This window comes from Pseudomonas sp. NBRC 111138 (genome assembly GCF_001320835.1).
GTDB lineage: Bacteria > Pseudomonadota > Gammaproteobacteria > Pseudomonadales > Pseudomonadaceae > Aquipseudomonas > Aquipseudomonas paracarnis.
Map to the genome: position 1 here is coordinate 57,672 of NZ_BCBO01000031.1, position 57,671 is coordinate 115,342.

Here is a 57,671-nt window from a genome sequence, read left to right on the forward strand (position 1 = left end):
CAGGCCTGGGCGCCGGAGTAGTCGAATTCGCAGGCCTGGCCGATCACGATCGGGCCAGCGCCGAGAATCAGGATGCTTTTTATGTCTGTACGTTTTGGCATGGGTTTGTCACTCAAATCCGCAGGTCAGTCGGCAAGCCGTCTTGAACAATCTTTGAAGAGCCTGCGGGGGCCACCGCAATCCGGGGCCGCCCGCAGGCCACTCAGTCAGCGTCGCTTGGCCATCTCATTGATGAAACGGTCGAACAGCGGCGCTACGTCGTTCGGGCCCGGGCTGGCTTCAGGGTGGCCCTGGAAGCTGAACGCGCTCTTGTCGGTGCGCTCGATGCCTTGCAGGGAACCGTCGAACAGCGACTTGTGAATGGCGCGCACATTGCTCGGCAGGGAGGCTTCATCCACCGCAAAACCGTGGTTCTGGCTGGTGATCATCACAACGCCAGTGTCCAGGTCTTGTACCGGGTGGTTGGCGCCGTGGTGGCCGTGGCCCATTTTCAGGGTCTTGGCGCCGGAGGCCAAAGCCAGCAACTGGTGGCCAAGGCAGATGCCGAACACCGGAATCTCGGTCTCCAGCACGTCCTTGATGGCCTGGATAGCGTAGTCGCATGGCTCAGGGTCACCCGGGCCGTTGGACAGGAACACACCGTCCGGCTGCATCGCGAGCACTTCGCTGGCAGGGGTTTGCGCGGGCACCACGGTCACACGGCAACCGCGCTCGACCAGCATGCGCAGGATGTTGTACTTGACGCCGTAGTCATAGGCGACCACGTGGTAAGGCAGATCGGCAGCCTCGATAGTCGCGTGGCTGTCGGTCTTCAGATCCCACACAGTGGAACGCCACTCGTACTTCTCTTTGGCACTGACGACTTTCGCCAGGTCCATGCCCTTCAGGCCAGGGAAACCTTGCGCCGCGGCAATCGCCGCCTCTTCGGAGATATTGTCACCGACCATGATGCAGCCGTTCTGCGAGCCTTTTTCACGCAGGATGCGCGTGAGGCGGCGCGTATCGATACCGGCGATCGCCACAACGTTGTTGGCTTTCAGGTAATCGGACAGCGACATCGTGTTACGCCAGTTGCTCGCAACCAGTGGCAGGTCACGAATCACCAGGCCCGCCGACCAGACACGATCAGACTCGACATCTTCAGGCGTAGTGCCGGTGTTGCCGATGTGCGGATAGGTCAGGGTAACGATCTGTTGGGCGTAGGAAGGATCGGTAAGGATTTCCTGATAGCCGGTCATGGCAGTGTTAAACACCACCTCTCCAACGGTCTGACCGTCGGCTCCAATGGCTTCGCCGCGAAAAATGCTGCCATCAGCAAGGGCGAGTATGGCTGGCTTAGTCAAGAAGACCTCCCGTAAATAAAGCCTGAAAGGGCGATCGCAGGTTGTAAAAAAGCGGAGTGACGTATGGACACGTCACCCCGCTTCTTCACTGAATTATTCTGCGCGCTTTTAGTGGACACACTAAAGCTGTAGCTTACAGAAAAAGGCTTTTTTGGTCCACCGCTAATGAGCCTTAAAGGCAGGGGAATGCGACAGGACGTCGCCTAGCGGGTAAAAACGGGGGCACAGGATAATCCTGAGCCCCCGTTTTAGCTACTGCTTAGTGCAGGTCCAGCACGTCACGCATGTCGTACAGGCCCGGCTCGCGGCCATCCAACCAAAGCGCAGCACGCACCGCGCCCTTGGCGAAAGTCATGCGGCTGGAGGCTTTGTGCGTGATCTCCAGGCGCTCGCCTTCGGTGGCGAACAGCACGGTGTGATCACCAACCACATCACCACCGCGCACGGTTGCAAAACCGATGGTGTCGCGCGCACGCGCACCGGTATGGCCTTCACGCCCGTATACCGCCACTTTCGACAGATCGCGGCCCAGCGCATCGGCAATAGCTTCACCCATGCGCAACGCAGTGCCCGACGGAGCGTCGATCTTGTGACGGTGATGAGTCTCGATAATCTCGATATCAGCCTCATCACCCAGCACGCGCGCTGCCAGGTCCAACAACTTCAGCGACAGGTTCACGCCCACGCTGAAATTGGCGGCGAAGACGATCGGAATATCCTTGCCCGCCTCCGCCAGCAACTGCTTCTGCTCAGCACTCAAGCCAGTCGTGCCGATCACCATGGCCTTGCCCGCCTTACGGCAGAAGGCCAGATTTTTCAGCATCACTTCCGGCAGGGTGAAGTCGATCAGCACGTCGAATTCGTCCGCCACCTGCTCGAGGTTGCCAGACAGCGAGACACCGATGCGACCCAACGAGGCCAACTCACCTGCGTCCGCGCCGATCAACGTACTGCCTGGGCGAACAATCGCCGCCGTCAGCCCGGAGGCCGGCGAGCGTTGCTGCACCGCCTCGACCAGCGTCTTGCCCATGCGCCCGGCAGCGCCCATTACGGCTATACGTCGCATATTCAGATCCTTACAGGTCGCCGAAGAAGCGTTTTACACCGTCGAAGAAGCCCGTAGTCTTCGGCGAGTGCGAGTCATCGCCTTCCAGCGAGCTGCGGAACTCTTCCAGCAGTTCACGCTGACGACGATTCAGGTTCACCGGCGTTTCAACCGCCACACGGCACATCAGGTCGCCAGCACCGCCACCGCGCACGGGCGCAACGCCCTTGCCACGAATGCGGAACTGCTTGCCGGTCTGAGTCCCCTCGGGAATCTTGAGCTTGACCCGACCATCCAGCGTCGGAATCTCCAGCTCGCCACCCAGGGCCGCATCAACAAAGCTGATCGGCACTTCGCAGAACAAGTGCTTGCCGTCACGCTGGAAGATCGAGTGCTCGCGCACATTGATCACCACGTACAGGTCGCCCGTAGGGCCTCCCTGGGCACCCGCCTCGCCTTCGCCCGACAGGCGAATACGATCACCGGTATCCACACCCGCCGGTACCTTCACCGACAGCGTCTTGTACTCTTCAACGCGGCCTTCGCCGTGGCAGGAATCGCACGGATCGGAAATGATCTTGCCCTGGCCATGGCAACGCGGGCAGGTTTGCTGCACCGAGAAGAAGCCCTGCTGCATGCGCACCTGCCCGATACCGCCGCAGGTCGGGCAAGTGATCGGCGAGGAGCCTTTCTTCGCACCCGAGCCGTCGCACGGCTTGCAGTTGACCAGCGTCGGCACACGGATATTGACACTGGTGCCGCGCACGGCTTCTTCCAGGTTCAGCTCCAGGGTGTAACGCAAGTCACTGCCGCGCTGAGGGCCGCCACGCTGGCCGCCCCGGCCGCCGCCGAAGAAGTCGCTGAATACGTCACCGAAAATATCGGAGAAGTTCTGCCCCCCAAAACCGGCACCGCCGCCGCCCATGCTCGGGTCGACGCCAGCATGGCCATACTGGTCGTAAGCCGCACGCTTATTGGGATCACACAGGCATTCGTAGGCCTCGTTGGCCTCTTTGAACATCTCTTCGGATTCTTTGTTATCCGGATTACGGTCCGGGTGGTGTTTCATCGCCAGGCGACGGTAGGCCTTCTTCAGGTCCGCCTCGCTGGCGCCACGCTCCACACCCAACACTTCGTAATAGTCACGCTTTGCCATAAGTCTTTGCACTCTTAAGGACGTTCGACCTGGCCCTCCTGAACCCTGCCAAACTCGTTGAGCCCCAATACAGGCCCGGACCCAACTCACGTCAATTCAACGATCCTGGTCATTACTGCTTTTAGCCAGGGAGCCGGCCAAAAACGCGGTGACTGTCATTCGGAAAGCAGGAGCATTCCCGTTCACACCGCCAGCATCCGAGCGTTGTCGCATGCTGTAAAAATTCGCATACCCCAGACACGCCAACGCGGGAGCAAGCTCCCGCGCGGCGACATCCTACCAGTCACCGCTTGTGCGCGGTCAACCGGGCGACAACTTACTTGTTGTCTTTAACTTCTTCGAACTCGGCATCGACAACATCGTCGTGCTTGGCTTCAGGCTCTGCTTGTTGCGCAGCGCCGTCAGCCGGCTGGCCTTGCTCGGCGTACATTTTTTGAGCAACTGGCGCGGAGACTTTCGACAATTCCTCAACCTTGGCTTCGATGGCAGCCTTGTCGTCGCCTTTAATGGCGGCTTCCAGCGCAACCACTGCCGCTTCGATTGCAGTTTTCTCTTCGTCGGTCACTTTGTCGCCAGCATCAGCGATCATTTTGCGAGTCGAGTGAACCAGCGCGTCACCCTGGTTACGGGCGCCTGCCAACTCTTCGAACTTCTTGTCGGCTTCAGCATTGGTTTCAGCATCACGGATCATCTGTTGAATTTCTTCATCAGACAGGCCGGAGTTGGCCTTGATGGTGATCTTCTGCTCTTTGCCGGTGGCCTTGTCTTTCGCGCCGACGTGCAGGATGCCGTTGGCGTCGATGTCAAAGGTCACTTCGATTTGTGGCACGCCACGTGGTGCTGGTGGAATCTCAGCCAGGTCGAACTTGCCCAGGGACTTGTTCTGTGCGGCTTGCTTACGCTCGCCCTGCAGCACGTGGATAGTCACGGCGCCCTGGTTGTCATCGGCAGTCGAGAACACCTGGGATTTCTTGGTAGGAATCGTGGTGTTTTTCTCGATCAGCGCAGTCATCACGCCACCCATGGTTTCGATACCCAGGGTCAGCGGGCTTACGTCCAGCAGCAGCACGTCTTTCACATCACCGGCCAGTACGGCACCCTGGATGGCAGCACCCATGGCAACGGCTTCGTCCGGGTTCACGTCTTTACGGGCTTCTTTGCCGAAGAACTCGGTGACCAGCTTCTGAACCAGTGGCATACGGGTCTGACCGCCCACCAGGATCACGTCGTTGATCGAGCCAACGTCGATACCGGAGTCTTTCAGCGCGATGCGGCAAGGCTCGATGGTGCGCTGAACCAGGTCTTCAACCAGTGCTTCGAGCTTGGAACGCGAGATCTTCACGTTCAAGTGCTTAGGACCGGTAGCGTCTGCAGTGATGTACGGCAGGTTCACGTCAGTCGACTGAGCGGAAGACAGTTCGATCTTGGCTTTTTCAGCGGCTTCTTTCAGGCGCTGCATGGCCAGCGGGTCGCCCTTGAGGTTCATGCCGCTTTCTTTCTTGAATTCGTCAACGAGGTAGTCGATCAGACGAATGTCAAAGTCTTCACCACCCAGGAAGGTGTCACCGTTGGTGGCCAACACTTCGAACTGGTGCTCGCCGTCAACTTCTGCGATCTCGATCACGGAGACGTCGAACGTACCGCCACCCAGGTCGTAAACGATCACGGTGTGGTCGCCCTTGGCCTTGTCCATACCGTAAGCCAGCGCGGCTGCGGTTGGTTCGTTGATGATACGTTTTACATCCAGGCCCGCGATGCGGCCGGCGTCTTTGGTGGCCTGACGCTGGCTGTCGTTGAAGTAGGCAGGAACGGTGATCACCGCTTCAGTCACTGCTTCACCGAGGTAGTCTTCGGCGGTCTTCTTCATCTTTTTCAAGATTTCAGCCGAGATTTGCGGCGGCGACATTTTCTGGCCGTTCACTTCAACCCAGGCGTCACCGTTGTCGGCCTTGGCGATTTTGTAAGGCACCATCTTGATGTCTTTCTGTACGACTTCTTCGTCGAACTTACGACCGATCAGACGCTTTACCGCGTACAGGGTGTTGTGCGGGTTGGTCACCGCCTGACGCTTGGCCGATTGACCGACGAGGATTTCACCGTCGTTGGCGTAAGCGATGATCGACGGAGTGGTACGTGCGCCTTCGGCGTTTTCAATAACTTTTGCAACGCCGTTTTCCAGCACGGAGACGCAGGAGTTGGTGGTCCCCAGGTCGATACCGATAATTTTGCCCATGATTTACTCTCCCGAAACTTGAATTTGGTTGCCGCAGCAGTTTTGGCTAACTGCGGCAGCACTTAAACGCTTGACTTATAGATGGGGGCCTTGCGGCGGATTTCAAGCCTGCTCATCAATAGAAGGTGCAACGGGTGAAGGAGCCTTGCTCACCACCACCATTGCCGGACGCATCAGGCGACCGTTGAGCTGGTAACCCTTTTGGAACACCTTGATGACGCTATTGGGTTCCAGGTCATGGCTTTCCTGCATGGCCATGGCTTGGTGATGTTCTGCATTGAACGGCTCGCCGGCTTGCGGATCGATCGCTTCCAACTGATAACGTTTCAGGGTGTCCTGGAACATTTTCAGGGTCAGCTCGATACCTTCGCGCATTGGGCGGATGTTTTCATCGTCCGGGTTGGACAACTCAAGACCACGCTCCAGACTGTCGATGATCGGCAGCAGGTCACCGGCGAATTTTTCCAGCGCGAACTTGTGAGCCTTCTCTACATCCTGCTCGGCACGGCGGCGGACGTTCTGCAGATCGGCGGCAACACGCAACGATTGATCCTGCGCAGCGGCCAATTGCTCTTCGAGCACTTGCACACGAGTCGCCAGTTCATCACCGGCAGCCGAATTGGCGTCTGGAGTTTGCGTATCCTGCGTCTGTTCGTCAGCCATAGATTTCTCCTTTCAAAATCATGCGCGAACTCAACTCGCGCTTCTGCTCCGGTATATGGGGCCACAATTTTCAGGTTCAAGGGCGCAGGCGTTACCAAAAGTCTTTCGATTGACCTGGATCATTTCCTTCTCGCTCATTCCACATCGCGCTAAAAAAATTCGAGACTCAAGCAAATCGAGCTAAGCGTCAGGATTGTCAGGCCTGAACAAAACACTGTATAAATAACCAGACCTAAAGCCTGGGAGCGGCCGTCATGCTCGTGCACCTGTCTGTACATAACTACGCCATCGTTGAACATCTGGATCTTGAACTGGATCGCGGGATGAGCGTAATCACAGGCGAAACCGGCGCCGGCAAGTCGATCATGCTCGACGCCCTCGGCCTGACGCTTGGCGACCGCGCCGACAGTGGCGTGGTACGCCCTGGCTCCGACAAGGCTGACATCCTGGCCACCTTCGACCTGGCGGACATACCCGAAGCCGAAGCATGGCTGGCCGAGCGCGACCTTAATAATGAAGGCCCCTGCATTCTGCGCCGGGTGATCACCGCCGAGGGGCGCTCCCGCGGCTATATCAACGGCACGCCTTGCCCACTGGGCGACCTGAAAGCCCTGGGCGAATTGCTGATCGATATCCACAGCCAGCACGAACACCAATCCCTGCTGAAAACCGATACCCACCGTCGCCTGCTCGATGAGTACGCCGGCGCCACCGATCTTTCCCGGCAAGTTCAACTGGCCGCCCAACGCTGGCGCCAGACACGCCAGGAACTGGAACGCCTCTCCAACTCCGGCGACGAACAACGCGCCCGCCACCAGTTGCTCAGCTACCAATTGGAAGAGCTCGAAAGCCTTGGCCTGGGTGAGACAGAGCTGGAGCAACTTGAGCAGGAACACAAGAACCTGACCAACGCCGAAACCTTGCTGGGCATCTGCCGCCAGGTCGTCGAGCAATGCAGCGAGAGCGACTCCGGCAATGTGCTCAACGCACTGACCGCCAGCCTCAACCGCCTGTCCAGCGTGAACAATGCTTCCGGCTCACTGAGCGAAGCGACCACCCTGCTGACCAGCGCGCAGATCCAGGTTGAAGAGGCCGTGGGCGAACTCAATCGCTTCCTGGACCACTTCGACGCTGACCCAGCTCGCCTGCAGGAAATAGAAGAGCGCCTGGACACTATTTATACCCTGGCTCGCAAGCATCGAATCCAGCCGACCGAAGTCGCAACCATGCAGCAGAAACTGCTGGATGAAATCGAAACACTCAACGCGAACGACGAATCCATCGAACGACTGGGCGAGGAGCTCGCTTCGTTTGCCCGTCATTATCAGGAAAAGGCCCGGGAGCTGAGCGCTCTGCGCCAGCAGGCAGCGACTAGCCTGGCAAGCGCCGTTGAGCTGGAAATCCAACGCCTGGGCATGCCAGGCGGGCGCTTCACCATCGAGTTGCATCCCAACGCCACTCAAGAATTGCAGCCCCATGGGCTGGAGCACGTCGAACTGCTGGTGAGTGCCAACCCCGGGCAACCGCTCAAGGCCCTGGCCAAAGTGGCCTCCGGCGGCGAACTCTCGCGCATCAGCCTGGCGATCCAAGTGATTACCGCCCAGACCTCACGGGTACCCACATTGGTATTCGATGAAGTGGATGTGGGCATTGGCGGGCCAACCGCAGAAATTGTTGGCCAATTGCTGCGTCGCCTGGGAGATCGTGGCCAGGTGCTTACGGTGACCCACTTGCCGCAAGTGGCAGCCCAAGGGCATCAGCACCTGTTTGTGCATAAGGTGCGCGGTAGCGACGCGACACACACCGCCGTCTCCAAGCTGAACAAGTCGGAACGGGTGGAAGAAGTGGCGCGGATGCTCGGCGGTATCGACTTGACCAAGGAGTCCTTGGCTCACGCGAAAAAAATGGTGGTGGCCGCGAAGGCTTGAAGCGACATTTTCCACTCTATAGAAAGCACGAAGGCGACCCGAGGGTCGCCTTCAATCGTTTCGCAAAGCAAAACTGCGTCGATTTTTACTTTTTCTTACGGATGTACAACACGAGATTGTGATCGACCAAATCGAACCCGTGCTCCTCAGCAATCTTGTGCTGCAGCGCTTCGATTTCAGGGCTGGTGAACTCGATAACCTCATTGGTATCCAGGTCAACCATGTGGTCATGGTGACCACCGTCAGCCAATTCAAACACCGCATGACCGCCGTCGAAATTATGACGAACCACCAGCCCTGCGGCTTCAAACTGGGTCAGTACACGGTAGACCGTGGCCAGGCCGACGTCCTCGTTAGACTCCATCAGCGCCTTGTAAACATCTTCGGCACTCATGTGGCGCTGCTCAGCAGAATCGAGCATTTGTAGAATCTTGACTCGTGGCAGAGTCACTTTGAGACCGGCTTTGCGTAGTTCGCTATTTTCAACCATGGTTAGCTTTCTCGCGGATGCTGCTTCGCAGCTTCTCTTAATACGGGTATGATCGGCGTTTACGTTGTCCCAGCCAAGATAGTGGAAGTCGCCCACCGATGCAAAACACCAAGCTCTTGCTAACCAGTTTCACCTTTGTGGGACTGCTCGCACTCGCCGGTTGTTCATTCCCCGGGGTTTACAAAATCGACATCCAGCAGGGCAATGTCGTCACGCAGGACATGATAGACCAGTTACGCCCGGGAATGACCCGACGGCAAGTACGGTTTATCATGGGTAATCCCCTGCTGACCGACACTTTCCATGCCGATCGCTGGGATTATCTCTACAGCCTGCAGCCTGGTGGCGGTGAACGCCAGCAGGAGCGCGTCAGTGTCATCTTCAATGGCAATGACCAGCTCGTGAGCCTGTCCGGCGACTTCATGCCCGGCGTAAGCCGCGATGAAGCCTTGCTGGGCAAGGACAGCGGCACCAACGTGACCGCCCCTGCGCAGGAAGCTGAAAAACCGAAATCCGAGGTACCGGCCAAGCCTGGTTCGTTGCTGGACACCATCCAGAAAGACATCGACAACGTGGAAACCGTGCCCGTCCCGACGCCTGAGCCTCTGGACACCAGCCCGCAATAATTTTGCGCTCGATAAAAAGCCCGGCATGCCGGGCTTTTTGTTGCCTGCCATTTACATAGGCATCTACATAACCTTGGTGCGACGCTGAACCTGTGGGAGCTGGCTTGCCTGCGAAAGCGATCTGACAGTCGACCAGGATCCTGGATCAGATCGAGTACATATCCGTTATCGGGACCGCCCCCTTCCACATTTGGATCGTGGGCATCAGGTAGATATGCGCCGGCTATCAGGGCGTCATCGCAGGCAAGCCAGCTCCCACAGTTGGATCGCGGCGCTCCAGATAGCTAGGCTGCCACTTGGCAAGCTCAAGAATTCGTTTGCCTGGCCAATGCCGCCTTGGCCGCGCGTAGCCTGCGCACCTCTTTAGGGTCGGCCAGCAAAGGCCGGTAGATCTCAATACGGTCGCCTGCTTGTACGCAACGCGCCCCGGCATCCACGACAACCTTGCCAAATATACCCAGCGGGCAATCAGCCAGATCAACGTCAGGAAAATGCGCCGCTATTCCCGACGCCCGCACCGCCTCGCGCAAACTAGTGCCTTCAGCCACCTTTACCCCCAGCAACACCTGGCGATCCTCAGCGGCGAACACCACCTCAATCTCAACCATGCAGTTGCTTGGCGCGCTGACAGAACGCGTCCACCAAGGTATTGGCTGCCTGATTGAACAAAGGCCCTAAAGTCGCACGAACAATCGGCCCGGCATAATCAAACGAAAGATCCAGGCTGATCTTGCAGGCCTTGTCCGTCAGCGCCTTGAACACCCACACGCCATGTAGCTGGGTGAACGGCCCTTCCTGCAGGTTCATTTCGATGGATTGGCCCGGCACCAGCACATTGCGCGTCACAAAATGCTGGCTGAGGCCGCCCTTGGCCACCCCCACACTGGCAACCATGTGCTCGTCACTGCTCTCCAGAACCTCGGCTGTCGAGCACCAAGGCAGAAACTCCGGGTAACGCGCCACGTCGTTGACCAGGTCATAGAGCGCCTGCGCCGGGTAGGGCAACAGGGCCGAACGTTGAATATGCGTCGTCATGTGAGCGTTACTTCCACTGCTTAAGGCAAACATCGCGAAAGAACAGCCCAATCCGCGAGAGAAAAAAACCAAAGAACTGCCCGCATTGTCCGGGATTCGTCCAACTCGCTCAAGCACACAGGTTGACCGTAGCCGACACGCTCGCAACTCCCTATAATGCCGCCCCTATGGCTAAACAAAAGAAACACCCCACAGGGACCATCGCGCAAAATAAAAAAGCGCGACACGATTACTTCATCGAACATCGGTTCGAGGCTGGTCTGGTCCTGGCCGGCTGGGAAGTAAAAAGTCTGCGTGCCAGCAAACTGCAGCTGGTCGACAGTTATGTGCTGCTCAAGGATGGCGAGGCATGGCTGCTTGGCAGTCATATCACCCCGTTGACCACCGCGAGCACCCACGTGATTGCCGACCCGGTGCGTACGCGCAAGTTGTTGCTCAATGCCCGCGAACTCGAAAAGCTCGCCGCAGCCGTGCAGCAAAAAGGCTACGCGTGCATCTGCTTGTCCTGGTACTGGAGCAAGCACCTGGTCAAATGCGAAATCGCATTGGGCAAGGGCAAGAAGGAATACGACAAGCGCGACACCGAGCGCGAGCGCGACTCCAATCGCGAGCTGCATCGCGCCGTGCGCAACAAAGGCAAGGAAGAGTAATCCTTGTGACGGTGTAGCCCACGCGGGCTACATCCCTTTGCGTCGCTCCGCCCGAGCCACACGCTGAACCTCCTGACGCACCTCCTCCAACACCTCCTGCACATACAGCAGATGCCGTGTCGAGACCTCACGCGCCTGCTCGGCCCGACCCTCGATGATGGCCAGGTACAAGTCCCGATGCTGATTGATCAGCATGTCGCGGGTCTCGGTACGCTGCTGGTACATGCCACCAATATTCGTCACCACGTTACGCTTGAGCAGGTCGAACAGCCCGCGAATGGTGTGCAGCAACACGGCGTTATGACTGGCTTCGGCAATCGCCAAGTGAAACCTTGCATCCGCAGCCCCCTCCTCCACTCGGCTCACCTCGTCGGCGCGCGCATAGCAATCCTGCAACGCCTCAAACGCTGCAGTCAGCCGTTCACGGTCAACCTCGGTGGCGCGTAACGCCGCGTAGTAGGCACACGAAGCCTCAAGGGTCTGGCGAAACTCCAGCAGATCGCGCTGCGCTTCGGGATTGCTTTCCAACAAGTGCAGCAGCGGATCGCTGAAGGTCGAACCCAGGGAGTCCACCACATAGTTGCCACCGCCCTGGCGACTGACCAGCAACCCCTTGGCCGCCAGTTTCTGAATCGCCTCACGCAACGACGGGCGCGATACACCAAAGCGCTCAGCCAACGCGCGCTCGGCCGGCAAGCGCTCGCCCGACTTCAGCGTGCCCTCGAGAATCATCCCCTCAAGCTGCTCGACAATATCGTCAGACAAACGGCGCTGACGCACCTGATCAAACCCCATAACTCACTCTCCACCATCCCGACCACTCGCCGGGGCCCCTATTCTGGCCTATCGACGTGCCGGCAGCACCTATCAGAACGCCTTCAATTTCGCCGATCAGAACACTCCGCCTCCCGACCTACGACCAAAGTTTCGCAGGCGGCAAATTGACACACCCCTGCCCTGGCTCTTAATCTAGCCCACAGCGATTGTAAATTGGTATTACCAATTACCCAAGCTCACCAAACAACAACAATCAGGGGCCACCCCATATGCAAACCTGGCAACAGCTTTACAGCCCACTCGGCAGCCTCGGCCTGTCCGCACTGGCCGCCGTCACTCCCATCGTATTCTTCTTCCTGGCGCTGGCCGTGTTCCGCCTCAAAGGCCATGTGGCCGGCAGCATCACCTTGGCCCTGTCGATCCTGGTCGCCATTTTCGCCTTCCAGATGCCGGTAGACATGGCGCTGGCTGCGGCCGGTTACGGTTTTGCCTACGGCCTGTGGCCCATCGCCTGGATCATCGTCGCGGCGGTATTCCTGTACAAATTGACGGTCAAGAGCGGCCAGTTCGAAATCATCCGCAGCTCCGTTCTGTCGATCACCGACGACCAGCGCTTGCAGGTGTTGTTGATCGGTTTTTGCTTTGGCGCCTTCCTCGAAGGCGCGGCCGGTTTCGGCGCGCCCGTGGCAATCACCGCCGCGCTGCTGGTGGGCCTGGGCTTCAACCCGCTGTACGCCGCCGGCCTGTGCCTGATCGCCAATACCGCGCCTGTGGCCTTCGGCGCATTGGGCATTCCGATCATCGTCGCCGGCCAGGTCACCGGTATTGACGCGTTCAAGATTGGCGCCATGACCGGCCGCCAACTGCCGCTGCTGTCGCTGTTCGTGCCGTTCTGGCTGGTGTTCATGATGGACGGCCTGCGCGGCGTTCGCGAAACCTGGCCTGCAGCCCTGGTGGCCGGCTTGAGTTTTGCCGTCACCCAATATTTCACCTCGAACTTCATTGGCCCGGAATTGCCGGACATCACCTCGGCACTCGCCAGCCTGATTGCCCTGACGCTGTTCCTGAAAGTCTGGCAACCCAAGCGCACCGCAGGCGCACAAATTGCCGGCGCCACCTCCAGCGTGGCGGTCACTTCCAGCGCCGGCGGCTTCGGCTTGCCACGCAACACCGTGGTTTCGCCCTACAGCCTGGGGCAAATTTTCAAGGCGTGGTCGCCGTTCCTGATCCTCACCGTACTGGTGACCATCTGGACCCTCAAACCCTTCAAGGCCCTGTTCGCCGCGGGCGGTTCGATGTACGGCTGGGTGTTCAATTTCGCGATCCCGCACCTGGATCAACTGGTGGTTAAAGTCGCGCCCATCGTGACCAACCCGACCGCCATCCCGGCCGTCTTCAAGCTGGACCCGATTTCGGCCACCGGCACTGCGATTTTCTTCTCGGCACTGGTCTCCATGCTTGTGTTGAAAATCGACATCAAAACTGGTCTTACCACTTTAAAAGAGACCTTCTTTGAACTGCGCTGGCCGATCCTGTCCATCGGCATGGTGCTGGCATTCGCCTTCGTCACCAACTACTCCGGCATGTCCTCGACCATGGCCCTGGTTCTGGCTGGCACCGGTGCTGCCTTCCCGTTCTTCTCGCCTTTCCTTGGCTGGCTGGGGGTTTTCCTGACAGGCTCCGACACCTCATCCAACGCCCTGTTCAGCTCACTGCAGGCCACCACTGCGCACCAGATCGGCGTCAACGACACCCTACTGGTAGCCGCGAACACCAGCGGTGGCGTGACCGGCAAAATGATCTCGCCGCAATCAATCGCCGTGGCCTGCGCCGCCACCGGCCTGGTGGGCAAGGAGTCCGACCTGTTCCGCTTTACCCTCAAGCACAGCCTGTTTTTTGCCACCATCGTCGGGCTGATCACCTTGGCGCAGGCGTACTGGTTCACCGGTATGCTGGTGCACTGAGACCTGCACGTAATAGGGTAAGAATCGACGCCGGGGCACCCTTCCGGCGTCTGCTATTTCTGGAGGACCGATGAGCCTGCCTGCTGCTTTCCTGAGCGACGTCGCACAACTGATCCCGCAAGATCGCCGCTTCGACGATCCACTTTCCACCCTCGCCTTCGGCACCGACGCCAGCTTCTACCGACTGATCCCACAGCTGGTGATCCGCGTGGAGTCAGAAGACGAAGTGGTAACACTGCTGCAACTGGCCCAGCGCGACCGCGTACCGGTGACCTTCCGTGCCGCAGGCACCAGCCTCTCGGGCCAGGCCATCAGCGACTCGGTATTGATCGTGCTGGGTGATAACTGGAACCACCGCGAAATTCGCGGGCAAGGCACCCAGATCCGCCTGCAACCGGGTGTGATCGGCGCCCAGGCCAACGCCTGGCTCGCACCGTTCGGGCGCAAGATCGGCCCGGACCCTGCGTCCATCAATGCTTGCAAGATCGGCGGTATCGTCGCCAACAACGCCAGTGGCATGTGCTGCGGCACGGCACAAAACACCTACCACACCCTGGCGGGCATCCGCCTGGTACTGGCCGATGGCAGCCGCCTGGACACCGAAGATGCCGCCAGCGTGCAAGCCTTCCGCCAGTCACATGGCGCACTGCTTGAACGCCTGGCCTTATTGGGCCGCGAGACACGAGCAAATACTGAGCTGGCGGCAAAGATCCGCCACAAATACCGTCTGAAAAATACCACCGGCCTATCGCTCAACGCCCTGGTGGATTTCGATGACCCGCTGGATATCCTCAGCCACCTGCTGGTCGGCTCCGAGGGCACCCTGGGGTTTATCAGTGCGGTCACCTACGACACCGTGATCGATCACCCCAACAAAGCCTCGGCGCTGATCGTCTTCCCGGATGTCGAAACCTGCTGCAACGCCGTCACCGTGCTGAAAACCCAGCCAGTCTCCGCCGTTGAACTGCTGGACCGACGCAGCATGCGCTCGGTGCAGGACAAACCAGGCATGCCTGCTTTCGTACAGCACCTATCGGAAAACGCCTGCGCACTATTGATCGAATCCCGCGCCGCTTCGCCATCGCTGCTGCACGAACAACTGACGCGCATCATGGCGTCCCTGGCGGCGTTTCCCGTGGAGCAACAAGTCGACTTCACGGAAGACCCACTGGAAAACGCACGCCTGTGGGCCATCCGCAAAGACACCTTCCCGGCCGTAGGTGCCGTGCGCAAAACCGGCACCACCGTAATCATCGAAGACGTGACCTTCCCGGTCGAACAACTGGCGATTGGCGTGAACCGCCTGATCGCACTGTTTGACAAACATCACTACGACGAAGCCATCCTTTTCGGACACGCCCTGGAAGGCAATCTGCACTTTGTGTTCACCCAAGGCTTCAACAGCAGCGAAGAAGTCGCACGCTATCAAGCATTCATGGACGACGTCGCGCAACTGGTGGCCGTGGAGTTCGGTGGCTCGCTGAAGGCTGAACACGGCACCGGCCGCAATATGGCCCCTTTCGTCGAACTGGAATGGGGCAGCGACGCTTATCAACTGATGTGGCAGCTAAAGCGCCTGCTCGACCCCAACGGCATCCTCAACCCGGACGTGGTACTCAGCGAAGACCCGCAGATCCACCTCAAACACCTCAAGCCGTTGCCCGCCGCCGATGAGCTTGTGGATAAGTGCATCGAGTGCGGGTTCTGCGAACCGGTGTGCCCTTCAAAAGGCCTGACCCTGAGCCCGCGCCAGCGCATCGTGATCTGGCGCGATATCCAGGCGAAAAAACGCGCAGGCGTGGACACCACCGAACTGGAAGAGGCCTACCACTACCAGGGCATCGACACCTGCGCCGCCACTGGCTTATGCGCGCAACGTTGCCCTGTAGGCATCAATACCGGCGACCTGGTGAAAAAGCTGCGCAGCCGCGAGGCCAACCGTACGAAAACCGCTGACTGGCTCGCCAGCCATTTCGCCACCGCGCTGCAAGGTGCGCGCTTTACCCTGCACGTCGCCAACGGTGCGCGCATGCTGCTGGGTGCCCCACGGCTGGCCAAGCTCTCAAGCACGCTGACCAAGCTGTCCAAAGGGCAAATACCGCAGTGGACCAACGCCATGCCACAGCCCGAAAAAGCCATCCGCTTTAGCCCTGCAGTGAGGGACGCACGCCCGCGCGTGGTTTACCTGGCCGCCTGCGTCTCCCGCGCCATGGGCCCGGCAGCCGGCGATAAAGAGCAGATGTCGCTGTACGACAAAACCCGCCAGTTGCTGGAAAAAGCCGGCTACCAGGTAGTCTTCCCCGACAACCAGGACAGCCTCTGCTGCGGCCAACCCTTCGCGTCCAAAGGCTACGCCGAGCAGGCCGAACACAAACGCCAGGAACTGATCGGCGCCCTGCTCCACGCCAGCCGCGGCGGCCTCGACCCGATCTACTGCGACACCAGCCCCTGCACCCTGCGCTTGGTGCAAGAGTTGGGAGAAACGCGCCTGGACCTCTACGACCCCGTGCGCTTTATCCGCACCCACCTGATGGACCGCCTCGACTTCACACCCCAGGAAGCGCCCATCGCCGTGCACGTCACCTGCAGCACCCAGCACCTGGGCGAGAGCCAGGCCCTGATCGAACTGGCGCGACGCTGCGCAAAAACCGTGGTGATCCCCGAAGGCATTCATTGCTGCGGCTTTGCCGGCGACAAAGGCTTCACCACCCCGGAACTCAACGCCCACGCCCTGCGCTCGCTCAAGGATGCCGTGCAATATTGCAGCGAAGGCATCTCCACCAGCCGCACCTGCGAGATCGGCCTGAGCCAACATGGCGGCATCGACTACCACGGCCTGGTCTACCTGGTAGACCGCGTCACCCGCGCCCGCGCCCACTGACCCGGCAAAAAAACCGAACCCTGGCGCACCGGCGCAGTCATCTGCATAGGCCTCGACAAACGAGGCCCATCAGTGATGTCGCTGGCAGCGGTTGCACGCCAGCAGCGTCGAGCCCTTTTGCGCAAGGAGACACCCTATGAAGCGTTCCGCTCTTGCTGGCTTGTTCATGACCGCTGCGATGCTCGCCTCCCCCGCTTTCGCCGCCAGTGACAAAGACCTGTGCCAGATCAACCTGGACAAAATCAACAACGGCAAAGCCCTGCTCGCCACCGACACCAGCGGTAAAAGTGGCGAAATAGACACCGCCGTCTCCCAGGCCAAGGCCGCCCACGCCGCAGGTGACGAGAAGAAGTGCATCGAAATCACCTCCAAGGCCCTGCAAGACCTGCAGAACAGCGAGAAAGGCGGCCAGTAAGCGAGAGGGCCAACCTTCGGGTTGGCCTTCGCTGACGTTTTGGCGTACACTGCACAGGCTTGTCACTCACTAAGAAACAACGAGTTACAAGCACGGGGCCGTTTAGGATTCGACGCCGGTCGCGAAACTTTAGGTGCATGCCGAGTTGGTAACAGAACTCGTAAATCCACTGTTGCAACTTCTTATAGTTGCCAATGACGAAAACTACGGCCAGGAATTCGCTCTCGCTGCGTAAGCAGCCTTAGCCCTGAGCTTCTGGTACCTTCGGGTCCAGCAATCACCAGGGGATGTCTGTAAACCCAAAGTGATTGTCATATAGAACAGAATCGCCGTGCAGTACGTTGTGGACGAAGCGGCTAAAACTTACACAACTCGCCCAAAGCACCCTGCCCTTCGGGTCGCTGAGGGTTAACTTAATAGAAACGGCTACGCATGTAGTACCGACAGCGGAGTACTGGCGGACGGGGGTTCAAATCCCCCCGGCTCCACCACTTCATCATCTAAAGACGTCCACGGACGTCTTTTTTTGTGCCTGAAATCCAGTAAATACGCGGCTTCCAGGGCTTCCGGGGACTTTTGAGGATTTCTGAGTTCCAGGCGCTTTGGTATCCCAGGTGGTATCCCGGGCTGCCAAGTGCTACTTTCAGGATACCAAAACGGTGCTGGAGGTAGCCCCCATGCCTACTAACGCAACCCGCCTCTCCGATCGCCAGCTCAAGGCAGTCAAGGCAACTGGTAAAGACTTCGTTCTCAGCGACGGCGACGGCCTGCAGCTTCGAGTACGCGCCAGCGGCTCGATGATGTGGAATTTCAATTATCGCGAGCCGTTGACCAGAAGCCGTCTTAATATGGCGCTCGGTCCATACCCCGACCTCTCATTAGCGAATGCTCGGAAGAAAGCAGTCGAGGCGCGAGAGCTACTTGCTCAAGGCATTGATCCCAAAGCCCAGCGCGATGAGCAAAGGCAAGCCAGGCTGGCTGAGACCGAACACACCTTCGAGAAGATAGCCACCGCCTGGTTCGAACTGAAGAAAGACTCAGTGACGCCAGCGTATGCCGAGGACATTTGGCGTTCACTCACGCTGCATGTTTTTCCGAGCATGAAGTCGACGCCGCTTTCTGAAGTCAGTGCTCCTATGGTGATCAAGCTCCTTCGCCCGATTGAGGCCAAAGGCAGCCTCGAAACAGTGAAGCGGCTGAGCCAACGACTCAACGAGATCATGACTTACGGGGTGAACTCCGGACTGATTTTCGCTAACCCTCTCAGCGGCATTCGGGCGGTCTTCAAGAAGCCCAAGAAAGAGAACATGGCCGCGCTACGACCCGAAGAGCTATCCGAGCTCATGATCGAAATCGCGAACGCCAGCATCAAGCGAATCACCCGCTGCCTGATCGAATGGCAACTGCACACCATGACCCGTCCTGCCGAAGCGGCTACCACCCGATGGGTAGACATCGACTTTGACAAACGCATCTGGACCATCCCGCCGGAGCGCATGAAAAAGCGTCGTCCGCACACCATCCCGCTGACCGAACAGGTACTCGCGTTACTGGAGACGCTCAAGCCCCACAGCGGCCACAGGGAATACGTGTTCCCGGCAGATAGGAATCCGCGCACCCACGCCAACAGCCAGACCGCCAACATGGCGTTGAAACGCATGGGCTTCCAGGACCGCTTGGTCAGCCACGGCATGCGCTCCATGGCTAGCACCATCCTGAACGAGCATGGGTGGGATCCGGAGCTGATCGAAGTCGCGCTGGCGCATGTCGACAAGGACGAAGTCCGAAGCGCTTACAACCGAGCTGACTACATCGAACGCCGGCGTCCGATGATGGCTTGGTGGAGCGAGCACATCCAGAAAGCGGCCACTGGCAACCTGTCGGCATCTGCGATCAATCAAACCAGAGACCACAACGTCGTGCCTATACGGTGAGCGCTCACCGGATGCCGCCGGTAACCGAAAATGACTCCCCAGATGGAGTGATGGTTGATTTGGCGACAGTGGCGACACCGGCGACAACCCGCGTAATACCTGGTTTGCAGCATGGCGACAGAAGTGGCGACTGTCGCCGTTGCAAGCCTCCCTCTTGGGGCTTTCTCGGCCAAGCCCACGCGAGCGGGAAGGCTCCGCATTCCCACTCGCATGGGCTCTGCGTAATTACATCTCATTTGACCACCTAATTGCATTGCCACTGACCAGTCATTCGCATTCGCGCTGACCAACCGTTTGCAGTTGATGGATGTCAGCGGATGCCACTCAGCCGCGAGTGCGTCAGCCAAGCACTGAAGGACTGCAACCGCCCCATAGCTGTCGGTGGCGACAGGCAAGAATCGGCCAAAAGCAGGCACTCGAAACGCTACTAAGCTAGGGACGATTCATAGCACCGTTTTTAGCCTCCGCCCGCGACTGCAGATCGCACAAGCAGAATAGGGGAAATGATAGGATCCTGGCCGAGCCGAAATCCTAGAAAGGGGCAATGTGATGGTTTCACGATTAGCAGAGATCGGGCATGAGATCCTTCTCAAGGAGGAAGCCGAGGAGTCCATGTTTGTGTGCCTGGCGTGCATTGGTGACACCTGGCTCAAAGGTCGCCCCTCCAAACGTGCGATGCCACGGGTCTGCGCTTCCTGTGGAACGTCCACGCTGGTGGCACTCACTTCCAAGACAATTGCAGATACCATCAAGAACAAACTTTCAGATCACTTTGCCATCGACTATGGGCTTTACCCAGGCTACGAAATGACGCTCAGTCAAATCATTGGTCGTGCAATCCGCAGTGAATCGGAAGCTGTGTGCAACGCGGTAGCCGAACGGCTCATAGACCCGGATGCAGATGAGGAACACTTTTACTTCCACGGGCAGGAATATTGCCGGGCATCCAGCCGATTCGAGTCCGAGGAACATGAGCGGTGGTGGATCGAGGGTGAGTGGACGCAAGTAGCAACTGAGCTGGTTCATGGCCGTAGGTTTTTCAATACCAATGCCAGCCGGTTTTTTGAATCCCTGATGGCTGAAGCGATGCTGGCCGGTAGTGATGCAAATGCTGACACGACCGCGGTCGTCAAGGTAATCCCTGAGAACACTTGTTTTTATCGAGCACGAATCGCCGCTACACATGCGCAAATCCAGGAGTTTCAAAAAAATCCTTCCAAGGAATTAGGAGCGCCCCCCAAGGATCGCGCGGCGAACAACCGGATGAGCCCGGCAGGCGTGCCCTTGCTCTACGTGGCCGCCGACGCCCAGACAAGTATTGCTGAGGTACGGCCTTCGATTGGAGACAAGGTGGTGGTAGGGGAATTTATCTCCAATCGGCATTTGGAGTTTTTTGATTTCACGGCACTTACTGCGCTTCAGCACAAAGAAATCAGCTGGTTCGAGCCTGGCTATCGGGAGCGCACTGACCGTCGGTTGTTGCTTGAGTATCTCCACGATCTGATCGCCCGCCCTGTGCGCGCTACCGATACAGATTATGTAATGACCCAAGCGCTGGCTGAGTTCATTCGGTACTACCGAAAGCAGAGGTTTGATGGCATCTCGTTCCGCTCAGTGCAGCGAGAGGGTGGCGTCAACTACGTGATTTTCGATAGGAGCAAGCCTGAGGCATTGCAGACCCCCGATTGGGTCCCCCAGTTCGACCTTGTCGTTTCGCAGGAAGCAGTATCGATCTTTGAAATAGCGCGCGTTGACTATCACACGATAAACCCAACCAACTAATGGCATTGCCTAGCTTGCTGCAAGCCCTGCCGCGCCAGCTAGGCAGTCCCCAAGCCGGCCCCGTTTACGAGGCACGCTGAAGGGAAAATGGGACAGATTTATTATCCCCTCCCAAACGACTGCTTTTGGCCGTTCTCCGCCGGTCGTCACTATGGCGTTTGCTGGTCAAGTCGAATGCAAACGGTTGATCAGCACGAATGCAATTGACTGGTCAGTGACGATGCAAATGGGTGGTCAAGTCCATGCAATTACGCAGGCTCACATTAAAAACCGACAAACGACCACCCGGCTATGGAAAACCACCGGACTCCAAGGTCTTCTAGCACTACCGATTGGCGCAAGAGTCGCCTCCAAAATATGGTTGACCGCGAGTAGAACGAGCGCTAAACCAGAACCGTACCAGCGCTGTCCTCGACAGCACCCAGGTAGCCAGAACCTTTGAGGCTACGCCACATCATGGTGGTTCACCCCAAGTGCGATTAGCGTCCGGCGGCTCGCACAGTCACAGCGATGTGATGGATGCCACTTCTTCCAGAATGCCCACTGCGGCAACTCATGCCCCCTCCTGGCTGCTCTGCAGCAACTTATCCGCTTGGCTATTTCTTGCGCCAACCTTTTGCCCGTCTCTTTGCCCCCTAAAGAGACGGGCGCATATCACACTTCTGCAGCCCTGCTCGCACGGGCCTTTGCGGCTTTCCCCCTCGTGACAATCGGCGTGACAAACACCGAATGCTCACTCGCCACAGCGATGCCGATGATGGTGCCGCAGCCCATGAAATGGACTGCACCTGACTGACAGTCAGGCATGCCCCAGTCATCGCATCACTGCCTTCACCCGACTCAGGATCTCGCGATACCGGCCTCGTCAGCCAGTGCAGCCTCCACCCGCCCACCGCTATCGGTGTTCAGGAGGCCAGATCATGAGATGCCCAAGCTCCCGGCCGTAAGGAGCCGTCAGTCCCGCGTTAGTGGACAACCCTCACAGGTCGCAGGGGCCTTGATCCCTGATAACACTCAACAACCGTGGCGGGATGAGTGAGGACGAAGTCGATAATCTCAGGAGAATTTCGATGCAACTGTGCGAAGCGTTCGAGCCCCCACAACCATTGCTGGAGTACCAGCAGGCGCCACTGCCCTACCCGGTCGAAGCACTCGGGGATCTGTTGGGCCCTGCGGTCGAGCGACTGGCCGAGGTGATCGGCGTGCCCTGCGCCATGGCTGCACAGTCGGTGCTGGCTACCACTGCCTTGGTGAGCCAGGGCCACGCCAATGCCCAACTCGACGGTCGAACCTATCCGCTGTCCCTCTACCTACTGACGGTGGCGTCCTCGGGGGATCGCAAAAGCGCGGTGGATCACCTGGCATTAAGGGCAGCGCGCGACTGGGAGCGGCAGCAGTGGACCCTGTACGCGGAAAAGCTCAAAGCCTATCGCGCCGCTACCAGCATCATGGCCAAACCCAAAACCTCAACAGAGCGTGCTGAGGCGAAAGGCGCTGAGCTATCCGAGCCGGTACCACCGAGACTGATCATTGCCGAGCCCACCATTGAGGCCTTGGTCAAAAGTCTGTGCCAGGGCTTACCCAGCATGGGCTTGTTCAATGATGAAGGTGGACAGTTCTTGGGCAGCAGCACCATGAGCAAAGAGAATCTGCTCAAGGCGATCACCACCTTGTCGACACTGTGGGATGGCAGCCCTATCGACCGGGCCCGCTCTATGGCCGGAGAAAGCCTGCGCGCTTATGACCGCCGCCTCAGCCTGCACCTGATGCTGCAGCCCTACCTGGCCAACCAGCTGTTCAAAGACCCGGTGATCAATGGCCAAGGCATCCTCGGCCGTTGCCTGATCAGTTGGCCCGAGCGCCTGGCCGGCCAGCGACTTTACAAGGCGATCGACCTGACCCGAGATGCCAAAGTCCAACGCTACCAACAGCGGATCACCGCCCTGCTGCAAAAGCCCTGGTCGCTTCACCAGGATGGCTCACTCAATCCTGCCACGCTGGAGCTGACTCCCCGCGCCCGCCGGGCCTGGATTGATATTCATGACACCATCGAGTGCCAGTCTGGCGAGTTCGGCGAGCTGGCCGGTATCCAACCTGTCGCAGGCAAGGCGGCGGCGAATGTACTGCGTATCGCAGGCGTGCTGGCCATGGTTGAAGAGGCCAGTGCGTTGGACGAAGCACACATCCAGCGCGCCTCCACGCTGATGGATTACTACCTGGCTGAGATTCAGCGCTTAACCGAACAGGAGCCGGTCAATAGCCGACGTGAGGAAGCGGATCGGCTGCTGCGCTGGCTGGTGCAGAAAGGCTGGACCCACTTCACCGTCCGCGACGTCAATCGCAACGGCCCTCGTTTTGCGCGCAAGAGCGCTGACCATACCGCTTCTTTATTGGTCGTGCTGATCACTCATCGCTGGCTGAGCAGCCGCGACGGAAAAACTTTCGAGGTCCGCCATGTTTCGCCTTAATGACGCGGTGCGCCGCTACCAGGCGCAACATCAACCACAACCTGAATCACGGCGTGTCGCCGCCGCTGTCGCCACCCTGTCGCCACGCGCCTGGCCAGAAACGACGCGGGTTGTCGCCACTGTCGCCGCTGTCGCCACACCACCCCTTCCCCCTGCCAATATCGCCCTGCTGATTGAGCAACTGCGTGAGGAAGGGGCACTGCTGCAACACCAGGAGAACACCCTCCTGATCCGCCCAACACACTGGCAGCAGTTGGACCGGCTCAGCCCTCACTGGAAAGCCCTGCTGCGCTTTCTGCAAACAAACGAACACGGTGATGATGATGGCCTTGGTCGGTCGGCGTGATGGTCGCAACTTCGGCTACGGCCGCCAGCTGAGCTATGCCGGCCCACAAGCGCTCAAGGATCTGTTTGCCGGCGGCCACTTCGCCACGGTCAAAGCGCATAGCGATCGCTGGCAAGCATTCGTGCGTTGGTGTCGGTCAGAGGACGGCCCCGGTTACAACGATGCGCGCCAGATCGATCGCCGGACGCTGCAAGACTACGCCGCGTATCTGCGCCAGCAGATCCAGCAAGGTGAACTCTGCATCGCGACCGCGCAGAACCGCCTGAGCAGCGTCAACCGCACCCTCGCTGCGCTGCGCGGTGATCAGGATGTCAGGATCGCCAGTCCGAGTCAGGCGTTGGGACAGCAGCGCTCGAGCGTACGCACCCGCGCGCCGGATGGCCAAGACCACCAACAGATGCGGCGAGTACTCGAGGCGCTTGGCGAACAGCAACACGAGCGGGTGGCCGCGATTGTCCTGTTGGCCCGAACAACCGGCATGCGCCTGCGCGAAGCGATCCTGGCCGACCTGCCACGCTTGCACCGCGAAGCCGAACACTTAGGCCGCATCAACATCCAGGACGGCACCAAAGGCGGTCGCTCAGGCGCTTCAGCGCCGCGATGGATCGTGGTAAATGAAGAAGTGAAAGCGGCCCTGCAGTTGGCTCGTAAGGCATCGCCAACTCGCAGCCGCAACTTGCTGGCCCGAGGCGAAAGCTACGCCGCGTTCCTGCAACAAACCGTGTTCCCCGCCCGCGAAACGCTGCATAAACAAGGGTTGAAAGGCTTTCATGAACTGCGAGCGGCCTACGCCTGCGAGCGTTACGAGCAGATCACGGGCCACGCCGCCCCGGTCAACGGTGGTCACTGCTATCGCATTGACCGCGACCTTGATCAACAGGCGCGCCAACAGATCAGCGTTGAGCTCGGGCATAACCGGAACGACGTGGTGTCGGCCTACATCGGTGGCCGAGCGTGAGCAAGCCGTTCGATATGGCGCTGTTCCTGAGCGGCGTACTGACCGGCTCGAAAGTCACGCAGCAACGCCATCTATGCCAAGCCCGAATCATGCAAGCGGCCATTCAACAACGCTGGCAGCGAGACAATCCCTGGACCTGGCAGCTCAAGCACGTGCGCTGGTTTCTCACTCAGCACCTGAAAGGCCACTCCGACGCCACCCGGTATTACTATCGACTCACCACCCTATTGGTCTGGAAACGACTAGGGAACGACCGGCAATTGCTAATGGGTCGCTCGACTAGTCATGGATAGGCAGCCCGCAAGCCTCACTTGTCTCCCGTCATCCATCTCAACGTGGATATTTTCTTGCGGATGAACTTGCTCGTAAAACACCGTCGCAACGGCAAAAAGCAACCCAAACCGGTTAGTCATGACAGGCCGAAAACGACCGAGGCTGTGTAAAAACGTTTTCGATCCACCAAGACGGAAAAAACAGCCCAAAGTCGCGTCCCTACATAAATTTTAGATCTGCTTACCACACGGGCGACGGCAGATTTCACGTAGCAACACTGACTTTTAAAGTGACTATGCGTTTTTTCACAGCCTGGGCCAAAAGCAACCATTCGAAAACGTCCAGGAAATCAGCAGCAATTCACAGCTAAGTACAGGACTGCTCTGTGAACCTATCTCCATCCGTGCGTATTGACCTAGGCTCTGGTTTCAGCCCTTGTACCAAACCAAAAACAGCGATAGATGCAAACCCAAGATGTCAATTTCATTGGCGTAAAAATGCCATCGGAGTGCCTTCCGGCTAGACCCTTGGTGTAATCATTTGTCCAGGATCCAACACGTCTATTCGTAGGCTGATCAAGATGCAATGATGGGCGAATTGCCTTCATCAGCGCCCTGAGCGATGACTCAAGCAGCTCTTGAGGCCCGTACACGTGACCCTGAATCCAAAAACGTACCGTCGTGTAGTCCTCAACGCTGAACTAAACAGGACGTTTCCAGGGATGGGTCGATGACAGAAGGTTTGAAGGAGAGTTAGCGGCATGGGCGAACTAAAAGAGCAAAGCAATCCATTTTCAACAGGTGGTGGTGGCGTCAATTTCGAAACTCGTGTTCAAGCTTCATTTGTAGTTGCACTTTTGGCGGGCACGCCTGTGCCGTGTATGCCTACCAGCGTCCGTGTTAAAGAGGTAGGTTTCCAGAGTAAGTACAAAGGTGTGCATACTGATGATATTCATATAATAGGTGAGGATTGCGCGGGGAAGCTGTTTCGGTTGTATGTTCAAATCAAGCATGAGATCAAGATTGGTGAGTCCGCTGATTCGACATTTGCAGAAGTCATTGGCGCAGCCTGGGAAGACTTCAAAAGCCCAACTTTCGACGCAGACTTTGATGCAATTGCCCTTGTAACAGGACCACTAACAAAAGTCGACGTTGCAAACACCATTCCTGTTCTAGATTGGGCACGCTACTCTTCCAGTGCTGAAGAGTTTTTCCGCAAATCAACGACGGATGGTTTCACAAGCGCAAAGAAACGTGAGCGCTTGAATATAATTCGAAAGCAGTTAGACAGAGCCAATAATATAGCATTGACTGATGATGAGTTCTGGAACTTTCTGAAGGTTTTCTATCTCATCTCTTATGACTTGGATCAAGCTGGGTCTGTGACGGCATCCATGCTCGGATCCTTGGTTCAGCAGCATTCAGAATTACCGCCGTCAGTCGTTTTGGCTAAAGTCATAACAGTTGTTCAAGATTTTAACCAAAATGCCGGGACATTGACGACTAGTAATGTGCCTGTCGATTTGACGAATCTATTCAAAGCTAGCGTGTACAAGTCGCTTGATGGAGACATTGAGAAGTTTCGGGTCCGCAGCAATCATATCTATTCTGGTATTTCCAACTCAATCGGTAGCATACATATCTCACGACATGAGGCTGTTGAGGCTGTTAGGGAAGCTTACAAAGGTGGCGGGTTTGTATTTGTAACTGGCGAAAGAGGGGCGGGAAAGTCAGGCATCGTTAAAGATTTTGTAGAAACAGTTGGACATGAGGCGGCGGTCTTTTATGTTAGGGCAGAAGATTTCGATAAAAGCCATCTAAATGATGTTTTCACATCGTCTGGTATGCGGTCGGATCTTAGTCAGATTGCCAGCCAGTTTTCTTTGATCAGAGAGAAAATACTGGTCATAGAATCGGTTGAGAAAGTGTTGGAGTTGAATAATCCAACAGCGTTTGCTGATCTTTTGAATTTTATAAGCGCGCAAGAAGGTTGGGGGGTAATCGCTACGGGGCGTGATTACGCATATCAACAACTTGCCTTTAATTATTTTCAGCCCTCTGGCATAAAATTTAATAGCGTCAACGTGTCAGGCTTTTCCAGTGAGCAAGTTGCTGAGGTTTGCGAGAGCATTCCAGCACTTAAGCAGTTGATCGACAATAGTTCAGTAGTAGGGCTTCTGAGCAACCCATTTTTTATCGATCTCGCCGTGCGTGCTTTGGATAATGGCGCAAAATTTGAATCCGGGAATACTGAAGAACAGTTTAGAACAACTATCTGGAACTCGGTCATTGAAAATCAGTTGGATCGTAGAGGTGGAATGCCGGCCCGCCGTAGGTCTACTTTCATCGAAATTGCAAAGCTAAGAGCTAAAAAAATGGTCTTTGGCGTTCGTGAAGCAGACTTTGATCCTGAGGTCGTGGCGAGGCTAGAGGAAGATAATTTAATATATAAAGATCGGCGCACGTCGCTTATAAGTCCTGCACATGATGTGCTTGAGGATTGGGCGTTAGAAGAGTTTATTGAAAGTGAGTATTTAGAGAGTCTTGGTTGTGCTAGCGTATTTTTGGCTTCTATCGGAAATGAACCAGCAATCAACCGAGGGTTTCGCTTATGGCTCAGTCATAAGATGGCAGCAGGCGCAGAACTGACAGATTTGATCGAAAGTATCATAGCTGACGAAGAAGTTGCCAGCTACTGGAAGGATGAGGTGATCGCGACAATACTCCAAAGCAACGAGCCTGAGGCGTATTTTTCAATATTAAAAAATAATTTGCTATGTAATCAGGCGCGATTACTACTCAGATTCTTCTTCATATTGCGTATTACCTGTCAACGCCCTATTGAGGGACTGGGAGGCATTCAAGTTGACAATGAAAGTTCTGATACGAGCTTTTTGCTTTTTCTGAGACCTTATGGCAAAGGGTGGAGTGCTCTAATAAATTTCACTTTCGCTCACATAGCGTCTTTGGATGATAACGCTCATCCGCATATTGTAGAAGTCATAAACACTTGGTCAGATGTTATCAATATCTGGACTAAGCTTCCTCCGGAGTCCTCAACCGTTGGTGAAATCTGCTTGTTTTTGCTGGAGCGATTAGCGGATTCCTATAGAAAAGAGGGGATACGAAGTAAGGTTTTAAGGGTACTACTGAAGGTCGTTCCAGCTATTCCAGAACAGTTCAATGCATTGGTTGAACAACATGTATTTGCGTCAAAGCGTAGGCAGGACCGACCTAGGTACGTAGACGAATTGGTGAGCTTGGCTTTAGCTAGCGAATTGGTTGCGATGCTCAGTCTACATCGACCAGATTTCATTATTCGACTTGCCATGTATGAATGGTTGCGTCCAGAGTCAGCGGGTGATGACAATATTTTCCGATCAATGCTAGGGGTAGGCGAAAGTTACGGCCTAGAAGATGAGCATGACTATTTTCCAGCAAGCGGATCCAGGGGGCCATTTAAATACTTGCTGCAACATCACCCTCGTAAAGGGCTTGACTTTATTTTAGACCTTTGTCGGACTTGTTCGGAGAAGCACGGCGGTTCTGAATACGGGCAGCGGCAGCAGCCAAAATTTGGCATGCTCGATGAAATGGTAGTCGAGCAGGCTCACTTCTCCACGCAAGATGGCACCCAAGTATCAAATTACGCCTCTCCACACTTATGGAAGGGTTATCGTGGACACTCCACTGTGCCATACCTGCTTCAGTGCGCTTTGATGGCTTTTGAAAGCTGGTTGATTGAGTACATTGAGAAACCACCAGCTAAAAACGAGCTTTCTTGGATTTTTGACTATGTGTTGAAGTCCAGCAACTCTGTTTTGACGACATCTGTTCTAGCCTCTGTTGCAGTTGGATTTCCTGAGAAAGTTGGGGCCTCAGCTTACCCATTGCTGAGGTGTCCAATGCTCTACAGGTTAGACCTGATGCGCGGCCTCCAAGAAAGAGGTGGACATGAAATGAACTGGTTCGGCACCCGGCGCGACTCGATGTCTAGAGTATTCGAGGAAGAGCGAAAGGTAGCCGCATTAAGGCCTTGGCGAAATGACACCTTGGAAACGCTCTTGGTGAAGCTTCAATTTTTTGAGGACCATAGATCAGAGGCTTATAAAATAGTTGATGAGCTTAAGGATATCGCAGAGGCAGGCGATGATAAAAACTTAAAATTCCTAATCCATCGCACCAATGTCCGGGAGTGGGAGGCGGTAGCGGATGATGAAAATAAACGTATAGTTTTTCAGTCCAAGCAAGAACTCAGTGAGGATCTTCAGCAAATTCAGCGAGAACATCAGGATAAGCACGCTTCTGATGCCCCTGTTAGTCGCCTGTATATGTGGTCGAAGAAAATATTTGAAGACCCCCAGATCAATAGAGGGGATTTAATTGGTTTTGATGAGGCCATCGGGGACGCGAAAAAGATCTTAGAGTTGTTTATTGAAGGCAAAGTTGGAAATTTTGAAATTATGGCGCTGGGGGCAGTCGCTACCACAGCAGCGGTGGCGGTGCGAGACTATTTCGAGCAGCTATCTGCCGAAAATGTCGATTGGTGCTTGGATTTGATTCTGCAAGTTATCCATCTGCATTCTGACGATAGAAGCGGTCACATGGCTGTCGATGCAACAGACGCTCATGGGGCCGGGGCTTGTGCCTATGTTCTCGCTAAGCTTTTGGATTGCGACCTTGAGCCGGAACAGGTTACAGCCGTGCAGTACACAATTGTAACGGCCATAACTCACGCCAATGTCCATGTGTGTGAGTCTGCTGCGAGAGGTGTTCGAGATTTTCTCTGGGCGCGAGATGCGGACCTAGCGAGCTTATGCATTAGCGGAGCGGTAGAGTTCGCTCGATTTGAGCTGGTGTCGAGCTATGCCCAGCGCAGTTCCTATTTTGATGACGATTCAAATTCAGTCGCTGTCGAGTGGACCACACTTGTTGCTCAATTCAGAGAGGAAGTCCTGGAGGGAAAGTTTGAAGTAGACCCATCTAACATCACCCCTAAATCCCACTCAATGTGGCGATTCCACGTTCCAATGCTAATGATACCATTTGGTAGCGTCGGCAATATTTGCCACGAGCTATTATCTAAGATTGCTTGCATAGTTTATGATGATGAAAACGAGGAGCGGCATGTCAACCAATCTGAAAGGTTGAATTATGATGTGAAAAAAGTAATTCAAGATTGCTTGGCTGAGCATACCGTTGCAACTAGAGCTGATAATTTTAGACCGATACGTGACATTTTGATTGAAGGTTGCCAGAAGGCTCCAAGCTTTATTCATATAGTTAAGCTTCGGTTTGACTCCGTGATGGAAACGAGGTCCGATTATGACGGTATTTGGGACCTCTGGAACCTGCTTGCACCGGAGATTCACGAGATTACTATAAATGATGTGAATACACCCTATGCTGGACATCAGCATGATTTGAACTCGTTCCTGCGCGGGATGTTGTATGGCGATGGAATCGCTCAACGTCACCCTATGCGTATCAAGGTGATAGAGGTAGGTGCTCAACATCTTATTGATTTCTGCGCGCGCTCAGCAAAGAACAGCCTGGTTTTTGAATCATTATGCTCCCTGATGTATCATCACCACGATTTGTTTTTTGATAAGGGAATATATATTTTAGCTAAAGAGTTCAAGCAAAATCCAAGGATCCTTGAGCTACAAGGCAACACCGCTTTTTGCCTTGAGATGTCGATGGCTAAATATTTGCAGCTATCTGATAGTAAACTAAGCCGTAAAATGTATGAGGCTTGTTTGGATTTGCTCACCGGCATAGTTGAAACAGGTTCTGCTAGAGCTTACTACCTACGTGAGTCACTTATCCGTACGCGTAGAATCGCTATCTAGTTTTTATTCACCCATGAGCTATGCACCATAGCTCATGGGTGAATTGCCCCGCATTTCCTAGACATATCTGACTCGTTGCTTTTGACAGATTGTGTTGAAAAAGTCGGTCCGCTGAAACGGCCCGAATGTTGACCGGTGAAAACTCATTTTTACACGCGGCCACGTGAAGTCTGGCCCCGGAAGCATCTACCAAAAGTAAGGGTTTCAATCTCAGACGCGTACTTTTATGCCATGGAAACCAAGGTCGACTTTTCAACAAAGTCGACCGATAGCAAACCGTCACCATGGGGGCGCGTCCGCATAACCGCCTGCAATGAAGAAAGCGGAGCTGAAGCAAAAATATGAGGGTACTCGCCTGGGTACCAGCCCGAATTACAATTGGAATCTATGGGCTGAGTGGGCAGCTATCGCAGGAACCACAGCAAGGCTTACCTCGCATGGAGTCCCAGTATTGCCGCTCAGCCTCCTCCCAGTCACGCAATGCGAAAGCCAGTTCGGTAGCCTGCTTTGCATGGTCATGACAGCGCCGAATTCGTTTTGGAAGACGGCGTCCATACAAGCCGCAGAAACAACGCCTTTTTTGGTTGATTACCCGCTCGGGCTTTTCCCACACGCTGAACAAAGATACTGTGCCGGAGAACACATCCAAGATAGTCCGACCCTTGGACTTTCTGCGCTTGAGCCCTAGCTGATTTACCGCAAGACCGTTAGCGAAATTGCCATTGATTGCGCTCGCAGCTTTCTGCGCTCGAAGTTGATGTCGAGCTGCGTCGCCATGTGCCCACGCGGAACCATTCGGCCATTTGCGCAGAGTGCGAGCGCGCTCTTGAAGCTTCAGGTATTTGTAGATTGTCTCAAACCAGACACGAGCGGACGGCTCATCTGAGACAGGAAGCGGATTGGCGCCTGCGTAAAACAGGCAGAACGTACCGTCATAATTGATGTGCCGTTCGGGGCAAAAACCTGGCAAGTGATGTGGCGTGTGTTCGCGTGCTGCTACCCATTCACCGGCTTGGTGTAAATGCAGCTTGTAGGGAAGCGTTCTTCCATCCACCAGCCGAATCGGCAGATCAAGCATTGCTGTCTGCGCAGAGGTAGTCACACAGGTCCCCCCGAAATCTGGGGCGACCTGTGCAATCAGGTCGAGCGCTGTGCTCAACGGCTGCCGTCTACATTCTGGAGGGAGTGGGGCTGCACCTGACGCTCATCTGCGCGAATGATTGCGGCGGAACCTGCGTAGGCTTCCGAGCGAGCTTGCTTCGCCGATGCGTCACCATCATCTGCCAGGGCTTCGGTAGCTTCGTTGTAGTCTAGGTGCGACGTCTTGCGACTCTTTCCAAACAGGTTCTGTACAGCTTTCGATGCTGCGTCGTAAGCCGATTGCCCGATAGCGGTTTCCACACCTGTACACGCACATTGGCGATTCTCAGACTCAATCACGCTGCGCCCGATAGCGCAACGAACTCGATTGCCCTTGGTGCCCAGACGCGTGACGGCTATAGGCCCCAGATCGAAGCCAATCGCGAGACCGAGGTCGCCGGTTTCAACGTCCTCGCTCTTCAAACGCTCAATTGCCAGGTTGAAGCTGCTGCGCAGTGCACCAGCCAGCCGTGTGGCCTCAGATACAGATTTCTCTTCGTCAGTGGTATACGCGGTGCCGTCACCCGACAGGGCTTGCACGCAGTCTCCAATGAAGCGCACGCGGCGCCCTTCGAAGTCGGAGGTGACGACCCGCTCCAGCTCGGCGCGGATGACGTGCAATGTCCGCACGACATCTTCGGTTTTCTCGTTGATGTGATCCGCTACGTAGGCCGTGAACCCATCGATATCCGCATAGAGGCTGACCATCTCCTGCCGCTTCGAGTTGCCGGGGGTCAGCGCGTAGATGTCCATATCGCGCAAAGGTGGTGTTTGGCGGGAGAACTGGTAACCACCGAGGGGATTCTTTTTCAGGTCCTCACGCCATTCTTCGACGATCTCGTCAGACGTGACATCCAGTTTGGCCGCGTCCTGACATGCCTGAATCTCTGCCGTGGTTAGGGCCGATTTTTCGGGGGCTTCGCTTTCCGCAAGGCCGATGGCCTTACGAGCATTGTTTGTCAGGTAGATGCCCTTGGTCTTGTTGTTGCTGGCCAGTTTTGCTGCATGGTTTGCAGGGTCGCCCAGGAACAAGGGTTCTCGGTTCCCACTGCGGCCATTGTTTACAGCAAGCGCCAGGCCGGTATCGATGCCAATACGAACCTTTGCTGCGGGGATCTGTTCATCGTCGTCGCCTGTCTCTGCGAGCACGTCGATGATCAGTTTTGCGGTCGCAACGGAGCGCTGGACACGCTTGGTCTCTGCGCCGGACTCTGTGTTGTACGGCTTAGTGAAAAGCGAGTGCAACCGCTGGCTATGGAAGTCGACCCTGCGTGCATCAACCTTGTTGAGAATCCGCTTGACCGCCCGGTAGTGCTGGTCGAGGAAGCGCAGCGTACGCTTGTGGCATTCAATGCCCTCGGCGGTAGTGATGTTCAGCATGTCCTCGAGATTCATGATGTCCGCATACATGTGGACGCCATCGACGCGGTACGCGGTGCTGGTAGGAATGGACTCCAGCGACATGTCGCGTACGTAGTCCTTGATGGTGACTTCCTCTACATCAGCGATTCTCTTGTCGATGTGTTTTTCAGCGCGATCATGGTTCCAACTCTTACTCATCGACCTCTCCTTCGGGCGGTTGGGCGCGCTGCAATGCGGTAGGCAAGCGCATGCCAAATTTTCATAGTGACAGCTCTTGCTTATTTCGGTCCTAGCTGGGTGAATACGGTGCGTAGTTCATTGCAAGCTGGTGATAGGTTCGACGCCAGGAGTTTTTCATCTGTCGTTGCGCGGTATGTGATGGTGGTCAGCCCTTTCAGATCTGACGGCAGATGGACCTCGTCACCCCTGGGCTCAAGGAGGAAGGTTCGTGCCCTGCCTAGACGTCCCACGAACAGTCCCAGCTCGAAAATGACATTGTCGCGAGGCGTATCCTTTATTTGCCCGCGGACGCTGACGGAGTCGTCTGGCTGCGCAATTGCGATGGCAAAGTCGCACTCGTTCAACTGCTCTTCGAGGCTTTCAATGGCGTACTGCGACGCGCGGAAAACACCTTGTGTCCAGGTCTTTACGAAGAGTTTTTCGTGCTGGAGGTGATTCTCGATCGCCCGAGCAATGGGGAGTGCCTCGACCGAGCAAATGATGAATACGTGCGAAAACTCATGGGTAGGGAGTACCAAGTCGTTTCGCTGGTGTAGTCGATCGACCAGTTGCCGAGTGACATGTCGCCAAACCGAGGGATACGCGTCCGCAATGGACTTGAAGTCCGTCGCGCTGACCTTCAAGACAATCGAGGGGTCGGTGGCCACCACTGTGGCGGAGCGCTTCGCCGTTGCGACCAGAGCAGCCATTTCTCCGACGTGATCGCCGCCCCCTCGTGTTGCGACTTCACGATCATGGACCTTCACCTGGAAATGCCCTGTGATGATGAAGTAAACCTCGGAGTCCTCCGCGTCCTCGGTAATGAGCACCGTATCCTTAACGATCTCCTCCAGCGTTCCTACCTCCGCGAGGCGGCGTGCTAGGTCTTGATTTCCGAGTACCAGCTTCTGCTCAAGCAGTACTTCCTCAAGAACGGCGCGGCCTGACGGCCCTTCAAAGCGATCGATCAACTTCCCAGTAGTCATGATGACGAACATTCCCTTGCGAAGAGGTTGCGGGGGGCGCTCACAGAGAAATGGGGATGTACGCCCCATTTTCAAGTGGACGCTGAAGAAAAGATCGGAGCGGCCGGCTGCAACTGGCCAACCTGCGGCTCACGCTTCTAGCTAGGCATTGGCTTCATCGGTAATTCTGCTGGATCGATGGTCAAGCGGCTATGTTTTCGCCATTGCACAGCCAGATTCAGGACAAGGGCCTGAATAAAAAAGCCCGGTATTCGCTGGACTCTCCTGGTGAGGACTTCTGGTCAGTTAGAAGTCTCAGCTAACCGTCCTTTTGGCCGATTTCTTCCTGTCGTCATCGGCAGCTATGGGCAGTTCACTGCCAATCATGGTTACGAAGCGTTGCTGGTCAGATCGAATGCAAACGGGGAGTCCAGTGGAATGCAGTATTCCAATTGGTATTCCAGCCAAAAATTAAAATCGCTATTAATGTTATAAATCAATAAGTTACTGAACCGATTCAAATTACCCCGGCCCACCAAACGAACGAAAAAAAGCGTCTATGGACGTTTTTGGTGCCTGAAGTCCATAAATCCGCCTCCTTCTTCCAGTCCCATTTTCCAGTGGGATAAAAGGCTGCTACCTATACTGTACTGATCAGGAGACCGCGCAAGACTTTGAGAGCCGACTCGCCAGGTACAGTAACGGCTAATGGGCCCGCCGGTAGGATGTCACTATCCAGGGCTCAGCCTCACAAAAAAACCGTAGGCTGAACACAGTAGAAAACTAAGGCTCGATTACCCATCGCCCGCGCAACATGCCTTTCAGCTCATCAACGCTCAGCGTCATATCCCGCTTGCGATGAACCACCGCATGACAGTTGGCGCACAACGTAACGAGGTCAGTCTCCGGATTCACGGTTTTCTCACCACCAAAGTTCGAAATCGGCACTATATGGTGAACGTGAATGAACCCCTTCGCGTGCTCGCCGTACGCCTTTTCGAAATCAAAGCCGCATGCCTTGCAGTCAAGCCCGTGGATAGCAATGGCCTTCACCCTTAGATCTTTCCGGCGTTCGTAACGGGTTCCAAAGTAACTTGATTTGCTGCCTTCATTGGCCGATTCAAAGGTCAATGGATCGCCTTCGATATTTGGTGTGCCCTGGTCAGCCTGGGAAGACAGGAGCTTCGCATGACTTAGGATTGCATCGTAATCCAGTTGGGAAATGGACCGAACCCCGTCACGCCAATAGTTGTTCACGCGAGTAGCGGGGATCGTCTCCAGGTACGCTCCGTTGATTTTCGAGGGGATAGCGCCTTCAAACGGAGTGAAGTTTTCGATCAAAGCAAATAGGTCACCCTTATCACTCCTCTGGTCTGCGTAGACCTTACCGATGCGTGCCATACCAAAATAATGCGGATCGGCGCTGAGGCGGGCAGAAGCAAAGGTTTTGTCCTGGATGCGCCCTTTGTAATAGATCACTTCGGTTCCTTCAGCAAGCCAGGCTTGGTACCGCTTGGGGAAGTGATAGACAGCACCGGTCTCGTCTTGCCACGGCGATGTGTCGTTTTCAACGATGACTGCGGGCATTCCATTTCCTCTCGACTGATGGCAAAAGCCTACCAAAAATGAGGAAACTTCTTACAAAATATTCCAGCTCAACTTTTTAAGATTCTTATTCTTTATATAAATTAATAAGGTGAAAAAGCTTTTCAGCTACCCCCGGAATCAACAAAAAAGACGTCCAAAGACGTCTTTTTTGTACCTGGCATTCCATCAACCACAATGCTAGTGTCGCCCCATGACTACCTATTGCCTCACCTCGACAACCACCACCACGACCGCTTCAAGCGGAGCGTGCGAGGTGTCGTGAGCCAATAACAAACGAACACTTCAAAGGCCCGCCAGCGATGGACAGGGCCTTTTTATATGCCCTTGTGTCGCTGGTTCACACGCAAGGAGATGCACCCATGTACGCCCTGTTGATACTGGATATCCAAGTCGGACTCATCCACGGCCCGGAAAAACCCTGGCGCTGCGACGAGCTGTTGGAAACGCTCAACACCCTGATGGACAAGGCCCGCAGCGCAGGCGCGCCAATTTTTCTCGCGCGTCACATCGGCCCCGCTGGCTCGCCAATCGAGTCGGGCAGCCCGCTTACGCTGATTGCAGAGGAAATGAAGTTGCTGGGTGGGGAAGTGGTGTTCGAAAAGCGTCGGCCTAACGCTTTTGCGATGACTGACCTAGCTGACAGTCTGCGCTCTTGCGGCGCCACCGGCGTGGTAGTCACCGGGATGAAAACGCAATACTGCGTCGACAGCACCTGCCGTGCTGCGCGTGACCTTGGCTTCGATGCGGTGCTTATCGCCGACGGTCATACCTGTTCTGACACGCCCTTGATGAAAGCCGAGGCCATCGTGGCTCATCACAATGCCACGCTCAATGGGCCGTTCTGCCAGTTGGTTCAGGCTGAGGACTGGAGCTTTTAACAGAGCCTGACGACGGGGACGCCAACAGGGCCGAGCTTCGGAAGCTTCCCGCAAGTTGCCGCGCTGTTGGTGAACTGGCGCAACCCCCTTCACAACGCTAACTTCTTTGCGTCGCTGGCGATCAGCGACCGGCTTTGACAGGCCGAAAAGTGTAACCTTTCACACCCTGTGATAAGGCGGCATGCTTACGCATTCCGCTCCGTTCATGGCGGCTGTGCGTGGGGCATCTTCGGGTGCGCCGGGTTCCTACACTTCCGGTCTGTCAACCCGCGTACAGCTGCCACCCAATCCTGTTTGACAGCAGGGGGCGGTAGCTCCTTAAACAGTGTGGGAGCTTCATCATGAAAAAGATCACCCCCAATCCCCCAACCACCCTCTTCACCCTCGCCGAAAACATCCACCCCGAAACCCTGCTAATCCAAGCCAGCGAAACCCTCGCCTCCCTCAACGCCATGACCACCGACCTGGCTTTCGAACTTGAAGGCGCGCACCGCCACAAGTTGCTGGCCGCCCAGCAATTGATCGTTTTAGGTGAGCTACTGGTAGAACGGGTCTTGAACACCCAGCCATTCACTACCCAAATGCCACAACCTTAAAACACGAAAACGGGCGAGCTGCCTCAGCGCATCTCGCCCGCTGGCATCCCCTCACACTTCCCATTACCCTGACGGCCTTTATCAGACAACCGGAAGTCAGATACCCGTGTTCAAGCCCTTCGCCGTCATCGCCCTCGCCTTCATCCCTTCATTCGTCACCGCTGCCGAGCTGGCCGGGGTTTGGCAAGGTACTTTGGGCAAGTCCGCTATCACCGTCTGTTTCAACGGCGCCGACGGGGAGCATGGCAGTTATTACTACCAGCGCATCCGTACGCCGATTCAGCTGACCCAGGCCAACGACAACGCGCCTTGGGTGGAGGAAGGCAACACCGGTTTCTGGGCCCTGCAAAAACCTCAGGGCGATACCCTTTCTGGTGCTTGGAGCAAAACCGATGGCGGTGCGCCGCTGCCACTGGCCCTGCGCCGCATTGGCACGGACGGCTGCGGCAGCGATGCCTATAACGCGCCCATGGAAGCTGCGCCGCTGCCGATCAAGACTGAGAAGAAGACTTTCCACAACCATCCCTACCAGCTCAAGACCCAAGGCCCCCGCGTCACGCTCAAGCTGGAGGGCGATGGCCCGGGGGTGCAGAAGATCAATCAGCAACTCGCCGCCCTGGCCGTCAATGACGAAGATCTAACCGACTATTTTTATGAGCGGCGTGAATACCTGGGTCGAAACGGCTCGGTCTATACCAGTGAGATCGAGGTTGAGCCTGCCTATTGGTCATCGCAATTTCTCACCGTGCGGTTCTACCGCTGGGCCGCAGGCCAAGGCGCCATGGGCATCAGTTGGGGCCTGCACTCCTGGAACCTGCAAACCGGCGAGAGTGTGGACCCATGGGCCTGGCTCGGCGGCCATCAGCAATGGCATGACGCCTATTCCGGACACTTGAAGCTGCCGGCCTCCTTCAGCACTTGGCTGGCCAAGCAAACCACCACCGACGAGGGCTGCCCCGCGATCACCGATTACTCCAACTTTCACCTCAGCTTCAACACCCAGGGCCTGCAACTCTCGACACCGGCCAATGGTGACGGTTGCGACAACGACTTGGCCTTCACCTGGGAGCAGTTGGCGCCGGTGCTGACCGCACAAGGCAAAGCGGCGGTGCCCAGCTTGAAAATGCCCTGACGCGCCGGAGAAAAACCCTACGGCCGTTCACCAAAGGTTAAGAATCGCGCTCGTATACTCCCTGACTACCCATGACCGGTCGCCCGATCGGTCTCATGCCTCGGTAGCCAGATTCCATGACGCGCCCTGCTCCCCTGCTGCTCTTGCTTGCTGCTCTGTTGTTCTTTTTCGCCCTCGGCAACCACGAGCTGCAAGGCTCTACCGAAGCGCGGGTGTCCGGGATCGCCATGGCGATGCACCTGGACAATGACTGGGTGGTGCCGCGCCTGTTTCGTGAACCCTTCCTGGAAAAACCACCCCTGAGCCTGTGGCTGGACGCCGGGGCGATTCGCCTGTTTGGCGCCAGCACCGGGGCGGTGCGCCTGGCGTCGGCGTTTGCCGGGTTGTTCAGTGTGATGCTGTTGTACGGGATGCTGCGGCGGTTTGGGCGGCCGCAGACGCTGGCGTTCAGTGCTGCGCTGATCCTGGCGACCATGGCCAGTTATTGGGGCAATGTGCGGGGGGTGGGTGAGGATTCATTGCTCAGCCTCGGTGTCACCGCTGCCCTGCTGGGGTTTTACCAGGCGGTACGGCCCGAGCGTGAAGGTTCGAGTATCTGGGCCTGGGCGTTGTTTACCGCAGGGATGGTCATCGCCACGTTGAGCAAGGGCGTTTTGGGCCTGGCGATGCCGGGCATTGTGATTTTTGTGTACCTGCTTTGCACCAGCCTGATGGATAAGCGCCTGCGGCTGGGCGATTGGTGCAAGCCGGCGCTGTTCACGCTGTTGGCGTTGGTGCCGCTGCTGATCTGGCTGGGGTTTCTGTTTCAGCGCGGCGGGATGCAGGCGGTGGGTGAAGTGTTATGGACCAATAGCGTCGGGCGCTTCAGCGGTTCGTTCGTAGAGGCCGGGCATTACGAGCCGTTTTACTATTACCTCGCCAAACTGCCCGAGGCCTTCCTGCCCTGGAATATCCTGGTGTACCTGGGCCTGTGGTACTTCCGCAAAAGCCTGGTACGCAACCGCTACCGCCTGTTTTTCAGTGTGTGGCTGGTGGCGCAGTTCACCCTGCTGACCCTGGCTTCCAGTAAACGCACCGTGTATTTGATGGCGCTGACGCCAGCCGCGGCTGTACTGGCTGCCGAATATGCGCGGGTGCTGCTGGAGTGGGCCAAAGACCATAAGCCGGGGCTGTACCGCTATCACCGGCAGATCATCGGCGGGGTTTTCAGCCTGGCCATCGCCTGCTACCTGAGCGCAGCGTTCTGGTTTGCACCCAAAGCCGATGTGCGCCATTCATTCGTGCCGGTGATCAGTCAGATCCAGACCCTGCAAGACGAAGGCAGGACGGTAGCGATGTATCAACCCAACGAGCGCATCGACGGCGCCAGCGTCTTCTACCTGCAGGCCTACTTGCCGATCCTGAACACCGAAGCCGAACTGCGCGCCTTCCTCAGCGCCAAGCCCGGCAACGTTGCATTGACAGACCACACCGACCGGCTGAACGAGAAGGTTACGGTGATCAAGCAAATGGCAGTCAACCGCCAGCCTTATTACTTCGTGGAGCAGTAAGGCCAGCGCGGGGTATCAATGCTTGGTGAGTTTGTCCAGGTAGCCCATGGCAAACGCCGAGACCACGAACGTCATGTGGATGATCACGTACCACATCAGGTGCTGTGGATCGACGTTCTTGGCGTCCATGAAGATGCGCAGCAGGTGGATGGAGGAAATCGCCACGATGGAGGCCGCCACTTTCATCTTCAGCGACGAAGAGTCCATGGTACCCAGCCAGTTGAGCTTTTCCTTGTTTTCGTCGATATCCAGCTGCGACACGAAGTTCTCGTAGCCGGAAATCATCACCATCACCAGCAAGCCGCCCACCAGGGCCATGTCGATCAACGACAGCAGCAGCAGGATCACTTCGGCTTCCAACATGGTGAAGATGTTGGGAATCACGTGAATGATTTCCTGGAAGAATTTCAACGCCAGGACCAGCAGGCCCAAGGACAGCCCCAGGTAGATCGGCGCCAGCAGCCAACGCGAGGCGTACATCGTATTTTCGATAAAGCGTTCCATTGAATCTCACACAGCTTGGCTAAAAATGGCGCCGAGTATACCAGCCGCCACCCGGCCCCTGTCACCGCGAGAAAACTGACCCAAGTGGCATCTGTAAGAGAATTTTTCTGCTAGTGTCGAGGCCATTCACTCGGCTCGATGATGTCGGACAGGAAAACTCAGATGATGGATGTGCGATCCCCTTTGGCCACTCTCGGCCTGTGCGCGGCGTTGCTGATAGCCAGCGGCTGCTCCCCTAAAGAAGAGCAGAAGCAGGCGACCCTCGAAGAGAAAACCACGAAGTTCGAACAGTCCCTGGACACCATCCAGGACCCCAAGCTGCGCGATGCCATTGCGGACCTGGGCGGCTCGCTGCTGTTGCTGGAGCGTGCACGCGTCAAGCTCGCCAGCAAGCCCATCGAAGCCGAATACGGCGAAGATAGCCTGGCCCTGCTCAAGCATTACCCTACGCCCCAAGCGCTGGTGGACACCTACATCAATGGCCTGTTCGTACTGCGCAAAACCTCGCACTCCGACTACCTGACGGATTTGCAGCCGGTCTTCCCGTTCAACTTCAACGCCCCTGACCAGTTCCCCTTCCCCCATGGCCTGGAATGGCAGTCGGTCACCCTGAGCAACAATAAAGTCATTCCCTTCCAACCGGAATGGTCAGAAACCGACCCCGGCATTCAACTGAGCCCCAGCAGCTCCAACCTGACCAACCCCGACGACCTGACGGTGACCTACCCGTTTATTGAAGGGATCGAGACGGAAAACAAGAGCCAGCCACAACCCATCAGCCTCAAGGGCGCGGTGGAGGTGATCACCCCGGGCAAGGTGCTGACGTTCGACCTGACCAAACAAGACGTGGGCCATAAACGCACCGATGGCAACATCACCCTCAACCTGCTGACGCTGGAAAAGAACTACGCCGAGATCGAACTGACCAACAGCCAGCCCCTGGCCGCCGAAGTCGGCGACGCGTCACCCAACCCGCTGCTGGTGCAGGCACGGGACAGCACTGAGCAATTTCTGACCCGCTCAGGCTCGATCAACGAGAGTGCCGCGCAAGTGGCGTTCTATGAAAAACAACTGGCCGAGATGCAAAAACAGACCGCGTGGTCCGATGCCTTCGATAAACAGCTCACCGACGCGCAAAAAGCCTTCGAACGCCAGCAGACCAGCCATTACGCCAAGGTGTATTTCAACGGGCTGATCGATAACCTGCAGGTAAATGTGCTGGATTTTTCCAAGGCCACGGTCACCCGTAAAGACCTGGACCTGCCGGTGATGCGCTTTGACAGGAACAGCCTGCAAAACACCGTACAGCCCCTGCCAATGCCGGTCACGGTGTATGACGACGGCGCCGCCAGTTGGCTCAAAGATGCCTCGATGACGGAGGACCAACTGAAAAACAGCGTCACCATCAGCCAATCGACCGAAGACGCCAGTGCCGCAAAAATCGTGTTCGACCACCCGTTCACCTTCAATGACGACCTAGTCGGTGCCGAACGCAACAACAGTGACGCGCCTATCACCTTCTTCACCGCCGACGACAAGGGCGAGCGCGGCGAGCCTATCGAGCTGCCGACCGAAGCGTTCGAGCTGAACGCAGTAAGCGGCACGCTCACCTACGACCTCAACCTGTTCCCGGAAACCCCGGCGTTTGTGGTGGGCTCGGTACCGTTGTTTCTGGCCACCATCGAGAAGGCCACGATTGACGCCGCCAAGCTGCCCAAGGGCCTGTCGCTCAAGGACAACGCGCTGATCGTCGACCAGAAGGACTTCCCCGCCGACAGTTGGCGCTTCTATGCCAAGGATGCCAGCGGCAATTACCTCAAGGAGATTCTCGGTGTCAGCCACCGCGCCGAGGAATACGGCACGGCGATGTTTGACGTGCATTACTTCTACGGCCAGCCGACCACGCTGGAAAGTTACCAGCGCACCGACCTCAGCACCGTGCAGTACGGTTTTGAGGTGAAGCTGGACAGGCCTGAGAGCAAATAGCCCTGGGTGGACGCGGAGCGTCCGGGGCGGCGTTACCACGCGGAGCGTGGGAACGATCCTCAGAGGGCTAGTCGCTCCTGGCCGCCATTGAGTTGGCGCAGATGGGCCTGCAGGTGCAGGCACCAGATCTGCGGCTCGTCCATTTGCTCGTAGCCGTGCAAGGTCAGGCTATCAACGATGGTGCCCAGCATGCGTTCTGCCACGAAGGGCCCATGGAACGGGCCCTGGGATTTGACAGTGGAAGGCTGCTCGCCCGACATGCCGGCGGCAAACAATAGCGTCCACATCCCGTTATCCCCGGCAAGAGGGCGAATGGAGCATTCGATACGGGTGACCAGGCCCAGGCACTGGCGAGTAAGGCAAAGGTTGCGCGACATGGCGGCGCCCCTCGGTAGATCGGTGTTCAGCCCCAGCGCAAGGCGAAGCTGTTTCTATCCTGCGACTCCTGTGGATATCCCTGACTCTGAGAATAGAATAAAAACGCGACAAACCAAGGTTGTAGGGACCAACGGGCGTTGGTCCCTGAGGGTCGAGTCAATTTTGTGGCACGCTAAACGTTCCCAAAAACACCACGGACCAGTGTGGGAGCTGGCTTAAGCGGTCATCGCCTTATGTAGGAGCGAGCTTGCTCGCGAAAAACGGCAACGATAACGCGTGTTTGCTGAATGAACGCGGCGCCTGAAAGTTTTTCGCGAGCAAGCTCGCTCCTACAAAAAAGTCTTAACTGACTGGCCTTAAGGCAAGCCAGCTCCCACCTTGACCGAGTGATGACAGCAATCAGGTTGGCTTGGCTTCTGCCAACGCCTGCTGCGCCAGCTCCTTCTCCGCCTCCTTCAAATCCTCATCACTGATCATCTCGGCAATCGCCCGCAAGCGCTCCACCACCCGCGCATTCACGGTGCCTTCCGGGAACTGCCCCTCGGCGTCCGGCTCACCGGCATCCTCGCCCACCAGCAGGCTCAAGGCCTCATCCGCTTGGCGCACTGCATAGATGTGAAATTGCCCGGCACGCACGGCCTGCAACACCTTCTCGTCGAGCATCAGCGTGGCCACGTTGGCCTGAGGGATGATCGCACCCTGCTCACCGGTCAGCCCGCGGGCTTCGCAGAGGCGGAAGAAGCCTTCGATCTTCTCGTTGACCCCGCCCACCGCCTGCACTTCACCAAACTGGTTGATCGAGCCGGTGATGGCAAAGCATTGCTTGAGCGGCGTCTTCGACAAGGCCGAGATCAAGGTGCATGCCTCGCCCAGGGACGCACTGTCGCCGTCCACATACCCGTAGGACTGCTCCAGGGCAATACTGGCGGAGATGGCCAACGGGAATTCCTGGGCATAACGGCTGCCCAGGTAACCGGTGAGGATCATCACGCCCTTGGAGTGAATCGGCTGGCCGAGGTTAACTTCGCGTTCGATGTCGACAATACCGCTACCGCCCGGGTATACCGTGGCGGAAATCCGCGCCGGCACGCCGAATGCCGAGTCGCCGACCTCCAGCACCGTCAAGCCGTTGCACTTGCCCACAGCGGCGCCGGCGGTGTCGATCAAGATGACGCCAGCGAGCATGTCGTCGAGAATCCGCGCCGACACGCGGCCGGTGCGCGTGGCCTTGGCCTTGAGGGCGCGCTCGATATGCCCGGCATCGGTCATTTCGTCGCCGGCCAGGTGGCGAATGAAATCCGCCTCGCTGACCAGCTGGAACAAATCACCAATACGCGCCGACAAGCGCCCCTGATGTTCGGCCAAGCGTGCGCTGTAAGTCGCCAGGCGCGCCACCGCGTCCGAGGTCAGTGGCGCCATGCCTTCTTCCGAGGTACGGGTTTTGAGCAACTGGGCGAACTGCTCCAGGCTCTCGTCGACCATGGGGATGTCTTCGTCGAAGTCCACCAGTACGCGGAACATCTCCTGGAAGTCCGGGTCGGCGTCTTGCAAGGCGTAATACAACTGGCGCGAGCCGATGATGATCACCTTGACCTGCAAGGGAATCATCTGCGGGTTGAGGGTCACGGTGGCCAGGCGGCCGAGTTCGCCCAAAGGCGATTCCATCTTCAGCTTGCGCGATTGCAGGGAACGCTTGAGCGCATCCCACACAAAGGGCTCGCTGAGCATTTTTTCGGCTTCCAGGATCAGGAAACCGCCGTTGGCGCGGTGCAACGCGCCGGGACGCAACTGGCGATAGGTGGTGTAGAGCGCGCCCTGGTCGGTGCTGTATTCGATACGGCCGAACAGGTTGTCGTAGGTCGGGTGCGGTTCAAACACCACCGGCGCGCCACCGTTGACCGAGTGGCCCACCACCAGGCTCGGGCAGTATTGCTCTTCGAGCAGCTTGCGCGCCTGGGCGTCGGTCTTGGCGTCGTCCACCAATTGCTCCACCACGGTTTTGAGCAGGTACACCTGCATGGCCTGCAGGTAGCCACAGACGCCCGCATTTTCTGCGTATTTTTCCGACAACGGCGCCAGCAAAGGCTGCAGGGCCAGGGTGATGGTTTCTTCGTTGAACTGGCGCAGCTGGTTGTTGGACTCGCGCTTCCACTGCGGCAGGCTGGCCAGCTCTTCGTTGAGGCGTTCTTCCAGCTCGGAGATATCGGTGTGGAAGCGCTCGCGATCGGCCTCCGGCAGTTGCGAAAACTCCGCTTCGTCCAGCGCCTTGCCGTCGAGCATCGGCGTAAAGGCGATGTTGGAGCTGTCGCGGTAAAGCGCCACGTCTTTTTCCAGGGCCAGGCGCTCGATCACGTCCAGCGCCTTGTCGTAGCGCTGGTTGAACGCCCGGTCGATGGCGCTTTTACGCTGTTGATAAGTCGGGTGTTCGAACACCGCCGGGAAGGTGGCGACCAGGTTGTCGACCAGGCCGTTGATATCGGCGATAAACGCCGCGGCGGCGCCACCCGGTAATTCCAGGGCGCGAGGCTCGCGGGGCTCATCGAAATTATTCACATAAACCCAGTCCGCCGGGGTTTGCAGGCGCTTGCCTTCGGCTTTCAGGTAGCGTTTGACGAACGAAAAGCGGCCGGTGCCCGGCTCGCCCATGACAAACACGTTGTAACCGGGGCGTGGCATGGCCACGCCGAACTGCAAGGCTTCAACCGCACGTTCCTGGCCAAGCACACCGCGAAAGGGCTCCAAATCATTGGTGGTCGAGAAGCTGAACTGTTCAGCGGAGAAAGGGCGAGTCAGCGCTTCGGGCGCTAGACGCAAGCTGGCAGCAACAGGATCAGGCATCGGGCTTCCTTACATCAGGCGGGGCAGATGGGGCATTCTGGCTCCCGGTTGAGCGCTCTGGCAAGGCGCGCTTTCGGGAAAGCATAGCCACCGCACGCGTCCTGCAAAAAAATCACCCGTCACTGAATGTTTATAAAAAAACACGGAACCCTGGGAACGTGCCTAAACTCCAAACTGCGCGGGTTGGACTAATAACTGGCCCCTAGGGTGCGTTGAGCACCTGAACCCTTGTCCATTGGTTTGCACACAAAGAGAACAAAGCTATGAAACGGATCCTTCTTGGTACTCTCTTCACCGTCGTCTCCCTCAATGCAATGGCAGAAGCACCAGGTGGCCCGAACTGCGGTTGGGGCAACATGTTGTTCGAAGGCCAGCGCGGTACTCCGGCCCACTTCCTCGCCTCCACCACCAACGGTACTTCGGGTAACGCCACCTTCGGCATGACCTCGGGCACCAACGGTTGCAGCACCAACAGCGCCCTGACCTACGGCGGCAAGTCCTGGATTGCCATGAATGGCATGATGAACGAGCTGTCTGAAGACATGGCCAAAGGCAACGGCGAAGCGCTGACCACCTACGCGGTGGTACTGGGTGTTGCGCCGGAAGATCGCGATCACTTCGCAGCCGTGACCCACGAGCACTTCCAGCAGATCTTCAGCAAGGCTGACGTGACCGCTGACGACGTGCACAACAACACCATTGCCGTACTGAAAAGCGATGCCCGTCTGGCGAAATACGCAACCCAGGCTTAAGCTCGACCTGCCCGCGCCTTTCGAGGCGCGGGTTTTATTTTTTCGACCCGCCCACCTTGGGTCTTTTTTTCCGTCCGACTTAAGTAGCCTCCATGCTCAAACGCCTCGCTTGCCTGGCTCTCTTCGCCTGCGCCCCGCTGCATGCGGCACCGCACCTCGACGATCAACGTTTGCAGCAACTGGCCAATGATCCGTTCTGGCTGTCGCTGGGGCACTACGAAGCCGGCAAAGTCAGTGGCTGGCGCAGCTATGTCAGCGACAAGAAATTCTTCATCGCTCCCGATGGCGCACACCATCCGGACGCCGAACTCAAGGCCACCGTTGATGCGCTGTATGCACCGGCGAGCCTGGGTGAAAAGCACGCCCAATGCGTCTACCCCGCACGCACCCGCTGGCTCAAGGCCCAGTTGCAACTGAACGACCTGCCCGCCCTGGAGTGCAAAGAGTTCACCCAATGGTTCAAGGACGTCGCGCCCCATAGCGCAGTGATGATCTTCCCGGCGGCCTACCTCAACAGCCCGTCGTCGATGTTCGGCCACACCCTGCTGCGCATCGACCAGGCCGACGTGCAAAGCAACAACACCGCGCTGCTCAGCTATGCGATCAACTTCGGCGCCTATATCGAAGGCTCCGACAACAGCATCCTCTATGCCTGGAAGGGCCTGATGGGCGGTTATCCGGGCCTGTTCGCCCTGGTGCCCTATCAGGAGAAACTCTCGGAATACCGCAGCCTCGAAAACCGCGATTTGTGGGAATACCGCTTGAATCTCACCGAGGTCGAGACCAAGCGTATGGTCGAGCACGTGTGGGAGCTCAAGCAGATCCAGTTCGATTACTTCTTCTTCGACGAAAACTGCTCCTACCGCCTGCTCGAACTGCTGCAAGTGGCCCGCCCTGGCCTGCGCTTGACTGAGCAATTCCCACTCACCGCGATCCCTACCGATACCGTCAAAGCGGTAAAAGATGCAGGCCTGGTGGAAAAGATCGACTATCGCCCCTCCCGTGAACGTGAACTGCTGGAACGCGCCAAGCCACTCGATAGCGATGAGCAACAGTGGGTGCTGAAAATCAGCGACGACCAAAAGCAACTGCAGGAACCGGCATTCAAAGCACTGCCCCGCGAGCGCCAGGCACTGATCGTGGACGCCGCTTACCGCCTGGGCCGCTACCGCGCCAATGGCCTGGAGCGCGACGCGACACGCTCCCAGCGCAGCTTCGAACTGCTGCGTGCGATCAACCAGAACCCGGCGCCAGACCTGAAGATCACCCCGCCTGGCCTGCCGGAAAACGGCCACGAGTCGCGCACCTGGCAAGCCGGCATCGGCACCCGCGGCGACAAAGCCTTCGGCGAATACGGCCTGCGCATGGCCTACCACGACCTCAACGACAACGCCGAAGGCTTCCCCCTGGGCGCGCAGATCGAAATCCTGCAAATGAAACTGCGCCAGTACGAAGGCAATCACTGGCAGCTCCAGCAACTGGACCTGGCCACCATCCGCTCGCTGACGCCGCGCAATGCGCTGCTGCAACCCTGGTCGTGGCAAGTCACCGGCGGCCTGGAACGCGTACCGGGCAAACACGACGACGAAACCCTGGTCGCCCACGTCAACGGCGGCGCCGGTGGCACCTGGCAACTCTCCGACGACATGCTCGGCTTCGCCCTCGGCACCGTGCGCGTGGAGCACAACAACGACTTCAGCGAAGCCATCTCCCCGGCGGCAGGGTTCAACACCGGCGTGCTGTGGAAAAACCCGTTGGGCAACCTGAGCCTGGAAGCCAAGGGCGATTTCTTCACCAACGGCGAAGTGCGGCGCAGCATCAGCCTCAACCAGCAGTGGGAACTGTCGCGCAACCTGGGCCTGCGCTTGAGCGCCCAGCGTGAATACAGCCACCTGTCCACGCCAGTGAATGAAGTGATGCTTGAGCTGAAGTGGTACCACTACTGATTAATGAGTGCGGGCTTGCTCGCGATATACGGTATATCAGCCAAGGTTGAAGTGACTGACGCACCGCCATCGCAGGCAAGCCAGCTCCCACAGGTTTTATACTCGGCCCACAACTTTCTGACCTGCCTTTCACACCGCCCCAACAAATCCCCTTCTAGACTTCCCTTATCAGCCGTAAAACGGCCAGGGAGTACGCCATGTGGCGGTATGCGGTCATGCTGTGCGCGGTGGTGGGGTTGTCGGGTTGCCAGTCAACCCATCAGGAATTGCTGGCCAAAGGTTACCCACCCGCCTTCGCCGATGGCTTCGACGACGGTTGCAGCAGCGGTCGCCAGGCCGCTGGGGTGATTACCGGGGCGTTTCGCAAGAATGTGCCGCGCTATCTGAAAGACCGGCCATACGCCGAAGGTTGGGAAGATGGGTTTCGTCAGTGCAAGGCCATGCGCGAGAGCCAGGAACTGCGCGATTACGAGGAAAACCGCAGGGACGACAGCGAGCGCGATTGGCAGCAGGAAAAAGATCGTGACGCCGCCAAAGCCTATCGCTCACGCTGATCGTTCCCACGCTCCGCGTGGGAATGCCGCCCTGGACGCTCCGCGTCCGCTCGCGAGGTCGTGACGCGGAGCGTCACAGGATGCATTCCCACGCGGAGCGTGGGAACGATCAGCGCCGGTGGGAACGATCAGGCAGCGAACGTGGCCCAACCTTCATAGGAAGGAGAACGCCATGAGCCGAGCTTTTGTAAATGAAGATAATGCGGCGGCCCAGGCCGATCAGCCGGTGGAGCGCCAGGTCAGCGAGCAGCCCAACCGCCTGACTGCGCAAGGGTTGGCGCAATTGCAGGCCAAGGTGGCGCAGTTGCAAGGGGAGCACAGCGACGAAGCCGCCAAGGGTGAGCAGGCCGATAAACAGCGCCAGGCGGATCTTGAGCGGGACCTGCGCTACTTCAACCAACGAGTGCAGAGCGCCCAGGTAGTCGCGCCGGCCACGTCCACCGACAAGGTGCAGATCGGCAGTTGGGTCACGTTCGCCAACGAGCAGGACGAACAGCAGCGCATCCAGTTGGTCGGTGAAGACCAGGCCGATGCCAACGCAGGCTTGATCAACTGGGGCTCGCCCCTGGGCCGTGCTTTGTTGGGCGCCCAGGTGGGCGACGAGGTGCTGTGGCAGCGCCCCGTCGGCGATCAGTTGATCGAAGTGCTGCGCATCGAACCCGAGGCCTAGACGATACCCTGGGCCAGCATCGCGTCAGCCACTTTCACGAAGCCCGCGATGTTCGCGCCCTTGACGTAGTTGATACGGCCGTTTTCTTCACCGTAATGCACGCAGGCATGGTGGATCGACTGCATGATGTTGTGCAGCTTGCTGTCCACTTCCCCGGCGGTCCACAGCAGGCGCATGGCGTTCTGCGACATTTCCAGACCGCTCACCGCCACACCACCGGCGTTGGACGCCTTGCCCGGCGCAAACAGAATGCCCGCGTCGATAAAGATATCCACAGCCCCCAACGTGGTCGGCATGTTCGCGCCTTCGGCCACGCAGAGGCAGCCGTTGCGCAGCAAGGTGCGCGCTGCTTCGGCGTCGAGTTCGTTCTGGGTGGCGCAGGGCAGCGCGATATCGCAGGCCAGTTCCCAAGGCGCCTGGCCTTTGCGGAACTCCAGGCCGAAACGTGTGGCCAGTTCACTGATACGCCCGCGCTGTACGTTTTTCAGCTCCAGCAGGGCCGACCATTGTTCTTCGGTCAAGCCGCTTTCGGCGTACAGGGTGCCTTCGGAGTCCGACAGGGAAATCACCATGCCGCCCAGGTCCATGACCTTGCGCGCCGCGTATTGCGCCACGTTACCGGAGCCGGACACGGCCACACGCTTGCCTTCAACCCGCTGACCTTGGCGTTTGAGCATTTCCTCGGCGAAATACACACAGCCGAAACCGGTGGCTTCCGGGCGGATCAGGCTACCGCCATAAGTCATGCCCTTGCCGGTCAGCACTGAGGTGAATTGATTGCTCAGGCGTTTGTACTGGCCGAACAGGAAGCCGATTTCCCGTGCGCCCACGCCGATATCGCCGGCCGGTACGTCCACGTCCGCACCGATATGGCGGTACAGCTCGCTCATGAACGCCTGGCAGAAGCGCATCACTTCGGCGTCGCTCTTGCCCTTGGGGTCGAAGTCCGAGCCGCCTTTGCCGCCGCCCATGGGCAGCGAGGTCAGGGAGTTCTTGAAGGTCTGTTCGAAGGCGAGGAATTTCAGCACACCCAGGTTGACCGAAGGGTGGAAGCGCAAGCCACCTTTGTAGGGCCCAATGGCGCTGTTCATCTGGATACGGAAACCGCGATTGACCTGGACCTTGCCATGGTCATCCACCCACGACACCCGGAACGTGATCGCGCGTTCCGGCTCGCAGATGCGCTCCAGAATGCCCGAGGTCAGATAGTGCGGGTTGGCTTCAAGAAAGGGCCACAGGCTGCGCAGGACTTCTTCTACAGCCTGGTGGAATTCCGGTTGGTCCGGGTCGCGTTTCTTGAGGCGGGCAAGGAAGGAATCGACGGATTCGGTCATGAACAGTCTCGGCAAATTGATTGTTGTTAACGGAGATTGAGCCGGACTTTATCAATTCGTTTCGCACCGTGACAGGGCAAAATGTCGCTTTTGTGAAATTAAATGGTGCAATAAGTATAAGTAACTGCCTTTTTTTGCCCTTAAATGGGGATTTCACTCTGAGTTTTGCACCAACAGGTAGGCCGTTATCGCAGGCAAGCCAGCTCCCACATTGGATCGAGTACACCGGTCATGTGGGAGCTGGCTTGCCTGCGATAGCGGCGGTGCAGTTACAGATGCAGCGACTGACCCACCGCTTTCGCGAGCAAGCCCGCACAGCATTTGCCCACAGACCCGCGCATGTCTCTAGCGCGTACCGGGCACCAGGTCGAGTATTTCGTCGATGCCCAGGCAACGTGGCTCCAGTTCCAGCGTCCTGCCATTGGCGAGGATTCCGACGGCGGTATCGCGCATGGCCAGGTAGGCACTGCGCAACATGTGATTGGCATAAATCACCGCGTTGAAACCTGCTCGCTCCAGCACCTCGAACTTCAGGTGAACATAGCTGGTCGGCACACAAATCAGCGGTACCCTGGGCCGCTGCAGGCGAAACTGCCGGGCGAATTCCAGGATTTCCAGGCCATCCTGCTTGCGGCTGTGGATCATGATGCCATCCGCCCCCGCCTCCACATACGCCAGGCACCGCGCCATCGCCTCTTCCATGCCGCGATCCAGGATCAAGCTTTCACACCGGGCAATCATCATCAGCCCTGAGCCGGTGCGACTCGCACAGCCGGCCTGGAGCTTGGCGCAAAAGGCCTCGATGGACTCCTGCGCCTGGTCGACCTCAATGCCCAAGAGTGAGTTCTTCTTCAGGCCGCACTTGTCTTCGATCACCACCGCCGAGACGCCCGCGCGCTCCAGCATCTTGATATGAATCGCGAAATGTTCGGCCTTGCCGCCGGTATCGGCATCGAATATCAGCGGCAGCGAGCACACATCGAATATTTCGCGAATCCCCGGCAACCGGTTACTGGGCGAAAGGATTTCGATGTCGGGTAACCCGCGCTGGGTCGAGTCGGTCAGCGAACTCGACCAGATGGCGTCGTACCCCACCGTATGCCCGGGGCTGATCTCCAGCCTGGCGCGTTGCGCGAGCAACGCCGATATCGGGCTATGGGCTTCGAGTACACGCAGGCAACGGTTGCTATCCAATAGCGCCGACAGAGGGCGTCGGCGCGCTTCGGTATCCATCATAGGGTTCAGGCTCCTTATCAGCGGCACAACAAGGGTTATCGAACAGCCTCAATCCCAGGCGGGCTGTTCGCACTTGAGCACCGACGCCATCTTTTGCAGATGTTCGCAGGCCCTGGCCACGTACTCCTTGGAGAGCCGTGCGATACGCGCGTAATCCACGGCCTGCCCGGTGGCGCTGGCATACAGCCGCAACGCCTCAGCGGCATGCTTGAAGTGGCGTGCTTCCACGCTGCCGCAATGCACGCTGAGAAAACTTGCGACGCGGCTGGCCTCACCGGCGCTATAGCCCCGTACATCGCGCAACCACTGCTTCCATAGCGGGGTCATCAGGTTGTATTCGCCGGTATTGAACAACTCCGTCATGGCCATCATTTCCAGCGCTTCGATGAGTTGCGGCGCCAATGGGCGTTTTTCCCCCACCCAACCGGAGAACTCTTTGGTAATCGGGTTGAGGAATTTGTCTTGCAGGCGCCAATCATCGGAGCCGCAGATGGCCGAAGCCATGCGGTAATACAGCTTGGAATGGTGCGGATGCCCATGCATTTCACCCAGCCCGATGTCCTCGACAATGATCTCCCCACAATGGGCCGCCGCTTCGAGCATTTTCAACCGGGCGTCATCCGTCAACGATGCCGACTCCTGGAGGATGCGCACGATGACGCTCGAGACGGCATGGGCGGCGCCGTCCGGGCTACGCCAGCCACAGAAGAACGTACACAGTGACGACTCGCTCCAATTACTGGAGGTCATGTCGACATAGGTCTCGCAGTACGTGTCCAGCGCGGCGGTTTGACTGTTGAAACCGCTGAGCAGGGCCTGGACCAGATGTCCGTCCTCGACATCCACCAGCGCCTGGTTCACGTACCCGATCAATTGGCGGCTCAGATTTTCCACGGCTCATATCCTTTTAAGGTGGGGTTAATGCGCAACGATTTCTGACATGAAACGACTAAAGCGTGTGAGGCCCTCAATCAGCGCTTCACGCTCAACGGCGTAGGAGATACGGATGCTGTTGCCGTCACCACAACCAGAGCCGGGCACTACCGCGATATGGGCCTCGGTCAATAACAGATCGGCCAAGTGGTCGACGTCACGAATAACGGTGCCCAGGTAGCGGCCCCCCAACTTGCGGGACACATCGATAAACAGATAGAACGCCCCTTCTGGCGGGGCGCACCGAATGCCGTCGACATGCCCCAGGCAGGTGCAGGCCGCGAGCAATTGCTGGTCGAGGAAGGCATTGACCTGGCGGGTAAAGTGCGGCGCGTCCGCCATCAGGCTGCCGAGCGCGGCATATTGGGACAGACTGCTGGGGTTGGACGTCGTATGCCCTTGCAGGTTGTGCATGGCGGCGATGACTGGGGCGGGCGCACACGCATACCCTACCCGCCAGCCGGTGACCGCGTGGCTCTTGGAAAACGAATCGACCAGTACCGTCTGATGTTTGAGCGGCGCAAACAGCGACACGATGTTGTGATGTTCATGGGGCGCGCGCACCAGTTTGCGGTAACACTCGTCGAACACCACCCAAAGCCTGTGTGCGAAGGCGAGCCGGGCAATACCCAGCAGTTCTTCGCGCTGATAAACCGTGCCCGTCGGATTGTTCGGGGTGTTGATCACAATCATCCGGGTGCGCGAGGTCAGGGCCTTCTGGACCGCTGCGCAGGTGAGGCGATAGTCATCCGCAGCCGTGTCGACATAGACGGGAACGCCACCGGCCAGTTGGATCTGGGTGGGGAAGGTTTCCCAGTACGGCACCGCGACGATGACTTCATCCCCCGGATTGAGCAGCACCATCGCGGCGTTGTACAGCGCCTGCTTGGCACCAGCGGTCACCGCTATTTCATCGGCGGCGTAATTCACCCCGCAGCGCTGAGTGACCTGCTGCGCCAGCGCGTGGCGAAGCTGGGGCAGGCCGATGGGCGGCGTATAGCGGTTGCGGGCAGTGGCGAGCGCATCGGCCGCGGCGGCTTTCATGATCGGGCAGGCATCGAAGGACAATTCGCCCGCGGCAAAGTTGACCACGTTGATGCCGGCTTCTTTCAAGGCATTGGCTTTACTGCGCATGCTGGATGTGCCGGGTGCGCTAAGACGTTGCGCACGCTGGGACAACGGCAATGACACGGCAGACGGTTCACTGTTATTCATTCTTATACCTGCCAGAACACGTTGGAACGTTCGTTCGCCCTACCGGGCTTGGGCCTCCAGCCCTTGCTGAACCCGCCAGGACAGCGGCAAGGTCAGCAACAGGGTGGCGGCCAGCAACAGGACGGCCATGGGCACACCGGTGGCATCCCCAAGGCTGCCGAACAGCACCGGCGCCAAGGCGCCGCCACCGATGGTGCCGGTGTAGAACACGGCGAACGCCTGGTCGCGCCTGCCCGGCCCTGCCAGGTCCGGGACTGCGCCGTACAGCACCGACGACGTGCCGTTCAGCGCCAGCCCCAGCAGCGGCAACATCACCATCAAGCCGGCGTAGGGCAAGTACACCGCCATGACGATCAACACGGCCGTGGTGAACTCCGTGGCCCATACCGTTTTCATCATGCCGATGCGCGCACCGAGGTAACCGCACAACAATTTGCCAAAGGCGCCCCCGACGAACAGCATCGTCAGCGCCAGGCCGATGCCCGCAGGCCCGGCGCCCTTGGCCTTGAGCAAAAACGGCAGGAAGGTGAGGAAACCCATGCGCACGGCGCTGTCCAGCGTGCCGGTCACGATCAGCGCACGCAGGCCGCTCGCGGAGCCGGCGCCTCCGCCCGTACGGGTGGCTTTCAGCGGCGCCGCCGTCGCCTCGGTGCGTGCCGGGATCAGCCACCACAACAGGCCTGCCGCCAGCAGCCCGAGTACACCCAGCAGGGTGACACTGGCGCGCCAACTGATGACCGCCAGCAACAGGCCGATCAGCCCCGGGATCAGGGTCTTGCCGATATCGCCGCTGAAGTTGTACTGCGACAGCGCTTGTTTGACGCCCCCGCCGGCCTCGTGCGTATCGGTGATCAACGACGAGGCCAGCGGGTGCTGCGTACTCGCGCCGAGCCCGCCCAGCAGCAGCGCCAACAACAACACGCCCAGCCCGCCAGCCTGGCCGGCCAGCAGGTAGGCCAGGCCCGCCAACGCCGTGCCACCTACCAGCAAGCGTTCACGCCCCCAGCGCGCGGCAGCCCGGCTGGCCAGTAACTGAAAACCGGCCATCATGCCCGCGTAAGCACCACGCAACAGGCCGATCTGGGCGTAGCTGAGGCCGAACTGCGCTTGCCAGATCGGCAACAGCACATAAATCACATCGGTCAGCCCGTCGTGCACGGCATGCGCGCCGCAGCCGGCCACCAGAGCGCGGCGACGCACGCTGACCGGGTCAGGCGGCGACAACGATGGCGCTGCGGTCTGCTTCAGGGTGTTCATCTGGGTCAGAGGCTCTCAGGCAAAAAGGCCGGGTTAACCCAGCAACTGCGCACAGTCGCTCATCACACTGGCTTTACGCTGCAGGTATTGGGCAAAAATGTCGCGTGCCGTGGCGGGGTCCACTTCAATCTGCATGGCAGTGGTGAACTCATTCACCGCCGCCACCGCATGGGCGAAATGGTTGCTCTCGGTACCGCCGGTGTGCACCGTGACCCAGGCCACCGTCGCACGGGATTTCTCCGGCGGCACGCCCATGTCCCGCACGAACCACTGCGAGTACAACGGGTGGATGAACTCCACTTCGCCGTGGGTGTACACCTCGTGGATCAACGTGGTCAGTAACCCCTGCAACAGGTCGCGATCTCGCAGGCGGCGGGTGTCGGTCCAGTCCTTGAACGCCTGTGCCGAGGGCAGGCAATTGTCCTTCAATATCCACTGGTCATCGCCGCACAGCGCGGTGGCCATGGTGTAGAACAGGTCTGCGTGCAAGGTGTTGCCCAACGCGCCCAGATCTTCATCGGTGATGCGTTGCAGGCTGCCGCAGGCGCGGTACAACTGCGCCGCGGCGGCGGAGCCTTCATCGGAGCGCGCCAGCAAGGTAATGCGGTTGGCCAGGCCGGACACACTGGCTGCCGAATTATTGGTCTTGGACCAACTGGCGAAGAACTTGCGCAGTACCGCCGGCGAATGCCGACGCGAGGTGAGTCGCGCAAAAGCGTCTTCGATATCCACCAGCGCGTCTTCCTGAGCCCAGAAGGCTTCGAATAGCGCGTGGCGCAAGGCACCGGCCGGCATGTCGTTCAATACCGGTTCGATGAGCTTCAACAACTGGCTGCGCTTGATCACGGTGTTAGTCATGTTCACCTCTCATAGTCCTTTATTGGATGAAAAATCAGGCTGGTTTGCCCCGCTGTCCGGCGATCAGGGCCTGGGGCTTTACCGGTTTCCAGCCCAGCAGGGCAATCGCCAGCGACAACAGCTGAAAACCTGCGACCAACGCCACGCAGCCCGGCCAGCCCCATTGATTCCAGAGCATGGCCGGGGCCACGGCGCCGGCGCTGCCGCCCAGGTAATAGCCGGTCAGGTACAGCCCCACGGCGCCGGACTTGTCCGGGCCTGCCGTGGTGGCGATATACGCATTGGCGGATGCCTGTGCCAGGAATACGCCGGTCGAACTCAGGGCCAGCCCCAACACGATCAGCCACAGGGACGGCAACAATGTCAGCGCCGAGCCACAGATGCCGAGCGCAACAGCGCCGGTCAGTAACTGCGATTGTGGTCGCGATTTGCTCAAGCGCCCCGCAACAGGAATGACCACCAGCGCCAGCAGGAACACCGCATACAAAGTGCCCAAGGCGGCGGCGCCCAGGTTGAACGGGGCCTGGCTGAGATACAGCCCGGCATAGGTAAAGGTTGCGACTTGGGAGAACAGCACGCAGAAACCGACGCCATAGGCCGCCAGCAAGGGTTTGCGCAGGAGCCGGCGCACCCCGTGCATGCCCACGGCCGCAACGCCGGGCCGCGCCACCGGATTGGCCGGCAAAAGCCACACAATCAGCAGGCCGACCAGCAGGCTGATCACCGCCAACAGTTCGAAGGCTTCGCGCCAGCCCACATATTGGGTCATGACCCCCGAGACAAAGCGCCCGGCAAACCCACCGAGCACCGTCCCCGCGACGTACAAACTGGTGATCTCGGTGACCGTGGCCGCACGCCAGCGATCACCGATATAAGCCACGCTGGTGGCGAACACCACTGGGATCAACATCCCTTCGACAAAACGCCACACCAGCAGCTCGG

The 57,671-nt window shown here is 57.8% G+C and carries 46 protein-coding genes and 1 other RNA gene (2 of these 47 cut by a window edge); 23 read left to right on the top strand and 24 right to left on the bottom strand.

The genetic code is table 11. The annotated features are described in order from the left end of the window. From carB to grpE, 6 genes are all read right to left on the bottom strand, one after another. Positions 1–101, bottom strand: the 5' end (the start) of a protein-coding gene (carB, locus tag APH41_RS06000; protein WP_003194205.1) for a carbamoyl-phosphate synthase large subunit. The gene continues 3,121 nt to the left of window position 1, outside the view; the window shows 101 of its 3,222 coding nt (coding positions 1–101); its start codon is at positions 99–101; its stop codon lies off the left edge, out of view. Positions 102–206: 105 nt separating this feature from the next. After that, on the bottom strand, positions 207–1,343 hold the full coding sequence (carA, locus tag APH41_RS06005) for a glutamine-hydrolyzing carbamoyl-phosphate synthase small subunit (RefSeq protein ID WP_054917980.1): 1,137 nt from the start codon (positions 1,341–1,343) through the stop codon (positions 207–209). A 259-nt stretch (positions 1,344–1,602) separates the two neighbouring features. Next, positions 1,603–2,409 carry a 4-hydroxy-tetrahydrodipicolinate reductase gene (dapB, locus tag APH41_RS06010; RefSeq protein ID WP_054917982.1) on the bottom strand — a complete coding sequence of 269 codons (807 nt, stop codon included), beginning with the start codon at positions 2,407–2,409 and terminating at the stop codon, positions 1,603–1,605. Between the two features lie 10 nt (positions 2,410–2,419). Next, the gene (gene dnaJ / locus APH41_RS06015) at positions 2,420–3,544 is read right to left on the bottom strand and encodes a molecular chaperone DnaJ (RefSeq protein ID WP_054896114.1); all 1,125 of its coding nucleotides are present in this window, start codon (positions 3,542–3,544) and stop codon (positions 2,420–2,422) included. Positions 3,545–3,860: 316 nt separating this feature from the next. Further along, on the bottom strand, positions 3,861–5,777 hold the full coding sequence (dnaK, locus tag APH41_RS06020; protein ID WP_014719959.1) for a molecular chaperone DnaK: 1,917 nt from the start codon (positions 5,775–5,777) through the stop codon (positions 3,861–3,863). A 102-nt stretch (positions 5,778–5,879) separates the two neighbouring features. Further along, positions 5,880–6,440 carry a nucleotide exchange factor GrpE gene (gene grpE, locus APH41_RS06025; RefSeq protein ID WP_034126999.1) on the bottom strand — a complete coding sequence of 187 codons (561 nt, stop codon included), beginning with the start codon at positions 6,438–6,440 and terminating at the stop codon, positions 5,880–5,882. 254 nt (positions 6,441–6,694) lie between these two features. On the opposite strand from grpE, the gene recN reads away from it, so the two are divergent. Next, positions 6,695–8,368: a DNA repair protein RecN gene (gene recN, locus APH41_RS06030; protein WP_054896115.1), complete on the top strand. Its 1,674-nt coding sequence runs from the start codon at positions 6,695–6,697 to the stop codon at positions 8,366–8,368. A gap of 85 nt (positions 8,369–8,453) precedes the next feature. Here recN and fur read toward each other — a convergent pair whose 3' ends face one another. Next, the gene (gene fur, locus APH41_RS06035; protein ID WP_003194220.1) at positions 8,454–8,858 is read right to left on the bottom strand and encodes a ferric iron uptake transcriptional regulator; all 405 of its coding nucleotides are present in this window, start codon (positions 8,856–8,858) and stop codon (positions 8,454–8,456) included. A 98-nt stretch (positions 8,859–8,956) separates the two neighbouring features. On the opposite strand from fur, the gene APH41_RS06040 reads away from it, so the two are divergent. Next, positions 8,957–9,484 carry an outer membrane protein assembly factor BamE gene (locus APH41_RS06040; protein WP_019817954.1) on the top strand — a complete coding sequence of 176 codons (528 nt, stop codon included), beginning with the start codon at positions 8,957–8,959 and terminating at the stop codon, positions 9,482–9,484. Positions 9,485–9,789: 305 nt separating this feature from the next. On the opposite strand, the gene APH41_RS06045 is transcribed toward APH41_RS06040, so the two are convergent. Next, positions 9,790–10,092 carry an RnfH family protein gene (locus APH41_RS06045; RefSeq protein ID WP_014719961.1) on the bottom strand — a complete coding sequence of 101 codons (303 nt, stop codon included), beginning with the start codon at positions 10,090–10,092 and terminating at the stop codon, positions 9,790–9,792. Further along, a complete protein-coding gene (locus APH41_RS06050) occupies positions 10,085–10,519 on the bottom strand; it encodes a type II toxin-antitoxin system RatA family toxin (protein WP_003194226.1) in 435 nt (144 codons plus the stop codon). The genes APH41_RS06045 and APH41_RS06050 overlap by 8 nt, the downstream gene beginning before the upstream one ends. Before the next feature lie 167 nt (positions 10,520–10,686). Here APH41_RS06050 and smpB point away from each other — a divergent pair, with 167 nt between their 5' ends. Beyond that, positions 10,687–11,169 (top strand): SsrA-binding protein SmpB, encoded by a 483-nt coding sequence (gene smpB, locus APH41_RS06055; protein ID WP_003176160.1) that lies wholly within the window; start codon positions 10,687–10,689, stop codon positions 11,167–11,169. Between the two features lie 27 nt (positions 11,170–11,196). Here the strand turns inward: smpB and APH41_RS06060 are convergent, their stop codons facing one another. Further along, positions 11,197–11,964: an FCD domain-containing protein gene (locus APH41_RS06060; RefSeq protein ID WP_014719963.1), complete on the bottom strand. Its 768-nt coding sequence runs from the start codon at positions 11,962–11,964 to the stop codon at positions 11,197–11,199. Positions 11,965–12,215: 251 nt separating this feature from the next. Here APH41_RS06060 and APH41_RS06065 point away from each other — a divergent pair, with 251 nt between their 5' ends. The 11 genes from APH41_RS06065 (at position 12,216) to APH41_RS06110 (ending at position 30,818) form a co-directional block, all read left to right on the top strand. Beyond that, positions 12,216–13,910: a lactate permease LctP family transporter gene (locus APH41_RS06065; RefSeq protein WP_054917984.1), complete on the top strand. Its 1,695-nt coding sequence runs from the start codon at positions 12,216–12,218 to the stop codon at positions 13,908–13,910. A 70-nt stretch (positions 13,911–13,980) separates the two neighbouring features. Continuing rightward, positions 13,981–16,791 (top strand): FAD-binding and (Fe-S)-binding domain-containing protein, encoded by a 2,811-nt coding sequence (locus APH41_RS06070; protein WP_054917986.1) that lies wholly within the window; start codon positions 13,981–13,983, stop codon positions 16,789–16,791. A gap of 136 nt (positions 16,792–16,927) precedes the next feature. Then, a complete protein-coding gene (locus APH41_RS06075; RefSeq protein WP_003194233.1) occupies positions 16,928–17,206 on the top strand; it encodes a hypothetical protein in 279 nt (92 codons plus the stop codon). A 94-nt stretch (positions 17,207–17,300) separates the two neighbouring features. Further along, positions 17,301–17,697, top strand: a transfer-messenger RNA (tmRNA) gene (gene ssrA / locus APH41_RS27925). A gap of 186 nt (positions 17,698–17,883) precedes the next feature. After that, positions 17,884–19,140 (top strand): integrase domain-containing protein, encoded by a 1,257-nt coding sequence (locus tag APH41_RS06080; RefSeq protein ID WP_054917989.1) that lies wholly within the window; start codon positions 17,884–17,886, stop codon positions 19,138–19,140. A gap of 549 nt (positions 19,141–19,689) precedes the next feature. Beyond that, entirely contained in the window at positions 19,690–20,922 is a 1,233-nt protein-coding gene (locus tag APH41_RS06085; RefSeq protein ID WP_054917991.1) for an RES family NAD+ phosphorylase, read from the top strand. A gap of 1,070 nt (positions 20,923–21,992) precedes the next feature. Then, positions 21,993–23,390, top strand: coding sequence for a YfjI family protein (locus APH41_RS06090; protein WP_054917994.1), 1,398 nt, complete (start codon positions 21,993–21,995; stop codon positions 23,388–23,390). Beyond that, on the top strand, positions 23,377–23,736 hold the full coding sequence (locus APH41_RS06095; RefSeq protein ID WP_054917995.1) for a hypothetical protein: 360 nt from the start codon (positions 23,377–23,379) through the stop codon (positions 23,734–23,736). Before APH41_RS06090 ends, APH41_RS06095 begins: the two co-directional genes overlap by 14 nt. After that, the gene (locus tag APH41_RS06100; protein ID WP_054918039.1) at positions 23,714–24,694 is read left to right on the top strand and encodes an integrase domain-containing protein; all 981 of its coding nucleotides are present in this window, start codon (positions 23,714–23,716) and stop codon (positions 24,692–24,694) included. The genes APH41_RS06095 and APH41_RS06100 overlap by 23 nt, the downstream gene beginning before the upstream one ends. Beyond that, entirely contained in the window at positions 24,691–24,987 is a 297-nt protein-coding gene (locus tag APH41_RS06105) for a hypothetical protein (RefSeq protein WP_054917997.1), read from the top strand. Before APH41_RS06100 ends, APH41_RS06105 begins: the two co-directional genes overlap by 4 nt. Positions 24,988–25,727: 740 nt before the next feature. Beyond that, on the top strand, positions 25,728–30,818 hold the full coding sequence (locus APH41_RS06110) for a hypothetical protein (protein ID WP_054917999.1): 5,091 nt from the start codon (positions 25,728–25,730) through the stop codon (positions 30,816–30,818). A 385-nt stretch (positions 30,819–31,203) separates the two neighbouring features. On the opposite strand, the gene APH41_RS28730 is transcribed toward APH41_RS06110, so the two are convergent. From APH41_RS28730 to APH41_RS06125, 4 genes are all read right to left on the bottom strand, one after another. Continuing rightward, positions 31,204–31,920 carry an E2 domain-associated cysteine-rich protein gene (locus APH41_RS28730; RefSeq protein ID WP_371262611.1) on the bottom strand — a complete coding sequence of 239 codons (717 nt, stop codon included), beginning with the start codon at positions 31,918–31,920 and terminating at the stop codon, positions 31,204–31,206. A gap of 53 nt (positions 31,921–31,973) precedes the next feature. Continuing rightward, the gene (gene pycC, locus APH41_RS06115) at positions 31,974–33,518 is read right to left on the bottom strand and encodes a Pycsar phage resistance system uridylate cyclase PycC (protein ID WP_054918002.1); all 1,545 of its coding nucleotides are present in this window, start codon (positions 33,516–33,518) and stop codon (positions 31,974–31,976) included. Positions 33,519–33,598: 80 nt separating this feature from the next. Further along, the gene (pycTIR, locus tag APH41_RS06120) at positions 33,599–34,525 is read right to left on the bottom strand and encodes a Pycsar phage resistance system effector protein PycTIR (protein WP_054918042.1); all 927 of its coding nucleotides are present in this window, start codon (positions 34,523–34,525) and stop codon (positions 33,599–33,601) included. A gap of 762 nt (positions 34,526–35,287) precedes the next feature. After that, positions 35,288–36,091: an HNH endonuclease gene (locus APH41_RS06125; RefSeq protein WP_054918004.1), complete on the bottom strand. Its 804-nt coding sequence runs from the start codon at positions 36,089–36,091 to the stop codon at positions 35,288–35,290. Positions 36,092–36,471: 380 nt separating this feature from the next. On the opposite strand from APH41_RS06125, the gene APH41_RS06130 reads away from it, so the two are divergent. The 4 genes from APH41_RS06130 (at position 36,472) to APH41_RS06145 (ending at position 40,268) form a co-directional block, all read left to right on the top strand. After that, positions 36,472–36,990, top strand: coding sequence for a cysteine hydrolase family protein (locus APH41_RS06130; RefSeq protein ID WP_054918006.1), 519 nt, complete (start codon positions 36,472–36,474; stop codon positions 36,988–36,990). Positions 36,991–37,331: 341 nt separating this feature from the next. Next, positions 37,332–37,586: a DUF6124 family protein gene (locus tag APH41_RS06135; RefSeq protein WP_054918008.1), complete on the top strand. Its 255-nt coding sequence runs from the start codon at positions 37,332–37,334 to the stop codon at positions 37,584–37,586. Positions 37,587–37,692: 106 nt separating this feature from the next. Further along, entirely contained in the window at positions 37,693–38,718 is a 1,026-nt protein-coding gene (locus APH41_RS06140) for a hypothetical protein (protein ID WP_054918010.1), read from the top strand. A 116-nt stretch (positions 38,719–38,834) separates the two neighbouring features. Then, positions 38,835–40,268: a glycosyltransferase family 39 protein gene (locus tag APH41_RS06145; protein ID WP_054918012.1), complete on the top strand. Its 1,434-nt coding sequence runs from the start codon at positions 38,835–38,837 to the stop codon at positions 40,266–40,268. A 15-nt stretch (positions 40,269–40,283) separates the two neighbouring features. Here the strand turns inward: APH41_RS06145 and APH41_RS06150 are convergent, their stop codons facing one another. Continuing rightward, positions 40,284–40,772, bottom strand: a complete 489-nt coding sequence (locus APH41_RS06150) for a TIGR00645 family protein (RefSeq protein ID WP_014719996.1) — start codon at positions 40,770–40,772, stop codon at positions 40,284–40,286. 162 nt (positions 40,773–40,934) lie between these two features. Between APH41_RS06150 and APH41_RS06155 the strand changes: the two genes are divergently transcribed. Further along, the gene (locus tag APH41_RS06155) at positions 40,935–42,758 is read left to right on the top strand and encodes a hypothetical protein (RefSeq protein ID WP_082430423.1); all 1,824 of its coding nucleotides are present in this window, start codon (positions 40,935–40,937) and stop codon (positions 42,756–42,758) included. 59 nt (positions 42,759–42,817) lie between these two features. On the opposite strand, the gene APH41_RS06160 is transcribed toward APH41_RS06155, so the two are convergent. Both APH41_RS06160 and APH41_RS06165 read right to left on the bottom strand, forming a co-directional pair. Next, positions 42,818–43,135, bottom strand: a complete 318-nt coding sequence (locus APH41_RS06160) for a hypothetical protein (RefSeq protein ID WP_003194269.1) — start codon at positions 43,133–43,135, stop codon at positions 42,818–42,820. 400 nt (positions 43,136–43,535) lie between these two features. Then, positions 43,536–45,974, bottom strand: coding sequence for a Lon protease family protein (locus APH41_RS06165; RefSeq protein WP_034126964.1), 2,439 nt, complete (start codon positions 45,972–45,974; stop codon positions 43,536–43,538). Between the two features lie 263 nt (positions 45,975–46,237). Here APH41_RS06165 and APH41_RS06170 point away from each other — a divergent pair, with 263 nt between their 5' ends. The 4 genes from APH41_RS06170 (at position 46,238) to APH41_RS06185 (ending at position 49,896) form a co-directional block, all read left to right on the top strand. After that, a complete protein-coding gene (locus APH41_RS06170; RefSeq protein WP_003194274.1) occupies positions 46,238–46,726 on the top strand; it encodes a DUF3015 domain-containing protein in 489 nt (162 codons plus the stop codon). A 92-nt stretch (positions 46,727–46,818) separates the two neighbouring features. After that, a complete protein-coding gene (locus tag APH41_RS06175; protein WP_054918015.1) occupies positions 46,819–48,672 on the top strand; it encodes a DUF4105 domain-containing protein in 1,854 nt (617 codons plus the stop codon). Between the two features lie 197 nt (positions 48,673–48,869). Then, positions 48,870–49,226: a hypothetical protein gene (locus tag APH41_RS06180; RefSeq protein WP_054918017.1), complete on the top strand. Its 357-nt coding sequence runs from the start codon at positions 48,870–48,872 to the stop codon at positions 49,224–49,226. Positions 49,227–49,398: 172 nt separating this feature from the next. After that, a complete protein-coding gene (locus APH41_RS06185; RefSeq protein WP_054918020.1) occupies positions 49,399–49,896 on the top strand; it encodes a GreA/GreB family elongation factor in 498 nt (165 codons plus the stop codon). On the opposite strand, the gene gdhA is transcribed toward APH41_RS06185, so the two are convergent. The 7 genes from gdhA to APH41_RS06220 all read right to left on the bottom strand — a co-directional run. After that, complete coding sequence (gene gdhA / locus APH41_RS06190; protein ID WP_054918022.1) at positions 49,893–51,230, bottom strand: NADP-specific glutamate dehydrogenase; 1,338 nt, start codon at positions 51,228–51,230, stop codon at positions 49,893–49,895. The genes APH41_RS06185 and gdhA overlap by 4 nt on opposite strands. A gap of 345 nt (positions 51,231–51,575) precedes the next feature. Further along, the gene (aepX, locus tag APH41_RS06195) at positions 51,576–52,466 is read right to left on the bottom strand and encodes a phosphoenolpyruvate mutase (protein WP_032904173.1); all 891 of its coding nucleotides are present in this window, start codon (positions 52,464–52,466) and stop codon (positions 51,576–51,578) included. Between the two features lie 48 nt (positions 52,467–52,514). Next, positions 52,515–53,360, bottom strand: coding sequence for a hypothetical protein (locus APH41_RS06200; protein ID WP_054918024.1), 846 nt, complete (start codon positions 53,358–53,360; stop codon positions 52,515–52,517). A 24-nt stretch (positions 53,361–53,384) separates the two neighbouring features. Continuing rightward, positions 53,385–54,614 (bottom strand): pyridoxal phosphate-dependent aminotransferase, encoded by a 1,230-nt coding sequence (locus APH41_RS06205; RefSeq protein ID WP_054918026.1) that lies wholly within the window; start codon positions 54,612–54,614, stop codon positions 53,385–53,387. A gap of 39 nt (positions 54,615–54,653) precedes the next feature. Beyond that, the gene (locus APH41_RS06210) at positions 54,654–55,871 is read right to left on the bottom strand and encodes an MFS transporter (protein ID WP_054918028.1); all 1,218 of its coding nucleotides are present in this window, start codon (positions 55,869–55,871) and stop codon (positions 54,654–54,656) included. A 33-nt stretch (positions 55,872–55,904) separates the two neighbouring features. Beyond that, positions 55,905–56,729, bottom strand: coding sequence for a hypothetical protein (locus APH41_RS06215; RefSeq protein WP_019818016.1), 825 nt, complete (start codon positions 56,727–56,729; stop codon positions 55,905–55,907). Between the two features lie 34 nt (positions 56,730–56,763). Beyond that, positions 56,764–57,671 carry the 3' portion of an MFS transporter gene (locus tag APH41_RS06220; protein WP_054918029.1) on the bottom strand. The gene runs 286 nt beyond the window's last position, so 908 of the gene's 1,194 nt are visible here — the last part of the coding sequence; the start codon falls outside the window, past its right edge; its stop codon occupies positions 56,764–56,766.

What these genes read in the sequence shown, in the direction of transcription:
- APH41_RS06175 (WP_054918015.1), top strand. Translation starts at nt 46,819, where the DNA reads ATGCTCAAACGCCTCGCTTGCCTGGCTCTCTTCGCCTGCGCCCCGCTG.
- APH41_RS06180 (WP_054918017.1), top strand. Translation starts at nt 48,870, where the DNA reads ATGTGGCGGTATGCGGTCATGCTGTGCGCGGTGGTGGGGTTGTCGGGT.
- APH41_RS06070 (WP_054917986.1), top strand. Translation starts at nt 13,981, where the DNA reads ATGAGCCTGCCTGCTGCTTTCCTGAGCGACGTCGCACAACTGATCCCG.
- APH41_RS06135 (WP_054918008.1), top strand. Translation starts at nt 37,332, where the DNA reads ATGAAAAAGATCACCCCCAATCCCCCAACCACCCTCTTCACCCTCGCC.
- dnaJ (WP_054896114.1), bottom strand. Translation starts at nt 3,544, where the DNA reads ATGGCAAAGCGTGACTATTACGAAGTGTTGGGTGTGGAGCGTGGCGCC.
- APH41_RS06125 (WP_054918004.1), bottom strand. Translation starts at nt 36,091, where the DNA reads ATGCCCGCAGTCATCGTTGAAAACGACACATCGCCGTGGCAAGACGAG.
- APH41_RS06145 (WP_054918012.1), top strand. Translation starts at nt 38,835, where the DNA reads ATGACGCGCCCTGCTCCCCTGCTGCTCTTGCTTGCTGCTCTGTTGTTC.
- APH41_RS06040 (WP_019817954.1), top strand. Translation starts at nt 8,957, where the DNA reads ATGCAAAACACCAAGCTCTTGCTAACCAGTTTCACCTTTGTGGGACTG.
- pycC (WP_054918002.1), bottom strand. Translation starts at nt 33,518, where the DNA reads ATGAGTAAGAGTTGGAACCATGATCGCGCTGAAAAACACATCGACAAG.
- fur (WP_003194220.1), bottom strand. Translation starts at nt 8,858, where the DNA reads ATGGTTGAAAATAGCGAACTACGCAAAGCCGGTCTCAAAGTGACTCTG.
- dapB (WP_054917982.1), bottom strand. Translation starts at nt 2,409, where the DNA reads ATGCGACGTATAGCCGTAATGGGCGCTGCCGGGCGCATGGGCAAGACG.
- APH41_RS06215 (WP_019818016.1), bottom strand. Translation starts at nt 56,729, where the DNA reads ATGACTAACACCGTGATCAAGCGCAGCCAGTTGTTGAAGCTCATCGAA.
- grpE (WP_034126999.1), bottom strand. Translation starts at nt 6,440, where the DNA reads ATGGCTGACGAACAGACGCAGGATACGCAAACTCCAGACGCCAATTCG.
- pycTIR (WP_054918042.1), bottom strand. Translation starts at nt 34,525, where the DNA reads ATGACTACTGGGAAGTTGATCGATCGCTTTGAAGGGCCGTCAGGCCGC.
- APH41_RS06170 (WP_003194274.1), top strand. Translation starts at nt 46,238, where the DNA reads ATGAAACGGATCCTTCTTGGTACTCTCTTCACCGTCGTCTCCCTCAAT.
- APH41_RS06080 (WP_054917989.1), top strand. Translation starts at nt 17,884, where the DNA reads ATGCCTACTAACGCAACCCGCCTCTCCGATCGCCAGCTCAAGGCAGTC.
- APH41_RS06065 (WP_054917984.1), top strand. Translation starts at nt 12,216, where the DNA reads ATGCAAACCTGGCAACAGCTTTACAGCCCACTCGGCAGCCTCGGCCTG.
- aepX (WP_032904173.1), bottom strand. Translation starts at nt 52,466, where the DNA reads ATGATGGATACCGAAGCGCGCCGACGCCCTCTGTCGGCGCTATTGGAT.
- gdhA (WP_054918022.1), bottom strand. Translation starts at nt 51,230, where the DNA reads ATGACCGAATCCGTCGATTCCTTCCTTGCCCGCCTCAAGAAACGCGAC.
- recN (WP_054896115.1), top strand. Translation starts at nt 6,695, where the DNA reads ATGCTCGTGCACCTGTCTGTACATAACTACGCCATCGTTGAACATCTG.
- APH41_RS06160 (WP_003194269.1), bottom strand. Translation starts at nt 43,135, where the DNA reads ATGTCGCGCAACCTTTGCCTTACTCGCCAGTGCCTGGGCCTGGTCACC.
- APH41_RS06075 (WP_003194233.1), top strand. Translation starts at nt 16,928, where the DNA reads ATGAAGCGTTCCGCTCTTGCTGGCTTGTTCATGACCGCTGCGATGCTC.
- APH41_RS06050 (WP_003194226.1), bottom strand. Translation starts at nt 10,519, where the DNA reads ATGACGACGCATATTCAACGTTCGGCCCTGTTGCCCTACCCGGCGCAG.
- APH41_RS06185 (WP_054918020.1), top strand. Translation starts at nt 49,399, where the DNA reads ATGAGCCGAGCTTTTGTAAATGAAGATAATGCGGCGGCCCAGGCCGAT.
- APH41_RS06045 (WP_014719961.1), bottom strand. Translation starts at nt 10,092, where the DNA reads ATGGTTGAGATTGAGGTGGTGTTCGCCGCTGAGGATCGCCAGGTGTTG.
- APH41_RS06060 (WP_014719963.1), bottom strand. Translation starts at nt 11,964, where the DNA reads ATGGGGTTTGATCAGGTGCGTCAGCGCCGTTTGTCTGACGATATTGTC.
- APH41_RS06155 (WP_082430423.1), top strand. Translation starts at nt 40,935, where the DNA reads ATGATGGATGTGCGATCCCCTTTGGCCACTCTCGGCCTGTGCGCGGCG.
- APH41_RS06085 (WP_054917991.1), top strand. Translation starts at nt 19,690, where the DNA reads ATGGTTTCACGATTAGCAGAGATCGGGCATGAGATCCTTCTCAAGGAG.
- APH41_RS06090 (WP_054917994.1), top strand. Translation starts at nt 21,993, where the DNA reads ATGCAACTGTGCGAAGCGTTCGAGCCCCCACAACCATTGCTGGAGTAC.
- APH41_RS06095 (WP_054917995.1), top strand. Translation starts at nt 23,377, where the DNA reads ATGTTTCGCCTTAATGACGCGGTGCGCCGCTACCAGGCGCAACATCAA.
- dnaK (WP_014719959.1), bottom strand. Translation starts at nt 5,777, where the DNA reads ATGGGCAAAATTATCGGTATCGACCTGGGGACCACCAACTCCTGCGTC.
- APH41_RS06150 (WP_014719996.1), bottom strand. Translation starts at nt 40,772, where the DNA reads ATGGAACGCTTTATCGAAAATACGATGTACGCCTCGCGTTGGCTGCTG.
- APH41_RS06205 (WP_054918026.1), bottom strand. Translation starts at nt 54,614, where the DNA reads ATGAATAACAGTGAACCGTCTGCCGTGTCATTGCCGTTGTCCCAGCGT.
- APH41_RS06100 (WP_054918039.1), top strand. Translation starts at nt 23,714, where the DNA reads ATGGCCTTGGTCGGTCGGCGTGATGGTCGCAACTTCGGCTACGGCCGC.
- smpB (WP_003176160.1), top strand. Translation starts at nt 10,687, where the DNA reads ATGGCTAAACAAAAGAAACACCCCACAGGGACCATCGCGCAAAATAAA.
- APH41_RS06110 (WP_054917999.1), top strand. Translation starts at nt 25,728, where the DNA reads ATGGGCGAACTAAAAGAGCAAAGCAATCCATTTTCAACAGGTGGTGGT.
- APH41_RS06165 (WP_034126964.1), bottom strand. Translation starts at nt 45,974, where the DNA reads ATGCCTGATCCTGTTGCTGCCAGCTTGCGTCTAGCGCCCGAAGCGCTG.
- APH41_RS06210 (WP_054918028.1), bottom strand. Translation starts at nt 55,871, where the DNA reads ATGAACACCCTGAAGCAGACCGCAGCGCCATCGTTGTCGCCGCCTGAC.
- APH41_RS06130 (WP_054918006.1), top strand. Translation starts at nt 36,472, where the DNA reads ATGTACGCCCTGTTGATACTGGATATCCAAGTCGGACTCATCCACGGC.